The sequence below is a fragment of the Arthrobacter ginsengisoli genome, assembly GCF_031456935.1.
Lineage (GTDB): Bacteria > Actinomycetota > Actinomycetes > Actinomycetales > Micrococcaceae > Arthrobacter > Arthrobacter ginsengisoli.
Genome location: NZ_JAVDVQ010000002.1, coordinates 398,093 through 454,367, shown reverse-complemented (window position 1 = coordinate 454,367; position 56,275 = coordinate 398,093). Strand labels below are relative to the sequence as shown.

General features: G+C 68.2%; 52 protein-coding genes (2 of these 52 cut by a window edge). 16 read left to right on the top strand and 36 right to left on the bottom strand.

All coding sequences use genetic code 11. The features are described from left to right. The 3 genes in view from J2X01_RS04215 to J2X01_RS04205 are tightly spaced (at most 49 nt apart) and all read right to left on the bottom strand, a layout consistent with a single transcriptional unit that may run on beyond the window. On the bottom strand, positions 1-80 hold the start of the coding sequence (locus tag J2X01_RS04215) for an adenine phosphoribosyltransferase (RefSeq protein ID WP_310050957.1). Its footprint begins 463 nt before the window's first position; only the first 80 of its 543 coding nucleotides appear in the window; it begins with the start codon at positions 78-80; its stop codon lies beyond the left edge, outside the window. Then, positions 67-696, bottom strand: coding sequence for a hypothetical protein (locus J2X01_RS04210; protein WP_310050874.1), 630 nt, complete (start codon positions 694-696; stop codon positions 67-69). Before J2X01_RS04210 ends, J2X01_RS04215 begins: the two co-directional genes overlap by 14 nt. 49 nt (positions 697-745) lie before the next feature. Further along, positions 746-1,429: a DNA-3-methyladenine glycosylase gene (locus J2X01_RS04205; RefSeq protein WP_310050872.1), complete on the bottom strand. Its 684-nt coding sequence runs from the start codon at positions 1,427-1,429 to the stop codon at positions 746-748. 110 nt (positions 1,430-1,539) lie between these two features. Between J2X01_RS04205 and J2X01_RS04200 the strand changes: the two genes are divergently transcribed. Both J2X01_RS04200 and J2X01_RS04195 read left to right on the top strand, forming a co-directional pair. Further along, positions 1,540-3,081 carry an AlkA N-terminal domain-containing protein gene (locus J2X01_RS04200; protein WP_310050870.1) on the top strand — a complete coding sequence of 514 codons (1,542 nt, stop codon included), beginning with the start codon at positions 1,540-1,542 and terminating at the stop codon, positions 3,079-3,081. After that, positions 3,078-3,590, top strand: a complete 513-nt coding sequence (locus J2X01_RS04195) for a methylated-DNA--[protein]-cysteine S-methyltransferase (RefSeq protein ID WP_310050868.1) — start codon at positions 3,078-3,080, stop codon at positions 3,588-3,590. The genes J2X01_RS04200 and J2X01_RS04195 overlap by 4 nt, the downstream gene beginning before the upstream one ends. Before the next feature lie 32 nt (positions 3,591-3,622). Here J2X01_RS04195 and J2X01_RS04190 read toward each other — a convergent pair whose 3' ends face one another. From J2X01_RS04190 to argC, 9 genes are all read right to left on the bottom strand, one after another. After that, the gene (locus tag J2X01_RS04190; RefSeq protein ID WP_310050865.1) at positions 3,623-6,799 is read right to left on the bottom strand and encodes a bifunctional cytochrome P450/NADPH--P450 reductase; all 3,177 of its coding nucleotides are present in this window, start codon (positions 6,797-6,799) and stop codon (positions 3,623-3,625) included. A gap of 200 nt (positions 6,800-6,999) precedes the next feature. Next, on the bottom strand, positions 7,000-8,436 hold the full coding sequence (argH, locus tag J2X01_RS04185; protein WP_310050862.1) for an argininosuccinate lyase: 1,437 nt from the start codon (positions 8,434-8,436) through the stop codon (positions 7,000-7,002). A 5-nt stretch (positions 8,437-8,441) separates the two neighbouring features. Beyond that, positions 8,442-9,647: an argininosuccinate synthase gene (locus J2X01_RS04180; protein WP_091557836.1), complete on the bottom strand. Its 1,206-nt coding sequence runs from the start codon at positions 9,645-9,647 to the stop codon at positions 8,442-8,444. Positions 9,648-9,749: 102 nt separating this feature from the next. Further along, entirely contained in the window at positions 9,750-10,283 is a 534-nt protein-coding gene (locus J2X01_RS04175; RefSeq protein ID WP_310050858.1) for an arginine repressor, read from the bottom strand. Further along, positions 10,283-11,260, bottom strand: a complete 978-nt coding sequence (gene argF / locus J2X01_RS04170; protein WP_310050855.1) for an ornithine carbamoyltransferase — start codon at positions 11,258-11,260, stop codon at positions 10,283-10,285. The genes J2X01_RS04175 and argF overlap by 1 nt, the downstream gene beginning before the upstream one ends. 20 nt (positions 11,261-11,280) lie before the next feature. After that, on the bottom strand, positions 11,281-12,591 hold the full coding sequence (locus tag J2X01_RS04165; protein WP_310050853.1) for an acetylornithine transaminase: 1,311 nt from the start codon (positions 12,589-12,591) through the stop codon (positions 11,281-11,283). Continuing rightward, positions 12,588-13,544: an acetylglutamate kinase gene (argB, locus tag J2X01_RS04160; protein WP_310050851.1), complete on the bottom strand. Its 957-nt coding sequence runs from the start codon at positions 13,542-13,544 to the stop codon at positions 12,588-12,590. Before argB ends, J2X01_RS04165 begins: the two co-directional genes overlap by 4 nt. 24 nt (positions 13,545-13,568) lie before the next feature. After that, complete coding sequence (gene argJ / locus J2X01_RS04155) at positions 13,569-14,735, bottom strand: bifunctional glutamate N-acetyltransferase/amino-acid acetyltransferase ArgJ (RefSeq protein ID WP_310050848.1); 1,167 nt, start codon at positions 14,733-14,735, stop codon at positions 13,569-13,571. Next, positions 14,732-15,763: an N-acetyl-gamma-glutamyl-phosphate reductase gene (argC, locus tag J2X01_RS04150; protein WP_310050846.1), complete on the bottom strand. Its 1,032-nt coding sequence runs from the start codon at positions 15,761-15,763 to the stop codon at positions 14,732-14,734. Before argC ends, argJ begins: the two co-directional genes overlap by 4 nt. Before the next feature lie 31 nt (positions 15,764-15,794). On the opposite strand from argC, the gene J2X01_RS04145 reads away from it, so the two are divergent. The 5 genes from J2X01_RS04145 to J2X01_RS04125 all read left to right on the top strand — a co-directional run bounded on the left by J2X01_RS04145 (position 15,795) and on the right by J2X01_RS04125 (position 24,372). Beyond that, a complete protein-coding gene (locus J2X01_RS04145) occupies positions 15,795-16,211 on the top strand; it encodes a hypothetical protein (RefSeq protein ID WP_310050844.1) in 417 nt (138 codons plus the stop codon). A gap of 444 nt (positions 16,212-16,655) precedes the next feature. Continuing rightward, on the top strand, positions 16,656-17,747 hold the full coding sequence (locus tag J2X01_RS04140) for a fatty acid desaturase family protein (protein WP_310050841.1): 1,092 nt from the start codon (positions 16,656-16,658) through the stop codon (positions 17,745-17,747). Between the two features lie 154 nt (positions 17,748-17,901). Continuing rightward, positions 17,902-18,867: a quinone oxidoreductase family protein gene (locus tag J2X01_RS04135; protein ID WP_310050840.1), complete on the top strand. Its 966-nt coding sequence runs from the start codon at positions 17,902-17,904 to the stop codon at positions 18,865-18,867. A 170-nt stretch (positions 18,868-19,037) separates the two neighbouring features. Continuing rightward, positions 19,038-22,946 (top strand): Pls/PosA family non-ribosomal peptide synthetase, encoded by a 3,909-nt coding sequence (locus J2X01_RS04130; RefSeq protein ID WP_310050956.1) that lies wholly within the window; start codon positions 19,038-19,040, stop codon positions 22,944-22,946. A 40-nt stretch (positions 22,947-22,986) separates the two neighbouring features. Further along, complete coding sequence (locus J2X01_RS04125) at positions 22,987-24,372, top strand: M1 family metallopeptidase (protein WP_310050837.1); 1,386 nt, start codon at positions 22,987-22,989, stop codon at positions 24,370-24,372. 31 nt (positions 24,373-24,403) lie between these two features. Here the strand turns inward: J2X01_RS04125 and J2X01_RS04120 are convergent, their stop codons facing one another. After that, positions 24,404-24,841, bottom strand: coding sequence for a DUF7144 family membrane protein (locus J2X01_RS04120; protein WP_310050833.1), 438 nt, complete (start codon positions 24,839-24,841; stop codon positions 24,404-24,406). Between the two features lie 185 nt (positions 24,842-25,026). On the opposite strand from J2X01_RS04120, the gene J2X01_RS04115 reads away from it, so the two are divergent. After that, positions 25,027-25,713: a TM2 domain-containing protein gene (locus tag J2X01_RS04115; RefSeq protein WP_310050831.1), complete on the top strand. Its 687-nt coding sequence runs from the start codon at positions 25,027-25,029 to the stop codon at positions 25,711-25,713. Between the two features lie 46 nt (positions 25,714-25,759). Here J2X01_RS04115 and J2X01_RS04110 read toward each other — a convergent pair whose 3' ends face one another. The 3 genes from J2X01_RS04110 to pheS form a co-directional block, all read right to left on the bottom strand. Next, positions 25,760-26,260, bottom strand: coding sequence for a 4'-phosphopantetheinyl transferase family protein (locus J2X01_RS04110; RefSeq protein WP_310050828.1), 501 nt, complete (start codon positions 26,258-26,260; stop codon positions 25,760-25,762). 194 nt (positions 26,261-26,454) lie between these two features. Next, the gene (pheT, locus tag J2X01_RS04105; protein WP_310050826.1) at positions 26,455-28,998 is read right to left on the bottom strand and encodes a phenylalanine--tRNA ligase subunit beta; all 2,544 of its coding nucleotides are present in this window, start codon (positions 28,996-28,998) and stop codon (positions 26,455-26,457) included. 2 nt (positions 28,999-29,000) lie between these two features. Next, on the bottom strand, positions 29,001-30,062 hold the full coding sequence (pheS, locus tag J2X01_RS04100) for a phenylalanine--tRNA ligase subunit alpha (RefSeq protein WP_310050824.1): 1,062 nt from the start codon (positions 30,060-30,062) through the stop codon (positions 29,001-29,003). A gap of 305 nt (positions 30,063-30,367) precedes the next feature. On the opposite strand from pheS, the gene J2X01_RS04095 reads away from it, so the two are divergent. The 3 genes from J2X01_RS04095 (at position 30,368) to J2X01_RS04085 (ending at position 32,920) form a co-directional block, all read left to right on the top strand. Then, positions 30,368-30,904: a hypothetical protein gene (locus tag J2X01_RS04095; RefSeq protein ID WP_374724926.1), complete on the top strand. Its 537-nt coding sequence runs from the start codon at positions 30,368-30,370 to the stop codon at positions 30,902-30,904. After that, entirely contained in the window at positions 30,904-31,542 is a 639-nt protein-coding gene (locus J2X01_RS04090; protein WP_310050822.1) for an SIMPL domain-containing protein, read from the top strand. The genes J2X01_RS04095 and J2X01_RS04090 overlap by 1 nt, the downstream gene beginning before the upstream one ends. Before the next feature lie 199 nt (positions 31,543-31,741). Further along, positions 31,742-32,920 (top strand): Rv2578c family radical SAM protein, encoded by a 1,179-nt coding sequence (locus J2X01_RS04085; protein ID WP_310050820.1) that lies wholly within the window; start codon positions 31,742-31,744, stop codon positions 32,918-32,920. 32 nt (positions 32,921-32,952) lie between these two features. Here J2X01_RS04085 and J2X01_RS04080 read toward each other — a convergent pair whose 3' ends face one another. From J2X01_RS04080 to J2X01_RS04065, 4 genes are all read right to left on the bottom strand, one after another. Then, positions 32,953-34,326 (bottom strand): NAD(P)(+) transhydrogenase (Re/Si-specific) subunit beta, encoded by a 1,374-nt coding sequence (locus J2X01_RS04080; RefSeq protein WP_310050818.1) that lies wholly within the window; start codon positions 34,324-34,326, stop codon positions 32,953-32,955. Next, positions 34,323-34,640, bottom strand: a complete 318-nt coding sequence (locus tag J2X01_RS04075) for an NAD(P) transhydrogenase subunit alpha part 2 (protein ID WP_310050953.1) — start codon at positions 34,638-34,640, stop codon at positions 34,323-34,325. Before J2X01_RS04075 ends, J2X01_RS04080 begins: the two co-directional genes overlap by 4 nt. After that, a complete protein-coding gene (locus J2X01_RS04070) occupies positions 34,640-35,797 on the bottom strand; it encodes a Re/Si-specific NAD(P)(+) transhydrogenase subunit alpha (protein WP_310050815.1) in 1,158 nt (385 codons plus the stop codon). Before J2X01_RS04070 ends, J2X01_RS04075 begins: the two co-directional genes overlap by 1 nt. Before the next feature lie 87 nt (positions 35,798-35,884). Further along, positions 35,885-36,340, bottom strand: a complete 456-nt coding sequence (locus J2X01_RS04065) for a (deoxy)nucleoside triphosphate pyrophosphohydrolase (protein ID WP_310050813.1) — start codon at positions 36,338-36,340, stop codon at positions 35,885-35,887. 172 nt (positions 36,341-36,512) lie between these two features. On the opposite strand from J2X01_RS04065, the gene J2X01_RS04060 reads away from it, so the two are divergent. Beyond that, positions 36,513-37,721 carry an MFS transporter gene (locus tag J2X01_RS04060; RefSeq protein ID WP_310050810.1) on the top strand — a complete coding sequence of 403 codons (1,209 nt, stop codon included), beginning with the start codon at positions 36,513-36,515 and terminating at the stop codon, positions 37,719-37,721. Positions 37,722-37,781: 60 nt separating this feature from the next. Here the strand turns inward: J2X01_RS04060 and J2X01_RS04055 are convergent, their stop codons facing one another. After that, positions 37,782-38,702: a cation diffusion facilitator family transporter gene (locus J2X01_RS04055; RefSeq protein WP_310050808.1), complete on the bottom strand. Its 921-nt coding sequence runs from the start codon at positions 38,700-38,702 to the stop codon at positions 37,782-37,784. A 270-nt stretch (positions 38,703-38,972) separates the two neighbouring features. On the opposite strand from J2X01_RS04055, the gene J2X01_RS04050 reads away from it, so the two are divergent. Next, positions 38,973-39,239 (top strand): GlsB/YeaQ/YmgE family stress response membrane protein, encoded by a 267-nt coding sequence (locus J2X01_RS04050; protein WP_310050806.1) that lies wholly within the window; start codon positions 38,973-38,975, stop codon positions 39,237-39,239. Between the two features lie 135 nt (positions 39,240-39,374). Here the strand turns inward: J2X01_RS04050 and J2X01_RS04045 are convergent, their stop codons facing one another. The 4 genes from J2X01_RS04045 to infC all read right to left on the bottom strand — a co-directional run bounded on the left by J2X01_RS04045 (position 39,375) and on the right by infC (position 42,337). Continuing rightward, positions 39,375-40,286, bottom strand: coding sequence for a TrmH family RNA methyltransferase (locus J2X01_RS04045; protein ID WP_310050804.1), 912 nt, complete (start codon positions 40,284-40,286; stop codon positions 39,375-39,377). Between the two features lie 65 nt (positions 40,287-40,351). Further along, entirely contained in the window at positions 40,352-40,813 is a 462-nt protein-coding gene (gene rplT, locus J2X01_RS04040) for a 50S ribosomal protein L20 (RefSeq protein WP_310050802.1), read from the bottom strand. Positions 40,814-40,932: 119 nt separating this feature from the next. Next, positions 40,933-41,127, bottom strand: coding sequence for a 50S ribosomal protein L35 (gene rpmI, locus J2X01_RS04035; protein WP_009358635.1), 195 nt, complete (start codon positions 41,125-41,127; stop codon positions 40,933-40,935). A 115-nt stretch (positions 41,128-41,242) separates the two neighbouring features. Then, positions 41,243-42,337, bottom strand: a complete 1,095-nt coding sequence (gene infC, locus J2X01_RS04030; protein ID WP_374724925.1) for a translation initiation factor IF-3 — start codon at positions 42,335-42,337, stop codon at positions 41,243-41,245. A gap of 423 nt (positions 42,338-42,760) precedes the next feature. Between infC and J2X01_RS04025 the strand changes: the two genes are divergently transcribed. Continuing rightward, positions 42,761-43,147: a DUF1844 domain-containing protein gene (locus J2X01_RS04025; RefSeq protein WP_226761144.1), complete on the top strand. Its 387-nt coding sequence runs from the start codon at positions 42,761-42,763 to the stop codon at positions 43,145-43,147. A 66-nt stretch (positions 43,148-43,213) separates the two neighbouring features. Here J2X01_RS04025 and J2X01_RS04020 read toward each other — a convergent pair whose 3' ends face one another. The 8 genes from J2X01_RS04020 to J2X01_RS03985 all read right to left on the bottom strand — a co-directional run bounded on the left by J2X01_RS04020 (position 43,214) and on the right by J2X01_RS03985 (position 49,453). Beyond that, entirely contained in the window at positions 43,214-44,449 is a 1,236-nt protein-coding gene (locus J2X01_RS04020; RefSeq protein WP_310050799.1) for an MFS transporter, read from the bottom strand. Positions 44,450-44,511: 62 nt separating this feature from the next. Next, on the bottom strand, positions 44,512-45,411 hold the full coding sequence (locus J2X01_RS04015) for an SseB family protein (RefSeq protein ID WP_310050796.1): 900 nt from the start codon (positions 45,409-45,411) through the stop codon (positions 44,512-44,514). Positions 45,412-45,423: 12 nt separating this feature from the next. After that, on the bottom strand, positions 45,424-46,170 hold the full coding sequence (gene priA, locus J2X01_RS04010) for a bifunctional 1-(5-phosphoribosyl)-5-((5-phosphoribosylamino)methylideneamino)imidazole-4-carboxamide isomerase/phosphoribosylanthranilate isomerase PriA (RefSeq protein ID WP_310050793.1): 747 nt from the start codon (positions 46,168-46,170) through the stop codon (positions 45,424-45,426). 84 nt (positions 46,171-46,254) lie between these two features. Further along, positions 46,255-46,413: a CG2302 family histidine operon protein gene (locus J2X01_RS04005; protein ID WP_310050791.1), complete on the bottom strand. Its 159-nt coding sequence runs from the start codon at positions 46,411-46,413 to the stop codon at positions 46,255-46,257. Beyond that, a complete protein-coding gene (gene hisH, locus J2X01_RS04000) occupies positions 46,414-47,154 on the bottom strand; it encodes an imidazole glycerol phosphate synthase subunit HisH (protein ID WP_310050789.1) in 741 nt (246 codons plus the stop codon). Then, positions 47,151-47,777, bottom strand: a complete 627-nt coding sequence (gene hisB, locus J2X01_RS03995; protein WP_310050787.1) for an imidazoleglycerol-phosphate dehydratase HisB — start codon at positions 47,775-47,777, stop codon at positions 47,151-47,153. The genes hisH and hisB overlap by 4 nt, the downstream gene beginning before the upstream one ends. A 63-nt stretch (positions 47,778-47,840) precedes the next feature. Then, on the bottom strand, positions 47,841-48,959 hold the full coding sequence (locus J2X01_RS03990; RefSeq protein WP_310050785.1) for a histidinol-phosphate transaminase: 1,119 nt from the start codon (positions 48,957-48,959) through the stop codon (positions 47,841-47,843). Between the two features lie 56 nt (positions 48,960-49,015). Beyond that, positions 49,016-49,453 carry a LysM peptidoglycan-binding domain-containing protein gene (locus J2X01_RS03985; protein ID WP_310050782.1) on the bottom strand — a complete coding sequence of 146 codons (438 nt, stop codon included), beginning with the start codon at positions 49,451-49,453 and terminating at the stop codon, positions 49,016-49,018. Positions 49,454-49,794: 341 nt separating this feature from the next. Between J2X01_RS03985 and lexA the strand changes: the two genes are divergently transcribed. After that, a complete protein-coding gene (gene lexA / locus J2X01_RS03980) occupies positions 49,795-50,544 on the top strand; it encodes a transcriptional repressor LexA (protein ID WP_310050781.1) in 750 nt (249 codons plus the stop codon). A gap of 83 nt (positions 50,545-50,627) precedes the next feature. Here lexA and J2X01_RS03975 read toward each other — a convergent pair whose 3' ends face one another. Then, positions 50,628-52,703 carry an ATP-dependent DNA helicase gene (locus J2X01_RS03975; protein ID WP_310050780.1) on the bottom strand — a complete coding sequence of 692 codons (2,076 nt, stop codon included), beginning with the start codon at positions 52,701-52,703 and terminating at the stop codon, positions 50,628-50,630. Next, positions 52,696-54,264 (bottom strand): GTPase HflX, encoded by a 1,569-nt coding sequence (gene hflX, locus J2X01_RS03970; protein ID WP_310050776.1) that lies wholly within the window; start codon positions 54,262-54,264, stop codon positions 52,696-52,698. Before hflX ends, J2X01_RS03975 begins: the two co-directional genes overlap by 8 nt. Positions 54,265-54,769: 505 nt before the next feature. Here hflX and J2X01_RS03965 point away from each other — a divergent pair. Continuing rightward, entirely contained in the window at positions 54,770-55,384 is a 615-nt protein-coding gene (locus tag J2X01_RS03965) for a class I SAM-dependent methyltransferase (protein WP_310050774.1), read from the top strand. Here the strand turns inward: J2X01_RS03965 and dapF are convergent. Then, positions 55,365-56,275: the 3' portion of a diaminopimelate epimerase gene (dapF, locus tag J2X01_RS03960; protein ID WP_310050771.1), read on the bottom strand. Its footprint extends 46 nt past the window's final position; the window shows 911 of its 957 coding nt (coding positions 47-957); its start codon lies beyond the right edge, outside the window; its stop codon occupies positions 55,365-55,367. The two genes, J2X01_RS03965 and dapF, sit on opposite strands and share 20 nt — an antisense overlap.

Here is a 56,275-nt window from a genome sequence, read left to right as displayed (position 1 = left end):
GGCTTCGGGTAGTCGGGGATGGTGGCGCAGAGGCCGCTGATTAGCTCGTCCACCGGTGCGGCGGTCTCATTCCGGGTCATCGTCTGGTGCTGCTCTCGTTGATTCACCCGTCAACCCTACTGGTATCGGTGCGGCCGGAGACCGCAGCAGGTCGTTCGCGAACCCGAACCGGACGACGTCGAGCGCCTTGCGGAGCGCGTGCTCCGCCTCGAACCTGGTGGCCGCCACTGCACTCACACGGTCGTGGTCCTTCGCCCATTCGGAACGGTGGAACCGGTCGGCGTCGCCGTGCAGGAGCCGTCCGTAGAGCACGTCCTCGAAGATTTCCCGCCCGTCAGCCGCGGCTGGTCCCGGGTCCCCGTGCTGCCGGCCCTGAACCATTTCGGCGGTAAACAGACCCGCAATTTCATCCGCCCCTTCGGCGAGCCGGCGGTCAGCCGCATGATTGCAGGCGCGGAGGGCCCGCACCACGAGCTTGAGCGACACGTGTTCATCCCGGACGATGAACTTGCGCAGCAGGGCGGCCCGGAAGAGCTCCAACCAATGCCGGCGTTCACCGTCCACGGAGCCTGCCGGCACGGGTCCGCCGTCAGCGGTGAACAGCTCGACCATTCGGAAATAGTCGGCGGCCAGCCGCTCAAAGATCTCGAGCCGTTCCAGCTCGCTGCGTGGCTTTCCGCGTTTCCCCTCACCCATGAGGTTCCCTCCCATCCCCGCTGCACCGCGGAACGACGACGTCCGGCCGCTAGGCCGGGCGCGCCTTCGCCGCCTTGTAGCGGGACACGGTCGGGTCACCGCTCAGCCAGAAGCGCCAAGGGTAGTCGTGCGTGCCGCCGGCGCCGGAGACACCGACGCGGGGCCCCGAGCTGATGTCCAGGGCCGGTTCGGCGGGGAGCTCCAGCCGGAACGGGCTCCCGAGGGCGTCCCGGCCGCTGTCCGCTGTCGTGATGCCGAGCGCGGTGGCGAGCCGGGCCGGGCCGCTCGCCAGGTCCTTGGGCGATTTCGACGTCGGCCGGCGGCGGCGTGCCAGCTCCTCCCCGGCCACAATCTCGCCGGCCCGCAGCAGCACCGCCGAGGCGGTGCCGTCCGGGCCGCACACGATGTTGGCGCAATGGTGCATGCCGTAGGTGAAGTAGACGTACAGATGGCCGGCCGGGCCGAACATCGGCGCGTTGCGAGCGGTGGCGCCGCGGAACGTGTGCGAGCCGGGATCCGGGTGCAGCGAGTCATGCGGGCCCAGGTACGCCTCCAGCTCGGTGATCCGCACGGACACGAGGCCGTCGCGCCCCTCATGCGTCAGCACCGCCCCGAGCAGCTGCGGCGCCACCTGCCGGGCATCGGCGGACAACAGCTCCCGGAGTCCAGGGCCAGGCACCCCACCGGCCGGAAGCCGGGCGGCAGGCACAGCGACCGGAGGTATTAAGCCCATGCTCCGACTTTAACAAAGAAGTCTTCCAAAGGACCGCCCCCGCCCCCGCCCGCTACGGCCGTGTCCGATTTCCGCTAGCAGCGGCCCGGGGAAGCTGGCAGGATGAACTCATGGACTTCTGGCAGCGCTACCGGGCAATCGACGCCCGGGACACCCGGTTCGACGGGCAGTTCTACACCGCTGTCCGCACCACCGGCATCTACTGCCGGCCTTCCTGCCCGGCCCGGACCCCGAAAGCGGGGAATGTCACCTTCTATGAGACGTCCGCCGCCGCGCACGAGGCGGGTTACCGGGCCTGCAAACGCTGCCTGCCGGAGGCCGTCCCCGGTACTCCGGCCTGGAACCTGCGCTCCGACATCGCCGGCCGGGCGATGCGGCTTATCAACGACGGTGTGATCAACCGCGACGGTGTGGAGGGGCTCGCTGCCCGGCTGGGCTATTCCTCGCGCCAGCTCAACCGGATCCTGAGCCATGAACTCGGCGCCGGTCCGCTGTCGCTGGCGCGGGCCGGCCGCGCCCAGACGGCCCGCACCCTGCTCGTCTCCACGTCGATGAAGGTGGCCGACATTGCCTTCGCCGCAGGTTTCAGCAGCGTGCGCCAGTTCAACGAGACCATCGGCGAGGTCTTCGCGATGACCCCCTCGGCGCTGCGGGCCACCGCCCGGCACCATCGGTCGCCGGCTTCGACCGCGGTGTCGTCGACGGCGCTGACCCTCGGCCTGCCGTACCGGGAGCCGTTCGATCCGGGGGTGTTTGGTTTCCTCGCGGTCCGTGCCGTCCCGGGCATCGAGGAGGGATCGGCCACGTCCTATGCCAGGACGCTGCGGCTCGCCCACGGCGATGCACGGTTCCGTGTGAACTACGACGCCGAAGCTTCGGGCCGGCCGCTGGTGCTGAGCATCGGTGCCGTCGACCTGCGGGATCTGCCCTCGCTGCTGAGCAGGGTCCGCCGGCTGCTGGATCTCGACGCTGATCCGGTCGCCATTGACGGTGCGCTGGGGTCCGATCCTCGGCTGTCCGCCAGCGTCGCTGCCACGCCGGGCATCAGGATGCCGGGGGCGGTGGATCCGCACGAGCTGCTGATCCGGGCGATGATTGGCCAGCAGATCACGGTCGCCGCGGCCCGGACGGCCCTGAGCCAATTGTCCGCGGCCGGGAGCGGGAGCCTGGTGCCGGCGGACGGGCTGGACCGGCTGTTCCCCACGGCGGCGCAGATCGCGGAGACCGGTTTCGGACTGCTCCGCGGCCCGCAGCGACGCATCGACGCGGTCCGCGGTGCTGCCGCCGCGATGGCGTCCGGCGCCCTCGATTTCGGCTATGGCGACGACCTGCCGGGGCTGGAGTCGAAACTGTTGCCGCTCGCCGGCGTCGGGCCGTGGACGGTGGGATACGTCGCGATGCGCGTGATCGGTGCCCCGGATGTCTTCCTGGCCAACGACGCGGCCGTGCGGAACGGCATCCGCTCACTCGCTGCGGCCCCCGCCGGCGCCGCAGCGCACCCTGGAACCGACCTGAGTCCTGACTTCCGTGAGCTCAGCCCCTGGCGCTCCTACGCCACCATGCACCTTTGGCGCGCGGCAGCGGCTGCCCAGTCCGCGGCCCGCAAACCATCATTAGCCCCAACGCGGGCTCCGAAGAAAGCGAAGACATGAAAGCCCAGCTGTTGACCATGTCCACCCCGGACGGCCCGTTCACCATCATTGCCCGGGACGGCGCGGTGCTGGCCTCCGGCTGGACCGCCCTCCCCGGCGAGCTGACCGGGCAGATCCATGCGGAGCTGCTGCCCGCAGAATACGAGCCCGTCCGGGATCTCGGATCCATCTCGGCAGCCGTAGCGGAGTTCTACGCCGGAAATCCGGCCCCGGCCACGGAGGTGCCGGTGCTGCAGAAATCCGGCCCCTTCCGCAGCCATGCCTGGGACATGCTGCGGACGGTGGCGCCGGGGAGCCCGGTGACGTACACGGAGTACGCGGCGCTGTCCGGGAACCCGAAGGCGGTCCGTGCTGCGGCCAGTGCCTGCGCCTTCAACGCCGCCGCCCTGTTTGTCCCGTGCCACCGCGTGATCCGCACTGACGGCACCCTGGGCGGCTTCCGCTGGGGGCTCGCCATCAAGGAAAGCCTGCTGGAACGGGAACACGAACTGGCGCCGGCCCTGAAGTAGGGCGGAACGGCGCCTGCTGTCAGCTGGCCTGTTCACGTGAAGATGTCGGCCACGTACCGGCCGTGGGTGCGTTCCACTTCATCCATCCACGCGTTGGCGTCCGTCGCCGAGGCGCCGGTCGCCTCCCGGTAGATGCGTGCGCAGGTGTCGCGGACCTGCGGCGCCATGTGCTTGCCGTCGCCGCAGACGTAGAACGTGGCGCCCTGTTTGACCAGCGCGACGACGTCGGCCCGGTCTGCCCAGAGGCGATCCTGGACGTACTTCAGGCCGTCTTCGGGGGCGGCGGAAAAGACCGGCCGGAGGTCCAGGTTGGCTTGGTCCGCCCACGACGCAAGTTCCGCGCGGTAGAGGAAGTCGGTGTCCGGGGCCCGGCAGCCGAAGAACAACAGGGCAGGCGCCGGCGTCGTATCCTCGGCCTCGGCCCGCAGTGCCCGGTCCTGGACGAACCCGCGGAAGGGTGCCAGCCCGGTCCCTGCACAGACCATGATGAGCGGGACCGCCAGGGACGGTGGCGGGTGGAAGGCCGCATTCGAGGGACGAACAGTGACTGCGACCCTTGACCCGGGCCTTGCCTCGGCGAGGTACGTCGACGAGGCGCCTTCGAAGACGCCGCGGCCGGACCACGCCGGAGCCTGAATGACAGCGAAGGTCAGGGTAGCGTGGTCGGGGCTCCAGAGCGGGGACGAAGAGATGGAATACCGCCGCGGGGTCAGCTGCGTCAGCAGTTGCAGGAACGACGTGAATGACAACTGGCAGGACGGATACATCTCCAGTAGATCCAGGATGGAGATCCGCCTGTCGAGAATCTCGGCCGAATGGCGCCCGCGGTCCTGCGCCAGGGCATCAAGTTCCGTGCGGTGCGCAGGGTCCGCCGCGACATCGGCCAGCTCCTCGAGCTGGGTGCGGGTGGCGGGGACCGCGAGTTCGACGTAGCTGCTCAGCAGTTCTCCCACGGCCACCGGCGCACCGGTGGGCAGGAAAGTGTCGCCCCGCTCCATGCTCAACTGGACGTGCGAGTCGTAATCGAGGTTGAAACGCGCCAGGGCCCGCTGCACGAGCGTGCTGGGGTTCAGCGGCAGTACGGCCAGATAATCGCCTGTCCGGTAGCTCATTCCTTCGGGCAGGGCGATCTCGACATGCCGTTTGGACCGGGCGCCGGGCTTGGCCAGATCGACCAGTTCCCGGTTCGCGACGACGGTGCCGAGGGCCAGCCCGTTCTGGCGCAACAGCGGGTCCCGGACGTTGCCCACGAACTGCAGTTCCAGCTGGGGCTGCGCGGCCGGCGAGCTCGTGTCCTGTCCAAGGGCGGCGTCTACCCCGGGCCAGAAGCCCGAGTACCACTCGTCGAAGTCGCCAAAGAAGTCCCCGCGGGCGTTGGCTTCGCCCCGGGGATAGATCCGTGCGGCGCCGGCCGCCTCCAGCCGGGCGTCGACGGCCTTCGGCACCTCCTGGTAAGTTCGCGCCCAGTCCTTGTTGCCGTTGCCGAAGACCGTGTACCGCACTCCGGCGAGGGCACCCGGCTGCAGGCCTTCGGTCCATGCCACGAACTGCCGGGCGTTGTCCGGCGGCTGTCCCTCGTAGGAGGAGGTCACGATGGTCACGAGCCCCTCCGTTGGCAGTCCGCCGACCGCCCCGTCGAGCGGGCCGATCGTGGGCGTGTAGCCGCGCCGTCCGGCGTCGTTGGCAATGCGCTGGGCGAAGTCCTTGGACGTGCCCGCGTTGGAGCCGTAGAGCACCCGGATCGGGACGCCGTTGGCCGCGGCGACCGCCGTCGCTTCCGCCTGCCGGGCCTGTTCGACGGCGGCCCGCGGGCCGGCATCGATGGCAACGTCCCGCCGTCGCACATGAATAACTAGCCCTTCGGGCTTCATCGTCAGGGTGTGCTTGATGTGCAGTTCATAGCCGGGGTCCGCCGCCGTGATATCGAAGCGCTGCAGGAGCTTGGCCAGGAACAGCATGGCCTCCTGTAGGGCAAATCCCCGGCCGATGCAGGAACGCTGCCCGTTGCCGAAGGGCTTCCAGGCATTGGCGGGGATTTCGGCGGCCCGCTCCGGGGAGAACCGGTCCGGATCGAAGAGCTCGGCATCCTCGCCCCACGCCGCCTTGTCCCGATGCAGCCGCGGGAGCAGGACCATGATGGGCTGGCCCGAGGCGACTTCGTAGCGGCCGCCGAGGGTCGTGTCCTGGAACGGAGCGACGTTGAACGCGGGGGCAGTGGGCCAGAGCCGAAGGGTTTCTTTGAGGATCTGGTCGAGGTACCCCAGCCGTGGCAGGTGCTCGAACCGGGCGCTCTCGGTGCCGAGCACCTCGTCCACTTGGGCCCGCGCCTTGGCCAGGACACCTGGATGGCGCAGCAGTTCATACAGGGTGAAGGACAGCAGGCCGCTGGTGGTCTCATGCCCGGCGATGAGGAAGGTGACCATCTGATAGCGGATGTTTTCGTCGGATAGCCGCCCGCCGGTCACCGGGTCTGCCGCGTTGAGCATGGTGTCCAGAATGTCCTCGCTGCCCGCCGGGCTGGGATTGCGCCGCCGGTCGCTGATTATCTGCTCGGCGACCTCGAACATCAGGGCATTGTCTTCCTCGAGCTGGTGCCGCCGGCGCAGCATGATCTTGTTCTGCACCGGCAGCCTGCGGGCCCGGTCCCCGGATTCGACCAGGGCGCGGACCATGGCCCCGACGAACGGATGCATCTCCTCCCGGTAGAGACTGTTGAACCGGTATTTGAATGAGCACAGGGCAATCGTGTCCAGCGTCAGGCGCGTGGTGTTGTCCGGAACGTTGATCCGGGCCGTGGGGCCGAGCCTTTCCCACTTGAGCAGCAGCTGCTCGACGATGTCGTCCATGCCCGCGAACATCCGCTTCAGTGCCGCCGGACCAAACGCCGGCATCAGGATCCGGTGCGCCTTTTGCCAGTTGGGCTCCTGCGTTTCTGCGGTGAACAGACCGTCGCCGGCGAATTGCCGTACCTCCCGGAGGGCGACGCCGATCACCTTGCCAAAGCGGGATTCGTCGCACACCTCATTGACGAGCTCCTGGGAGGAGACGGCGACGATGCTGCGGTTGAAGAACTGGATGCGGACAATGGGGCCGTACTGCTCGGCCACCTCCGCCAGCCCCAGGACTCCCTTGCTGGAGTCGATATCGGGCAGGTTGCCGACAACCGGCCGCGGCGGCGGCTGGGGTATCGGGACGCTGGGTGAAGGCACGGGCCCTCCTAAGCGGTCGCCGGTTGACGCTCGTGAGCACTGATTGCTGCCGGACCGGACGAGACCGCCCTGCCCGGATCCACGATACTCCGGCCGGATCCCGGGCACTATAGGTCCGATCGCGTCCCGGATGTTCCGGCGGACGTGAACCTCGGCCAGGGAACCCTGCGGGCGGGGCCCCTGGCCGGGCCGGCGTCTGGCTAGCCGCCGTACTCGCGCACGCCGGCAAGCTCGGCGTCGAGGGCCAGCAGCTGGCGTTCGACGGCGGCGGGTGCCGTGCCGCCTTGGGAGTTCCGGCTGTTCAGCGATCCCTCGGTGGACAGGACCGTGCGGACCTCCGGCGTCAGGTGCTCGGAGATGGCGGCGTATTCCTCGTCCGTCAGGTCCCAGAGTTCGACGCCGCGGCTTTCGGCCTGCTTGACGGCGGCGCCGGAGAGTTCATGCGCCTCGCGGAACGGAACCCCCTGCCGGACCAGCCATTCGGCGATATCCGTCGCCAGCGCGAAGCCCTGCGGAGCCAGCGCTGCCATCCGCTCGGTGTTAAACGTCAACGTCGCGATCATGCCGGAGACCGCCGGAAGCAGGACCTCCAGCGTGTCGGCGGCGTCGAAGACGGGCTCCTTATCCTCCTGCAGGTCGCGGTTGTACGCGAGCGGCAGGCCCTTCAGGGTGGCCAGCAGCCCGGTCAGGTTGCCGATCAGCCGACCGGCCTTGCCGCGTGCAAGTTCCGCCACGTCCGGGTTCTTCTTCTGCGGCATGATCGAGGAGCCGGTGGAGTAGGAATCGTGCAGGGTCACGAAGGAGAACTCCTTGGTGGCCCAAAGGATGACTTCCTCGGAAACCCGGGACAGGTCCACGCCAATCATGGCCGTGATCCACGCAAACTCGGCGAAGACGTCCCGGGAAGCGGTGCCGTCGATCGAGTTGTGCGTGGCGGAGAAGAAACCCAGGTCCGCGGCCACGGCCTCCGGGTCCAGTCCCAGCGAGGAGCCGGCGAGGGCACCCGAGCCGTACGGCGACACTCCCGCGCGCTTGTCCCAGTCCTGGAACCGCTGCACATCGCGCAGCAGCGCCCAGGCGTGGGCCAGCAGGTGGTGGCTGAGCAGGACCGGCTGGGCGTGCTGCAGGTGGGTGCGGCCGGGCATGGCCACCCCCTGGTGGGCCCTGGCCTGCTCCACGAGCGCGTCGATTGTGGCGAGCACGCCGCGGGCGATGATCCGGGCGTGGTCGCGCAGGAACATCCGGCCCAGCGTGGCGACCTGGTCGTTGCGGGACCGGCCGGCGCGGAGCTTGCCGCCGAGCTGGGTGCCGGCGCGCTCAATCAGGCCGCGCTCCAGCGAACCGTGCACGTCCTCATCGGACTCCGCCGGCAGGTAGGCGCCGGAGGCAACGTCCTCATCCAGCCGGGCCAGGGCGGCCAGCATGCCCTCGAGTTCGGCGTCGTCCAGCAGCCCGGCCTTGTGCAGCACGCGGGCGTGCGCCTTGGACCCGGCAATGTCGTAGCGGGCCAGCCGCCAGTCAAAGTGCGTGGACTTGCTCAGCGCGGCAAGGGCGTCCGCGGGGCCGCCGGCGAACCGGCCGCCCCACAGCGCACCCGTATTTGTCGCCTCGGACTTGGTGGTTTCCGACTCAGCCACAGAGGCTACTTTCCGGCAACGCGGATGTCGCGGCCGGAGGCAACCTTGGCGGACATACCCCAAAGCTCGATGAAGCCGCGCGCCATCGACTGGTCGAACGTGTCACCGGTGTCGTAGGTGGCGAGGTCGAAGTCGTAGAGCGAGGTCTCCGAGCGGCGTCCGTTGACGATCGCCTGGCCGCCGTGCAGCACCATGCGGATGTCGCCGGTGACGTAGCGCTGGGTGTCCTCGATAAAGGCGTCGAGGGAGCGCTTGAGCGGGGAGAACCACTGGCCGTCGTAGACCAGCTCGGCCCAGCGCTGGCCGACGGTGGCCTTGAAGCGGGCCTGCTCGCGTTCGATTGTGATGTCCTCGAGGTGCTTGTGCGCGGTAATGAGCGCCATCGCGCCCGGTGCCTCGTAGATTTCGCGGGACTTGATGCCAACGAGGCGGTCCTCGACGACGTCGATCCGGCCGACGCCCTGGGCGCCGGCGCGGCGGTTGAGTTCCTTGATGGCCTGCAGCGGGGTGACCTTGACGCCGTCGATCGCGACCGGAACGCCGGCCTCGAAGGAAATGGTGACCTCATCCGGTGCCGGCGGGAATTCCGGCGTGGCGGTGTAGTCGTAAATGTCCTTGGTGGGGGCGTTCCAGATGTCCTCGAGGTAGCCGGTTTCGACGGCGCGGCCCCAGACGTTCTGGTCGATCGAGTACGGGTTCTTCTTGGTCGTCTCGATCGGCAGTCCCTTTTCCTCGGCGAAGGCGATGGCCTTGTCGCGGGTCAGGGCGAGGTCGCGGACCGGGGCGATGCACTTCAGGTCCGGCCCGAGGGTCTGGATGCCGACTTCGAAGCGGACCTGGTCGTTGCCCTTGCCGGTGCAGCCGTGGGCGACGGTGGTGGCGCCGAATTCGCGGGCGGCCTTGACGAGGTGCTTGACGATCACCGGGCGGGAGATCGCGGAGACCAGCGGGTAGTGGCCCTGGTAGAGGGCGTTCGCCTTCAGCGTGGGCACGCAGTACTCGTTGGCGAACTCGTCGCTCGCGTCGGCCACGTAGGCCTCGACGGCGCCGCAGCCCAGGGCGCGCTGCCGGATCGTCTCGAGCGACTCGCCGCCCTGTCCGACGTCGACCGCCACGGCGATGACCTCGGCGCCGGTTGCTTCACCGATCCAGCCGATGGCTACGGAAGTATCCAGGCCACCGGAGTAGGCCAGCACAATACGCTCAGTCACTTCAAATGCTCCTTAGTTGTTGGGGAAAATATCGGGGTCAAGCTTGTCTACTGAAAGCCTGTCACATCCTTGTGGCAGGCCCAATCTTAAAAAGTCCGGCTGTCAGCCGGCGCCGGCTTCCTCGGCGAGCTGCAGGAAGCGGGCGGCCACGTCTGCGCCGCCCAGCGGATCCCGGGTGACCAGCAGCACGGTGTCGTCCCCGGCGATGGTGCCCAGGATCGAGGGCATCACCGAGTGGTCGATGGCCAGGGCCAGGAAGTTGGCCGCGCCCGGCGGCGTCCGGAGCACCACGATGTTCGCGGACGCTTCGGCGGTGACCAGCAGGTCCCCGCAGAGCCGGGCCAGCCGCGCATCGAGGATCTCCTGCGTGACGCCGCTTCTGGCCGCGCGTTCCCCGCCCTCCCCCGGCACGGCGTAGACGAGGACGCCTTCCTTGCCGCGGACCCGGACGGCGCCGAGCTCCACGAGATCCCGGGACAGCGTGGCCTGGGTGACCTGGACGCCGTCGTCCGCGAGAAGCGCCGCAAGTTCCGCCTGCGAGCGGACGGATTCACCGGTCAGGATCGCGGTGATCCGCGCCTGCCGGGCCGTCTTGGTCGCCGGGCTGGCCCCCGGGGACGCGGGCTGGACGGACACTATCCGAGTCCTTGAACCACGGCAAGGCCCGAGCGGTGCATCAGCCAGGCCATCAGGGCCTTTTGGGCGTGCAGCCGGTTTTCCGCCTCGTCCCAGACGACGGACTGCGGCCCGTCGATCACGGCCGCGGCGATCTCGTAGCCTCGGTAGGCGGGCAGGCAGTGGAGCACGACGGCGTCCGGCGCCGCGAGCTTCATCGCGGCTTCAGTGACGGAGTAGTCCCGGAACAGCTGGAGCCGGGCTTCCTTCTCGTCCTCCTGCCCCATGGACACCCAGGTGTCGGTGGCGACGACGTCGGCTCCCAGCAGCGCCTCGGCCGGGTCCACCGTGACGAGCACCGAGCCGCCGGTCTCCGCCGCGCGGTCTTCGGCTGCCGCGATGATCTCCGGAGCCGGCAGGTAGCCCTCGGGGCCGGCGATGCGGACGTGCATGCCGGCGGTGACGCCGGCCAGCAGGTAGGAGTTGGCCATGTTGTTGGCGGAGTCGCCGAGGTAGCTCAGGGTGAGGCCCTTGAGGTCGCCCTTGTGTTCCTTGATGGTGAGCAGGTCGGCGAGAAGCTGGCAGGGGTGGTAGTCGTCGCACAGGGCGTTGATGACCGGCACGCGCGAGTTGTTGGCCATGGCGACGAGCCCGGAGTGGGCCCCGGTGCGCCAAACGATGGTGGACACCATCCGCTCCAGGACTTTGGCGGTGTCCTCGACGGATTCCTTGTGGCCGATCTGGGCCTCGCCGGGGTTGATGATGAGCGCGTTGCCGCCCATGTCCGCGACGCCGGTGGCGAAGGAAACCCGCGTCCGCGTGGAGGTCTTGTCGAAGATCACCGCGACGGTCTTGCGTCCGCTGCCGTCCGCGGCGAAGGGCTGCACGCTGTAGGGAGCGGCCTTCATCCGGACGGCGAGGTCCAGGACCTCGGCCTGCTCGGCCGGGGTGAGGTCGGTGTCCTTGAGGAAGTGGCGGGCCTGGCTGGTCGAAGTCACGGTAGAAATTTCAGTCGCGGTCACTGGGCATCCTTTGCGGTCTGGAGGAGTGCGGGCAGCGCCGCGAGGAAGCGGTCCGCCTGTTCGGTGCTGAGGATCAGCGGCGGCGCAAGGCGGATCGTGTGCGGGCCGGGGCTGTTGACGATGAAGCCCGCCTCGAGACCGGCGGTCACGACGGCCGGTGCTATGTCGGCGTCGAGATCGAAGCCAATCAGGAGCCCTTCGCCGCGGACCGCGGTGATGCCGTTGATCGTTGCGAGACCGCTCCGCAGGTGCTCCCCCACCGTCCGGACGTGGTCCAGGATCCGCTGGTTTTCGAGGACGTGCAGGGTGGCCAGCGCGGCGGCTGTGGCCACCGGGTTTCCGCCGAACGTAGTCCCGTGCTGGCCGGCCGTCAGCAGGGCGGAAGTGTCCGGGCCGAACGTGACCAGCGCGCCGATCGGGAAACCGCCGCCGAGGCCCTTGGCGAGTGTCACGGCGTCCGGCACGATCCCGGCGTCCTCGCTCGCCAGCCATTTGCCGGTGCGGCCAATCCCGGTCTGTACCTCGTCCAGGATCAGCAGGGCGCCGGCGGCGCTGGTGGCCTCCCGCGCGGCCTTCAGGTAGCCGTCGGGCAGCGGGAGGACGCCGGCCTCGCCCTGGATCGGTTCGAGGAAGACGGCGGCGACCGTCTCGTCCACAGCGGAGCGCAGTGCGTCAATGTCGCCAAAGGGGACATGTTCGACGCCGCCGGGCAGCGGGGCGAAGGGAGCCCGGTAGGCCTCCTTGGCAGTGAGGGCAAGGGCGCCCATGGTGCGGCCGTGGAAGGCACCTTCGAGTGCGATGATCCTGGTCCGGGGCTTCGCTGTGTTTTCCCTACCGGTACTACCCGCGGCACCGTCCGGGCTTGTCCCGTTATTCCGCCGCGCCAGCTTGAACGCGGCCTCGACCGCTTCGGTGCCGGAGTTGGCGAAGAACACCTTTGAACCGGCCGGCGCCCTGGTGATTTCCAGCAGTTTCTCGGCCAGCGCGATCTGCGTGGGGCTCGTGAAGAAGTTGGAGACGTGCCCCAGGGTGGCGAGCTGGCTGGAGATCACCGAGGTCACGAAGGGGTGGGCGTGGCCGAGGGCGTTGACGGCGATACCGCCGAGCAGGTCCAGGTACTCCTTGCCGTCGGCGTCCCACACGAGGCAGCCGGCGCCGCGGACGAGGACCCGCTGCGGGGTGCCGAAGACGCCCAGCAGGGAGGAGGAGTAGCGGGACAGCCACTGCGCGCCGGAGGCGTGGCCGTGCACGAGCTCCCCCACTGCGGAGTGCTCTAGATCCGTGGACGGTGTTTCGATCGGGTTCATTTGTTTTCCTCGTCCGGGACGACCTGCGTGCCGATGCCCGCCGTCGTGAAGGTTTCCAGCAGCATCGAGTGCGGCAGCCTGCCGTCCACGATGTGCGCGCGTTCGACGCCGCCCTCGACTGCCTTCAGGCAGGCTTCCATTTTCGGGATCATGCCGGACTCCAGGCGCGGCAGCAGCTCGCGCAGTTCCGATGCGGTCAGCGAGGAAATCAGCGAGGAGCGGTCCGGCCAGTTGGCGAAGAGCCCCTCGACGTCGGTGAGGATGACCAGTTTCGAGGCGCCCAAGGCTTCGGCCAAGGCCGCGGCGGCGGTGTCAGCGTTGACGTTCAGCACCTGGCCGGTCGTCTGTGCCTGCCGTGATCCCGGGTCACCGCTGCCGTCCTCGAAGATCTCCGGCGCCACGGTGGAGATCACCGGGATCCGCCCGGCCGCGACGATATCCAGGATTCCCTCCGGGTTCACGCCGATCACTTCGCCGACCAGGCCGAGGTCCACCTCCTCGCCGTCCACGACGGTGCCGGTGCGGACCGCGCGGAGCAGGCCGCCGTCCTCGCCGGACATCCCGACGGCGTACGGGCCGTGCGAGTTGATCAGGCCGACGAGCTCGCGGCCGACCTGGCCGGTCAGGACCATCCGGACCACGTCCATGGCCTCGGGTGTGGTTACCCGCAGTCCGCCCTTGAACTCGGATTCGATGCCGAGCCGGCTGAGCATCGCATTGATCTGCGGGCCGCCGCCGTGCACCACGACGGGGTGGATGCCCACGTGGTGCAGGAAGACAACGTCCTCGGCGAAGGCACGGCGGAGCTCGTCATTGACCATGGCGTTGCCGCCGTACTTGATCACCATGGTGGTGCCGGCGAAGCGCTGGATCCAGGGCAGTGCCTCGATCAGGGTGCCCGCCTTGCTCTGGGCATCGGCCATGGAGGTGGTCTCGCGGGTCTGGGTGTTCATGTTGATCGTCCCTCCGGGAACTGCCTAGCTGGAGTAGGCGCTGTTTTCGTGGACGTAGTCGTGGGTGAGGTCGTTGGTCAGGATCGTGGCCTCGGCCTCGCCGGCCTGCAGGTCGATCTCAACCAGGACCTCGCGGGGTTCCAGATCCACGAGGTTGCGGTCGTCGCCGATGCTGCCGTTGCGGCAGATTTGGATACCGTTCATGGACACGTTGAGCTGGTCGGGCTCGAAGACCGCGTCGGTGGTGCCGACGGCGGAGAGCACGCGGCCCCAGTTGGGGTCCTTGCCGAAGATCGCGGTCTTGAAGAGGTTGGAGCGGGCGACGGCGCGGCTGACGACTTCGGCGTCCCGCTCGCTCGCGGCGTTGAACGTGCGGATGGCGATGTCGTGGCTGGCGCCTTCGGCGTCGCCGATCAGCTTGCGGGCCAGTTCGGCACAGACCTGGGTCAGACCGCGGCCGAACTCGACGGCAGAGGGGACCGCGCCGGATGCCGCGGAGGCCAGCAGCACCACGGTGTCGTTGGTGGACATGCAGCCGTCCGAGTCCGCCCGGTCAAAAGTGACCCGGGTGGCGTCGCGGAGCACGACGTCGAGCATTTCCGGCTGGACGTCCGCGTCCGTGGTGAGGACTACCAGCATGGTGGCGAGCCCGGGGGCGAGCATGCCGGCGCCCTTGGCCATCCCGCCGATGGTGAATTCCTTGCCGGCGGCATCGGCACCCGTGAAGACCGCCTGCTTGGACACCGAATCCGTGGTCATGATCGCGGTGGCGGCATCGGATCCGCCGTCGGCACTGAGCGCTGCTGTGGCGGCTCCGATCCCGGCGAGGATCTTGTCCATCGGAAGCTGCTCGCCGATCAGGCCGGTGGAGCAGACAACGACGTCGGTGGCGGAGACGCCCAGCGCCGCGGCGGTCTTCTCGGCGGTGCTATGCGTGTTCTGGAAGCCCTGCGGGCCGGTGCAGGCGTTGGCTCCGCCGGAATTGAGGATCACGGCGTCGGCGCGGCCGTCCTTGACCACCTCGCGCGACCAGTGCACGGGCGCTGCGGCCACCCGGTTGGAGGTGAACACGGCCGCGGCGGCCTTGGCGGGTCCGTCGTTGACGACGAGGGCAAGGTCCGGGTTGCCGGAGGTCTTCAGGCCGGCCGTGACGCCGGCGGCGCGGAATCCCCGGGGGGCGGTGATGCTCATGGTGCGACTCCCTGCAGTTCGAGGCCGGCGGTTTCCGCCAGGCCGAGGGCAATGTTCATGGACTGCACGGCCCCGCCGGCGGTCCCCTTGGTCAGGTTGTCGATGGCACAGGTGACGATCACGCGGCCGGTGTGCGCGTCCAGTGCCAGCTGCATGACGGCGTGGTTTGACCCCTGCACGGACTTGGTGGCGGGCCAGCGGCCTTCCGGCAGCAGGTGCACGAAGGGCTCGTCGTCGTAGGCCTCGGTCCAGGCGTGGCGGAGCTCCTCCTCGGTGACGCCTGGCCGCACCTTCGCCGTGGCGGTGGTTAGGATGCCCCTGCTCATGGGCGCCAGCGTGGGCGTGAAGGACACGGTGACCGGAGCGTTCAGGGCCTTGGAGAGTCCCTGTTCGATCTCCGGGGTGTGCCGGTGTCCGCCGCCCACACCGTACGGGCTCATCGATCCCATGACCTCGGCGCCGATCAGGTTGACCTTGGCGGCCTTGCCGGCCCCGGAAGTGCCGGAAGCGGAGACGATGACGACGTCGTCCGCCTGCAGCAGGTGGTTGCTGAAGCCGGGAGTAAGGGCCAGCAGGGCCGACGTCGGGTAGCAGCCCGGGACGGCAATCCGTTTGGCGCCGCGGAGCGCCTCGCGCTGGCCGGGAAGCTCGGGCAGTCCATAAGGCCAGGTGCCGGCGTGCGGGGACCCGTAGAACTTCTCCCAGGCGGCCGCATCCTCCAGGCGGTGGTCGGCACCGGCGTCGATCACGACGGTGCCGGCCGGCAGCTGCGCCGCGATCGCCGCGGAGGCGCCATGCGGCAGGGCCAGGAACACCACATCGTGGCCGGACAGGTTCTCCACGGTGGTGTCTTCGAGAATGCGGCTGGCCAGACCGTGGAGATGCGGCTGCAGTTCCCCTAGTCTGGAACCGGCGTTGCTGTGCGCCGTGATGGCGCCGATGGTGACGTCGGGGTGGCCGGCGAGGATCCGCAGCACCTCGCCGCCGGCATAACCGCTTGCACCTGAGACGGCAACAGAAATAGTCATAGCTAGGACTATACAGCAAGAGTATGCATAGATGTCGATATTTATGCATCCATTGCCGCGTGCCCGCTCACTGCGGCAATGGCCGGGGGAGGTACGGCCGGGGGACGTGGTGATGAAGGAATTTTTCGACAGGTTGCCACCCTGGGCGCTGAACACGTCGCGGGTCCTGGCGGTGCTGACTCTGCCCATGGCAGTGATTGCGGCGGTTTTCGTCGCCGCCTTCGTGGGCACCTGGGGACTGGACCATGACATCTTTTACATGCGCACCGAGGCCACGCTGATAGGTATCGTCCCGCTAATTGTCGCGGTAATCATTTCACTTTTTATCCGCTGGTTCGGATCTCGAAAAGTGGCATTCCGTCTGCTGTGCTTTTCTTTGGCAGCGCTTGTCCTTTTTGTGGGTACTGCCGCAGCCTTAGAGACAATCAACTGGCTGCCCGTATATTAGGCGCACTTGGGACGCGCCGGAGGACAAAGAGTTCACTGCTGCTGATTTGCAGGACGTGTTGGATGCCAGCGGATGGTCAACGGTAATAATACAAACCGGCGAATGCGATCTGCGCGACAGTGAAAATGGACCATCCCCGTCTTGTGTAGCAGAGGGCCCGGTTGGCAGCTACAAGGCAACTGTCCGAATTGTTAAAATACACAATCGGGAATTGAGAATGTACCTGCGCCCCGCGAGCCACGTCAGATAATTCCACTCCAGCAGGAACGGCTACTGCATTCCGGTAAGAAACTCTGATTTTCTCCCTTTCTGTAAGGAGCCTGGGCGGCCGGCGGGAAACAGGGCGTAATGCCGCGGGGCGTATGCTTGGTAAGGGTGATCCAGACCGTGCAGTCCGAGTGTCGGACACAGCGCCGCCCGCAACAGTCTCGAGGCGCCCGCTCCATGACCCTGACCACTGCCACGCCGGCGCGACCGAAATCGCGCATCCGCCAGCCCAACGCCGTCGTCCTGAGCTACTCGGAACTCCTTAAGACCGTCAAGGCCGCGGGCCTGCTTGAACGGCGCGTGGGCTTCTACGTCACGGTGTTTTCCGTTCTGGTACTGCTGATGACCGCCACCTGGTTCGGATTCGCGCTGATCGGTGACAGCTGGTTCCAGCTCCTCATCGCCGCGGCCGTCGGCATCCTCTGCACCCAGCTGAGCTTCCTGGCCCACGAGGCCGGACACCGGCAGATCTTCGCCTCCCGCCGCGCCAACGACTGGGCCGCACGGCTGCTCGCCACCTCGGTCGCCGGGATCAGCTACTCCTGGTGGGAGCAGAAGCACGGTGCGCACCACAACCACCCGAACGTCATTTCCAGGGACCCCGACATCGCCACCGGCGCCATCGCCTTCTACCCCGAAGCGGCGGCCACGCGGCAGGGACGCTTTTCCTACCTGACCCGCAAACAGGGCTGGCTGTTCTTCCCGCTGCTGTTCCTTGTGGGCCTGGGCCTGCAGATCGATTCGATCAAGTTCATCTTCCAGCGCGCCAAGGTCACGCACCGCTGGGTTGAAATCCCGATCGTCATCGCCCGCCTCAGCGTGCTCCCCGTGCTCGCCTTCACCTTCCTGCCCTGGGGCATCGCGCTGGCGTTCATCGCCGTCCAGCTCGCCGTGTTCGGCTTCTACATGGGAGCCTCCTTCGCCCCGAACCACAAGGGCATGCCGGTCCTGCCGGCGGACAGCCGCGTGGACTTCTTCAGCCGCCAGGTCCTGACGTCCCGGAACATCTCCGGCGGCCGCTTCATGGACATCCTGCTCGGTGGCCTCAACCGCCAGGCCGAGCACCACCTGTTTCCTGACATGGCACGTCCGCAGCTCGACAAGGCCGCCGTGATCGTCCGTGAGTTCTGCGCGAAGCACCAGGTTCCCTACACGGAAACCACGCTGCTGCAGTCCTACGCCATCATCGTCCGGTACCTCAACGACGTCGGCCTCTCCGCCGGACGCCACTTCGAATGCCCGATGGCCACGGTGACCCGCCGGTACTGAGCGGCAGCCGCTCTCCGGCCTTCCCTGGTCCTCCCGCGCAGGCCCTGATTTCCTGTTTGACCCGAAGTGACGGCCGGATACCGGCCGTCACTTCGTTGTTGGCGCCGGGTGTCCCTAGGATGGGTGCAGGAATTCAGACCACGCAAGGAGCCACATGATGCATACAATCGTCGCCCGCGAGGCCGGTGGCCCGGAGGTCCTCACGCTGGTCGGGCGGGAGCGCCCGGTTCCGGGTCCGGGCCAGCTCCTGGTCAAGGTCGCCGCCGTCGGCGTGAATTTCATCGACACCTACAAGCGCAGCGGCACCTACAAAGTCCATTACCCCTTCACCCCCGGTTCGGAGGCCTCGGGCACCGTGGAGGAACTCGGCGACGGCGTCACCGGGTTCTCCCCGGGCGACCGGGTGGCCACGGCCGAAGGCATCAACTGCTACGCCGGCTACGCCCTGATCGATGAGGACAAGGCCCTGCCGGTCCCCCACGGCGTGGACGACTACACGGCCGCAGCCCTGCCGCTGCAGGGCATTACGGCGCACTACCTGATCAATTCCTCCTTCAAGGTGGAGCCCGGCCACACCGTCCTGCTGCACGCCGGAGCCGGCGGGGTTGGCCTGCTGCTGATCCAGCTGCTCAAGGCGAGGGGCGCGCGCGTTATCACCACCGTCTCCACCGATGACAAGGAGCAGCTGGCCCGCGAGGCCGGCGCCGACCATGTGCTGCGCTACGCGGGCTTCGCCGCCAAGGTGCGGGAGCTGACCGACGGGACCGGCGCGGATGTCGTGTACGACGGCGTCGGGAAGGACACCTTCGACGGGTCCCTGGATGCCCTGCGCATCCGCGGCACCCTGGTGCTCTTCGGTGCCGCGTCGGGACCGGTGCCGCCCGTCGACCCGCAACGGCTCAACGCCGGCGGCTCGCTGTACCTGACCCGGCCGACGATTGCCCACTTCCTGCGCAATGCCCAGGAACGCCGCTGGCGCTCTGACGAACTCTTCGCCGCTGTGGCCGATGGCAGCCTCAAGGTCCGGATCGGCGCCCGCTATGACCTGGCCGAAGCTGCCCGGGCCCATGATGACCTGGAGCAGCGGCGCACCACCGGCAAGGTCATCCTGGTCCCGTAGCTCCGGCACCTCCGGTAACAGTGTGCGAAAGTCCGGGCGGCGGAGGAATATTAACAGAAGGCAACCCCGGACACCTTCCGTTCATCTATGCCGGAGAAGATGCCCCCGTGACTGATCTACCGCAGCAACCGCAGTACGCCGACCTTCCGCAAGCCGCCGCCACCGCCAGCCTGGTTTTCGGGGCCCAGCTTCCGGGCTCGCTGGCCGCGCCGCCGGAGCGCACCCTGGTCGAGGTGCTGCAGGAAACAGCCAAGCGCTTCCCGGACGCCTCTGCCCTCGACGACGGCCACGAGTCACTCAGCTATGCCCAGCTCACCGCTGCCGTCCGGGCGCAGGCACGGGAGCTGCACCGGGCCGGCGTCGGTGCCGGGGACAAGATCGGGGTCCGGATTCCGTCCGGCACCAACCTGCTCTATATCTCGATCCTGGCCATTCTGATGGTCGGGGCGGCCTACGTCCCGGTGGACGCGGACGACCCCGAAGAGCGGGCCAGGCTCGTGTTCGGCGAAGCCCGGGTTGCCGGGATATTAAGCGGAGCCGGGGAGATTGTGACAGCGGGCGAGCGGCCCCGCCCGTTCCCCGATCCAAGGCTGCCCGGTCCCGACGACGACGCCTGGGTCATCTTCACTTCCGGCTCCACGGGGACGCCCAAAGGTGTCGCGGTGCAACACCGATCCGCGGCAGCCTTCGTGGACGCCGAGGCGCGCCTTTTCCTGCAGGACGACCCGATCGGTCCGCAGGACCGCGTCCTGGCCGGTCTCTCGGTGGCTTTCGACGCCTCCTGCGAGGAGATGTGGCTGGCCTGGCGGCACGGCGCCTGCCTCGTCCCGGCACCCCGGGCCCTGGTCCGGACCGGCATGGACCTCGGCCCGTGGCTGATCAGCCACGGCATCACTGTCGTTTCCACGGTCCCCACCCTCGCCGCGCTCTGGCCGGTGGAGTCGCTGGAGAGCGTCCGCCTGCTGATCTTCGGCGGCGAAGCGTGCCCGCCGGACCTCGCCGAGCGGCTCGCCGTCGAAGGCCGCGAGGTCTGGAACACCTACGGCCCCACCGAGGCCACCGTCGTCGCCTGCGCGGCGCCGCTGGGCGGTCCCGGCCCGATCAGGATCGGACTGCCGCTGGACGGCTGGGACCTCGCCGTCGTGGACGACAACTCCCAGCCTGTCGGGGAAGGGGAGGTCGGCGAACTGATCATCGGCGGAGTCGGCCTGGCGCGGTACCTGGACCCGGCCAAGGACGCCGAGAAATATGCCCCGATGCCGTCCCTGGGCTGGCCGCGGGCGTACCGCTCCGGCGACCTGGTCCGCTACGAAGCCGAGGGGCTGATTTTCCAGGGCCGCGCCGACGAACAGGTCAAGCTCGGCGGCCGGCGGATCGAGCTGGGTGAGATCGACGCCGCCCTGCAGGGGCTGCCCGACGTCGCCGGCGCGGCCGCGACGGTGCAGACGACGGCGGCCGGCAACCAGATCCTGGTCGGCTATCTCGCCCCGGTGGGAGGCAGGGAGATCGATCTGGCCGCCGCACGGGAGCTGCTGGGCGGGAGCCTGCCGGCCCCGCTGATCCCGCTGCTGACCCTGGTCGATTCACTTCCCACCAAAACGAGCGGCAAGGTGGACCGGCATGCGCTGCCGTGGCCGCTGGCAGGGGCCGGCGCCACTGACACCGAAGCTGCCCCGCTGAACCTCCCGGACGACGCAGCCTGGGTCGTCGCGCAGTGGAGTGCCGTGCTCGGCAGCGCGGTGTCCAGCCTCGACGCCGATTTCTTCGCCTATGGGGGCGGCTCGCTTGCCGCCGCCCAGCTCGTCTCCGCGCTGCGCGTTCGCTACCCCACGATCACGGTGGCTGATATTTACGCCACTCCCCGGGTCGGGGCGCTCATCGACACCGCCCGCCAGTCGCTGCCCGAAGGCGGCGCGGGGCCGGCCCCGGAGCGCACAGTCCGGCGCACCGCGCGCAAATCGCAGGTCTTCCAGTCGCTGATGGGTGTCCCGCTGCACATCCTGGTCGGCATGCGCTGGCTGACGTACCTGATGGCGGCGAACAATCTGCTCTCGTCGTTCGCCGGTTTCAGCGCAGCGCCCACCGTGTCCTGGTGGTGGGTCGGTGCGTCCTGGCTCGTTTTCGTCAGTCCTGCGGGCCGGATGCTGATCTCCATCGCCGCGGCCAGGGTCCTGCTCCGCAAGGTAGTGCCGGGCACGTACCCGCGCTCCGGCCGGGTGCACCTGCGCCTGTGGCTGGCCGAGCAGATCCAGGACCTCGCCGGCGCCGTCAGCCTGGCCAGCGCTCCCTGGGTGCCGTACTACGCCCGGGCTCTCGGGGCCAGGATCGGCAACAATGTCCAGCTGCACTCGCTGCCGCCCGTGACCGGCCTGCTCTCGCTGGGCAGCGGCTGCAATGTCGAGCCCGAGGTTGATTTGTCCGGCTGGTGGATCGACGGCGACGTCGTCCATATCGGTGCTATCCATATCGGGCCGGGCGCAACGGTCGGTGCCCGGAGTACCCTCATGCCCGGCGCCACGATCGGTGCCGGAGCGCAGGTGGAACCGGGTTCGGCCGTGCTGGGCAAGGTGAAGTCAGGGCAGCTCGTCGCCGGGTCTCCGGCCGAGCGGCGGGGCAAGGCCAAACACTCGTGGCCGGACACTCCCGTGGAGCATCCGCTGATCGGCAGGCTCTGGTTTGCCGGCTTCGCCACCGCGTCGGCCGTCCTGGCCCTGATCCCCTATTTCTCCGCCGCCGCGGCGGCCTTCGTGGTCTTTGGCTTCATCCGGGGCAGCGAATCGCTCGGCGCCGCGCTGCCGCAGCTCCTGCTGTCCCTGCCGGCGGCCGCCCTGGTCTGGTTCCTCTCCAACCTCGTGCTGATCCTGCTGACCACCCGGCTCCTTGGTGTGGGTCTGGCCGAAGGGTACTACCGGGTGCGCAGCAGGATCGGCTGGCAGGTCTGGGCCACCGAACGGGTCCTGGACCTGGCCCGCGACCTGCTCTTCCCGGTTTACGCCAGCCTCTTCACACCGGTCTGGCTGCGCCTGCTCGGGGCCAGGATCGGCAAGAACGTGGAGGCCTCCACGGTTCTGCTCATCCCCAAGATGACCACGGTGGGCGAGGGCGCGTTCCTCGCCGACGACACGATGGTGGCGTCCTATGAGCTCGACGGCGGCTGGCTGCGGATCGCCCCGGCCAAGATCGGTAAACGCTCGTTCCTGGGAAACTCCGGCATGACCGCGGCCGGCCGAAACGTGCCGAAGAACTCCCTCGTGGCGGTGCTTTCGGCGACTCCCGCGAAGGCGAAGTCCGGGACGTCCTGGCTGGGCAGCCCGCCGGTCCGGCTCCGGCGCACGGCCATCGCCTCCGACGACACGAGGACGTACGAGCCGCCGTTGAAGCTCAAGATCGCCCGGGCCCTGTGGGAGCTGTGCCGCTTTGTCCCTGTCGTGGCAACGGTCGCAATCGCCGCCGCGGTTTTGCTCGCACTCGACTGGCTCGCCAGTGTCTTCAATTACGGCATCGCCGCCGTCCTGGGCGGATTCGTGATCCTGCTGGCCGGCTCGGTGGCAGCGGGCAGCGCCGTTGTGGCGAAATGGCTGCTCGTGGGGCGCATCCGTCCCGGCGAGCATCCGCTGTGGAGCTCCTTCATCTGGCGCAACGAGGTCGTGGATACCTTCATCGAAATGGTCAGCGCACCCTGGTTCGCCCGCGCGGCCACCGGGACCCCGGCGCTGGTCTGGTGGCTCCGGGCCCTCGGCGCCAAAATCGGGGCCGGCACCTGGTGTGAAAGCTACTGGCTGCCCGAAGCCGACCTTGTGACCCTGGGCCGGAACTCCACGGTCAACCGCGGCTGCGTCGTGCAGACCCATCTTTTCCACGACCGCGTCATGAGCATCGACACTGTTACGCTCGGTGACGGGGCAACGATGGGACCGCACGGAGTCATCCTCCCGCAGGCCCGGATCGGCAACGGCGGCACGGTGGGCCCGGCATCCCTGGTGATGCGCGGTGAAACGGTGCCGGCCGCGACCTACTGGATGGGCAATCCGGTGAGCCCCTGGAGCGGGCCGGCTGTGCCTGCCCCCAAGCTGAAGTAGCCACCGCCCGCCACGCACCTGCAATCCCGAAGGCCCGTTAATGAGTTCCAGCCCGTTTAGCTCCACCGCCGCAACCGGCACTGGAAGCGGCGTGACCGCCGACGATCCGGCCAGCTCCCCCGATCCGTACCTGCCGGGTCACGGCACGGATGCCTACCGTGTCACCCGCTATGAACTCGAGCTGGACTACAAGCTCAGCAGCAACCGCCTGAACGGGCGGGCCGTGGTGCACGCCGTCACCCAACGGCCGACGTCGGCCCTCGTGCTGGACCTGACCGGGCTCCGTGCCACCAAGATCCAGCTCAGCGGGCGGAGGGTGCGGAGGTTCAGCCAGCGTGCCGACCAGCTCGTCATCGTCCCTGACGCGGCCCTGCTGCCGGGCGAGGAATTCACCCTGGACATCCGCTACGAGGGCAACCCAACTCCCCGCCGCGGGCTGTGGGGGGAAGTGGGCTGGGAGGAACTCACCGACGGTGTGCTCGTGGCGGGCCAGCCGAACGGCGCACCGTCCTGGTTCCCCTGTAACGACCACCCTCAGGACAAGGCCAGCTACCGGATCTCAGTGACCACGGACGCGAACTACCGTGCCGTGTGCAACGGGATCCTGGTCGGGCGCACCAGCCGGTCCAGCCGCGAGACCTGGGTCTACGAGCAGTCGGAGCCGATGGCCACATACCTCGCCACGGTCCAGATCGGCCGCTATGAGCTGCTCTCCCTCAATCCGGTCCGCCCGGCAGTTCAGGTCCCCCAGTATGCGGCCGTCCCGCCGGCCCTGGCGGACAAGGCCCGCGAGGGTCTGGCCAGGCATCCCGAGATGATGCGCACGTTCATCGATTGCTTCGGCCCATATCCGTTCGCCGAGTACACCGTCGTGGTGGCAGGGGACGAGTTGGAGATCCCGCTGGAGGCGCAGGGCCTGTCCATCTTCGGCCCCAACCATCTGGGGCAGGACTGGGAGTCCCAGCGGCTCATCGCCCACGAGTTGTCCCACCAGTGGTTCGGGAACTCGCTCACGGCGGCCTCGTGGAAAGACATCTGGCTGCATGAGGGTTTTGCCTGCTACGCCGAATGGATCTGGTCCGAAGAGGCCGGCGTCATGCCGGTGGCCCGCCGGGCCGCCACGGCCTGGCGCAAGCTCAGCGCCGGCAAGCAGGACCTGCTCATCGGTGACCCCGGGCCGGAGCGGATGTTCGATGACCGGGTCTACAAGCGGGGCGCGCTGGCACTGCATGCCCTGCGCCGGCGCTGCGGCGACCTGGCGTTCTTCTCGCTGCTCCACGAATGGGCCGGGCAGAACCGACATGGCTCCGTCTCAACGCCGCAGTTCATCCTCACCGCGGACCACGCGACCGGCCTCGACACCGAGGCCCTGCTGCACCCGTGGCTGTACCAGGAGGCCCTGCCGCCGCTGCCGTCCGGCAGCTAACAGCACCGTCTCCATGAGCAACGGCCCATTCCTAAACGGAGTCGACGTTCGGCCGCGTTTCTCCGGTCCGTAACTCGCTGCCGTGGGCGATGACCGCGTAGATGATCAGCACGTCGATGGCGATGACGATAACGGACCACCACGGCTGCGCCGGAATGAGCATCAGTTGAACGACCGCGCTGACGCCCGCAACGACGACAGCAACGACTCGAGCCCACGTTGCACCGGAGAAGAGCGCGACGGCGGTGAGGATCAAGAGCACCCCCAGAGCCACATTCCACCAGCCCCACCCCTTCGCATCGAAGATGAACAGCGTGCCCGGGGTCGCCAAATAGTAGGTTTCGGGTCCGGTTAGGGCGACGAGGCCTTGAAGGCCGCTGAAGACGCCGTTGATGATCAGAATGACTCCGGCGAACGTGATCCAGCCGGTCCAGCCAGTCGAAGCGACAGGGTGATGGACAGTGCTCATAGTGCCGACCGCTTTCCGTTGAATTCTCTGCCGTCGGCCTCATGGTCGGCGCAGTCGTGTCGTGAAGCTGTACCGATTCCGATTATGTTCCTGGCAGTCCGGGCCGGTCAATCGTGGGCCGGGACACGTCGGAAGCGCACACCGGACCTGTGGACATCCGGACGTGGCCGTTCCAGAATCGGAATGTGCCCCTGACCGATCACTACGGGCTTTTCTTCGACGGCGACCTCCCGCCGATGCGCTCCCTGCGCACCGCGTGGCTGCTGGCATTGTTCCTGGGATTCACCGGCGCGGACCGGTTCTACCTGCACAAGCCCGTCACCGGCACCCTGAAGCTCCTGACGCTCGGCGGGGCCGGCATCTGGTGGCTCATTGACCTGTTCCGGATCACCGAACAATACGCCGCCGACGGTGCATCCATGCCGTTGGCCGGGACCAACGCCCTGCGGCGCGGCCTGCGTGTGGCCTCGATCGTCCTGGTCGCTGCCCTCGTGGGTGCGGCGATCGGCGTCAGCGCGGCCCCCGTCACCGGGACTGTCACCGCCACCGCTACCGCCGTAGACGCGCTGCTGCACCCGGCCCCGCCGCCACCGACGAAAGAGTGGATCACCGTTGCGGAGGCCTCCGGCACGAAACCCCCGGCGCCGCTCGTGACCATCACCGGCAGGCTCCACATCGAGTACACCTTCACCGGGCCAGCCGTTGCCTATCTCCAACCCGTGAATGGACCGGCCCTCACCGTGCTGTCCCTGGTCAAGGCCGGCGCCGGAGCGATCGGCGTCCCCCTGGCCCCGGGGACGTACACACTGATAGTCAGTACCACCGGCGCCATCTGGCACCTCACGGCCCAGGAATACCGGCTACCCGGGTAGCGGCACGGTACATGCCGCCGGGGCTTCCACAACCTGGCTGCGGCCGTTAAGCCGGTCCCACGACGGCCAGCGCGGCGGCGAAGCCTGCGGGCAGGCCCAGGGCAGCCGTGTCCAGCTCAACGAGGACGGCGCCGTCGGTGGGCTCCCCAAAGGCTTCGACCGAGCACGGGTCCAGACGCAGTCCGGTGCCGCGGGCTTTGAGCAGGGCTTCCTTGCGCGCCCAAACGGCTGTCCGCCAGGGGTCCGCCTGGTTCGGGGGCAATACTGCAAGCAGCTGCCGTTCCGCAGGGGTGAGGGCGACGTCGTCGAACCCGGGAAACCCGACCCTGGAGCTGTGCTCCAGGTCGATGCCGACCGTTGCCGCCGGTGTCAGGGCGCCGGCAGCCAGCAGGGCCCAGCCGCGGCTGCGGGAAAGGCTCAGGCTGAGGGCGGGACTGAAACCGGCCGAGGCACCGTGCAACTGGTAGCGGGGCCGGCCGTGGTCCAGCTCCGGCCCCGTGCCGCAGTCCGGGCAGCTGTAGGTGGCCGTCAGGTCCCCGGGGCGCACGCCGAGCAGTTCCGCGGCGAAACGGCGCAGCGCGATCCGGCCGGCGACAAAATCCTGCCGGGTTGCCGGGTCCTTGATGCCCGCGGCACGCGCCCGCTCGGCAGGATCGAGGAAGGCCCCTGCGTCCGGACCGATGTCGGCAAGACGAACGGACCGGACGGTTATTCCGGCAACGGCGACGGTTCCGCCGAGCTCTAGCGTTGGACTGCTCCGAAGCGCTCGTGGGCTACGGCCACGGCACTCTCGCGGGCCGCGGATGCCTCGTCTGCGGTGAGCGTGCGGTCCGCGGCACGGAAGCGCAGGCTGAAGGCCAGCGACTTCCTGCCCTCCTCGATGCCCTTGCCCGCGTAGACGTCGAAGAGTGCCACGTCCTCGAGCAGTTCGCCGGCGCCCTCGCGCAGGGCAGCAAGCACGTCTTCTGCCGGGACCTCCTGCGGCACCACGAGGGCAACGTCCTGGCTGGCCACCGGGTAGGTGGAGAGGTGCCGGGCGACAATGACGTCCGCCGCGGCGCCGATGAGGGCGTCCGCGTCGAACTCGAGGGCCACGGACCGGGCCGGCATGTCGTGGGCGGCCAGGAGCTTCGGGTGCAGCTCGCCGGCGTAGCCCAGGACTTCGCCGGTACGGAGCGCCAGCTGCGCGGTCCGCCCGGGGTGGAAGGCCTGGTGATGTCCCTGGCTGATGACGATGTCGACGCCGAGCACGTCACCGGCGGTCCGGGCGATGTCCAGGGCGTCGGCCCAGTCCCACGTCCGGGGTGTGTGGCCGGCGGCCGCCGGAGAGTCGTGTCCGGTGAGCACTGCGGCGAGGTACAGCGGCTGGTCCGGGACGCCGTCGTACAGGCCGTCCAGCACCTCATCACCGGGCTTGACACCGAGCGGCGGGATCGACGCGGTGCCGAGCGTGTCGCCTGGCAGGAACACCAGCCCTGCCTCGAAAAGGGCCAGGTCGCGGAAGCCGCGCGAGTGGTTGCGCTTGGCGACTTCGATCAGGCCCGGCAGGATCGAGGTGCGCAGATAGCCGTGTTCCTCGCTGATCGGGTTGGCGAGCTTGATGGCCTTGCGCGGCGACCCCTCGGCAGGAACGCCGAAGGTGTCATTGGCGGCCTTGGAGACGAACGGGTATGCCAGAACCTCGGTGAGGCCGGACGCGGCCAGCGCCTGGACCAGGCGCCGGCGCTGCTGCTGGACGCGGGTCAGCCCACGGCCCGGCGGCGCCACCGGCAGGGTCGCCGGGATCTGGTCATAGCCGACCAGCCGCGCGATCTCCTCGGTGAGGTCTTCCTTGGTTTCCAGGTCGTTCCGCCAGCTCGGGGCGGTCACCGTGTACCCGCCGTCGTTCTTCACAACGACGGCGCCCAGGTCCTTGAGCGAGGTGAGGATCTGTTCCTCGGTGAAATCGATGCCGATCCGTTCCGCGGCGAACGCTGCGGGCAGCTCGACGGTAACGGCGTCCGGTGCGGTTCCGACGTCGGTCCCTGCCTCTTCGGCAGTGCCCCCGGCAAGTTCGAGCAGGAGGTCAACGACGCGCTGCGCGGCGATGCCGGCAACCTGCCAGTCAACGCCGCGTTCGAACCGCTTGGAGGCTTCGGAGGGCAGTTTGTGCCGCCGCCGCGAGCGTCCGATGGACACTTCGTCGAAGTGCGCGGCCTCGACCAGGACGTTCGACGTCGAATCGCTGACCTCGGTGGCGGCGCCGCCCATCACGCCGGCGATGCCGATCGCACCGGAACCGTCGGTGATCAGCAGGTCCTCGACGTCGAGCGTGCGCTCCTTGGCGTCCAGGGTAGTGATCTTCTCCCCCGCCACCGCGCGCCGGACCACGATGTCACCGGACAGTTTGTCCAGGTCGTAGCAGTGCGTGGGCTGGCCAAGTTCGAGCATGACGTAATTCGAGATGTCCACCGGCAGGGAGATGGAGCGGATGCCGGCGAGCCGCAGCCGTGAAACCATCCACGGGGGCGTCGGCTTCGTGGCGTCGACGCCGCGGACCGTGCGGGCCACGAAGCGGTCGCAGCCGGGCTTGCCGTAGATCGGGGCGTCGTCGTTGAGCTTCACGCCGTGGCCGCCGGCCAGTTCCGCGGGCGCCTGCACCCTGGTTGCCGGGTCGGTGAAGGTGGTCCCGGTGGCGTGGGCGTATTCCCGCGCCACCCCGCGGATCGAGAAAGCGTATCCGCGGTCCGGGGTGACGTTGATTTCGGCGGCCTCGTCGTAAAGACCCAGCAGTTCCATGGCGTCGGTGCCGATTTCCGGGTCGAGCCCGATCCGGGACAGCACCAGGATGCCGTCGTGGTCCTCGCCGATGCCGAGCTCACGCACCGAGGCGATCATCCCGGCGGACAGGTGCCCGTAGGTCTTCCGTGCGGAAATGTGGAAGTCGCCGGGAAGCACAGCGCCCGGAAGGGTGACCACTACCTTGTCGCCTTCGCCGAAGTTGTGGGCGCCGCAGATGATGCCCTGCACGCCGGAGGGGTCGATGCCCTCGCCGGTGAGACTCTGCTGCCGGCCTTCGGGGACCACCCTGACCTGGCACCAGTTGATGGTCTTGCCGTTGGTCTGGGGCTCCTTGACGATGCTGAGGACCTGGCCGACCACAATGGGTCCCCGGAGGGTGTCCGTCGGCCGGTGGACTGCTTCTTCTTCAAAACCGACCTTGACCAGGTCGGCCATCACGTCTTCGGCCGTTGCTCCGGCCGGTACCTGCGCAAATTCACGCAGCCAGGAAAGTGGGATACGCACTGTTAGATCTCCATCCCGAAGTGCTCGCTGAAACGTACATCGCCTTCGATCATGTCGCGCATGTCGCCGACCTCGTTGCGGAACATGAGCGTGCGCTCAATGCCCATGCCGAAGGCAAAACCTGAATAGATGTCCGGGTCGATGCCGGCGGCGCGGAGCACGTTTGGGTTGACCATGCCGCAGCCACCCCATTCGATCCAGCCGGGACCGCCCTTGGCGCCCGGGTGCCAGATGTCCAGCTCGGCGGACGGCTCGGTGAACGGGAAGTAGTTGGGGCGCAGCCGGATCTGGGCTTCGTCGCCGAACATCTGGCGCGCGAAGTGCTCCAGGGTGCCACGGAGGTCCGCCATGCTGAGCTTCCGGTCGATGGCCAGGCCCTCGAACTGGTGGAACACGGGGGTGTGGGTGGCATCGAGCTCATCGGTGCGGAACACCTTGCCGGGGCAGAGCACGTAGATGGGCAGTTCGCGTTCCAGCATGGAGCGGACCTGCACCGGGGAGGTGTGGGTGCGCATCAGCAGGTGGGCTTCCGGCGGCTCCACGAAGAAGGTGTCCTGCATTTCGCGGGCCGGGTGGTCCGGCTTGAAGTTCAGCGCGTCGAAGTTAAACCACTCGGACTCGACCTCGGGCCCTTCGGCGATCTCCCAGCCCATGCCGACAAAGATGTCCGCGACGCGTTCCTGCAGCGTGGACAGCGGGTGGCGTGCACCGGTACGACGGCGGCGCGGAGCCGCTGTGACGTCCACGGTCTCCTCGACCAGGATGCGCGCGTCGTTCTCGGCTTCAAGCTCGGCCGTGCGGTCCGCGAGCGCCTTGTTGACGCGTCCCCGGGAGGAGCCCATGAGCTTTCCGGCGGCGGACTTCTGGTCCTTCGGCAGCCTTCCGATTTCACGGTTGGCGAGGCTCAGTGCGGACTTCTCGCCGGTGTGCGCGAGGCGCGCGGCTTTGAGTTCATCGAGCGTGGAGGCGGCGGCAATGGCGGCAACGGCCTGGTCTACGGCGGCGGTGATGGCGGCTTCATCCAGGGGATTCGGGACGCCGGCGCCCGGCAAAGTTTCAGTCATCTACTGTTCTTAGCTACGAGTCGGTTCATGCCACCGCGCACAGGACCTTCAACAGGAGCAGGGACCGGCGCGTTGACAAAGGGCAGGGCTCGCCAAATAACGCTCGGGCGGGCACTCCCCTTCAGTCTAGTTGAACGCACTCCGGTGCCCGAACGTGACGGCGCTCCCGCGGGCGTCCGGCGCTCCCGCCTGTCCCCGTCATTTTGTCTTCCGCGCCGCTGGATCCGGCGCCCCCGCGTGTCATTGCCGCTGCGCATCCCTGCGGCCGCGTATCCCGCAGGCGGGTCCCCGGCTAGCATGGCGTTATGACGCCGGGACAACGGCTGCGGCAGCTGGCCAACGTACTGAATACAACCACTCCGTTGGGCTTGTTGCTGGCCGGCTGCGCCCGCGCTCCAGTCCGCCGCGGACCCCGGGGGCTGCTGATCGCCACCGGGTACCGCTGGCGGCTGCCCTTCGCGGCCGCCTTCACGGTCGGCAATGTGGTGCTCTTCCGCTCCGGCCCGGAGGAAGCCCTGGCCAACCCGTTGCTGCTCGGGCACGAGGAGCGCCACAGCACCCAGTACGCCTGGTGCCTGGGACTGCCCTTCCTGCCGCTGTATTTCCTCGCCGCCGGCTGGTCCCTGGCCCGGTCCGGCAATCCCGGCTCGCGCAACTTCTTCGAACGGCACGCCGGGCTGCGGGCTGGCGGATATCCGGAGCGGGCGAGGCGAACTGACCCCCGGATCTCAACAGCGGATTTCCCTGCCGGATCCGGAACGCCCGGCTCCGGAAAAACCGGCTCCAACCCCCGGCTCCAGCACCGGACGGGCCCAGCGGCCCCAGAACGGAACGAGGCATAATGACCGACAGCCAAAGATCAATTTCAGTCAGCGGGTCCGGCAGTGCGGAAGCCGCACCGGACCTGCTGACCCTCTCGATCGGCGTCGAGTGCCGCCAGGAGGACGTCGGCGCGGCCTACGGCGAGGCGGGCCGTGTCTCGGCAGCCATCACGGCGGCACTGCGCGAATACGGCGTGGCGAATCCGGACATCACGACGTCGGGACTCAATGTCCGCGCCGAGGTGAACTGGCAGGAGGGCCGCGGCCAGGTCGTCTCGGGCTACCTGGCATCGAGCGTGCTGAGCGTCCGGCTCAGGGAGCTGGGCAGATCCTCGGAGGTCATCGCCGCCGCGGTCAACGCCGGCGGCAACGCAGTCCGGCTCAACGGGCTGGAGCTCGGCTTCGCCGATCCCGCCGCCGTCACGGCGCGGGCCCGCGAAGCCGCCTGGCAGGACGCACTCACCACGGCCGGGCACTTCGCGTCGCTCGCCGGCGCCTCCCTGGGCAAGGTGGTCTCGCTCGTGCAGCAGTCCGGCCAGCCGGCGCCCATCCCGGTGGCGAAGATGCAGCGTGCGGCCGCAGTGGAGTCGCTCACCGTGGAGGCCGGCGAGTCCAGCATCAGCGCCACCGTCAACGTCGTGTGGGAACTGCTCGACTGAGCTGCGCCCTGGTGCCGGCACAGTCCGGGGCCGGCCGGTGCGGGGCCAGCCGGTGCGGTGCCACCAGGATCGTGGCCCCGGCCAGGGTGCCGAGGACGACGACGGCGGGGACCCCGCCGCGGGCGGGCCGCGAGCGCCGCCTTCACCGGAAGCGTGCGGGGGCCTTGACTTAAACTCGAACATATATTCGAATGGACCAATGAGATGGGACGCACAAGCACTCAAACCGGCGCCCGAAGACACGGCTTCCGGAACCGGGTCGCCGGGTGACGGGGCACCCGGCGTAACGAGCGGGCGCAGCCAGTCCCCCGCCACCGATGCGCTGCTGCCGTTGATCGGGCTGGTACGGTCCGTGTCCACCCCCGAGTTTGCCGGGGTCACTTTCCATGAGGTCACCGCCAAATCGGTGCTCAACAAAGTGGTCGCCGGTTCGCGGATGCCGTTTGAGTGGACCGTCAACCCCTACCGCGGCTGCAGCCACGCCTGCGTCTACTGCTTCGCCCGGAAGAGCCACACCTACCTCGACTTCGACGCCGGGCTGGACTTCGACAGCCAGGTGGTGGTGAAGATCAACGCCGCGGAGGTCCTGCGCCGGGAACTGGCCAGGCCCGCCTGGGCACGGCAGCACGTGGCGCTCGGCACCAACACCGATCCCTACCAGCGGGCGGAGGGCCGGTACCGGCTCATGCCGGGCATCATCGGGGCTCTGGCCGATTCCGGCACACCCCTGTCGATCCTGACCAAGGGCACGCTGCTGGCCCGGGACATCCCGCTCCTGAAACACGCCGCGGCACAGGTGCCTGTCGGCGTGGGCATCTCGCTGGCGATGACTGACGAGAGCCTCTCCGAAGCGGTGGAGCCGGGCACGCCCGGTCCACGCGCACGCCTCAAGCTGATCACGCGTCTCCGCGAGGCAGGGCTGCCCTGCGGCGTGATGGCCATGCCCATCCTGCCCTGGCTTTCGGATAGTGACGAGGCCCTCGATTCCCTGTTCGGGTCGCTGGCTGCGGCGGGCGCCACCGGCGTTACCGCCGGTGCCCTCTACCTCAAGCCCGGAACCCGAGAATGGTTCATGCAGTGGATCGCCAGGGAACATCCGCAACTCGCGGGCAAGTACCGGCGCCTGTACGGAACCGGCTCCTACGCCTCCAAGGAATACCGTGCCTGGCTGTCGGGCCGCATCCGGTACTTCAAGGCCCGCCACGGTTTCTCCGGCTCGCAGGGCTTCAGCCACCGCGACCTCAACGACGATCCCGGCAGCACCGACCCGCGGGATGAGGAAGCTCAGTACCCCGCCGGCAGCATCCCCGGCGAGGCAACGCTGCCTGGCGGCCCGCGACGGCCAGCAACCGAGGCGGCGCAGCCCACCCTGTTCTAGCAGTCGGCCCTCTTCCGGCAGCCCACCCAGCGCTAGAGGGCCTTCACGGCGCCCAGGACGCGGGTGAGCGATTCCTTGGCGTCACCAAAAAGGAGCGTGGTCTTCGGATCAAACAGCAGCTCGTTCTCGATCCCGGCGAAGCCCGGCCGCATAGAGCGTTTGAGGAACACCACCTGCCCAGCCTGGGCCACCTCCAGGATCGGCATCCCGTAGATCGGCGCCCCGGGCGTGGACTTGGCGGCAGGATTAACCACGTCATTGGCGCCCACGATGAGCGCCACGTCGGTGTTCGGGAACTCCGGGTTGGCTTCCTCCAGCTCCTTCAGGCACTCATACGGAACGTTCGCTTCCGCGAGCAGCACGTTCATGTGGCCCGGCATCCGGCCGGCCACGGGGTGGATGGCAAAGACCACCTCGACGCCGCGGGCGGCCAGCGCGGTGGCGAGTTCGGCGATCGTATGCTGGCCCTGGGCCACGGCCAGTCCGTAACCGGGAACGATCACCACCCGCTGCGCGTAGCCGAGCTGGACTGCGACGTCCTCAGGCGAAGAGGAGCGCACCGGCCGGTCGCTCTGCACCGTTGACCCCGCCGTCGAGCCTCCCCGGAAGGCTCCGAACATGATGCCCGTGACGCCGCGGCCCATGGCGGACGCCATCACTTTGGTCAGGATGGTACCGCTGGCCCCCACGAGCGTGCCGGCAACGACCAGGAGCACATTGCCCAGCACGATGCCGGAGGCAGCGACCGCGAGGCCGGTGAAAGCGTTGAGCAGGGAAATCACGATTGGAACGTCGGCCCCGCCGACCGGAAGGACCAGCAGCAGTCCTGCCATCAGGCCCAGCACCAACAGCGCCATGGCCCAGCCGACCGAACCTGTCACGACGACGACGCCCCCGGCCGCGACGGCCCCCAGCACCACAACTCCCATCACCACCGGCATGCCGGGGAACAGCAGGGGGCGCGCGCTGATCAATTCCTGCAGCTTCCCCACCGTCACGGCCGACCCGGCAAAGGACACCGCGCCCACCAGCATCGTGAACACCACGGCCAGCCGCACCCAGGGATCCCCGCTGTGGCCCAGCTCCAGCACCGCCACCAGGGCGGCGGCTCCGCCGCCTACTCCGTTGAACAGGGCAACCAGCTGCGGCATCTGGGTCATCTGCACGCGCCGGGCCACGGGGACGGCCACGGCGGAACCAACGGCGATCGCGGCGATAATGAGCGGGATGTTCTCCAGTTTCGCGGAGAGGAAAACGGTGACCACAGCCACGAGCGCGCCGGCCGCCCCGATGGCGTTGCCGCGCCGGGCGGTCCGGGGCGAGCTCAGTCCCTTCAGCGCGAGGATAAAACAGACAGCGGCCACGAGGTAGAACAGGGACGTCCAGCCGGGGCCGAGGATACTCACGCGCCGTCCTCCCGGGTGCGGGCACCGCGCCTGGCAGGCTTCCGGCCGCTGAACATTTCCAGCATCCGGTCCGTCACCACGAACCCGCCGACGAGATTAACGGTCGCCAGCACCACGGCGGTGAGGGCGACCGTCAGCAACCACGGGTCAGTGGCCTGACCCGCCACGATAATCGCGCCCACCAGGATGATGCCGTGGATGGCGTTGGCCCCGGACATCAGCGGCGTATGCAGCTTGCTCGTCACCTTCGAGACGACTTCGAATCCTACAAAAACGGCGAGCACCACCACGGTTAACAGCGTGATCGGATCCATCATTTGAAGGCCTCCAGTGCTTCCGCGGTGGCGGCATGCCGGACGGAGCCGCCGTGGGTCAGGCAGGAGGCCGCGACGACTTCGTCGTCGAAATCCGGGACGACTTTGCCGTCGGCGGTCATCAGGGCCAAAAGGTTTGCGACATTCTTGGCGAACAGCCGGGAGGCATCGGAGGGCATCGCCGAGGCGGCGTCCTGCAGTCCCACCAGGGTCACGGATCCGCCGTCCACCGGGATCTGGAGGTCACGGCCAGCGATGACTCCTTCGACGTTTCCGCCGGACTCCGCCGCAAGGTCAACCACAACCGAACCGGCGCGCATTCCGGCCACCATTTCCGTGGTCACCAGCAACGGTGCCGCGCGGCCGGGAATGGCCGCCGTGGTGATCAGCACATCCGCCGCGGCAACGTGCGGGGCCAGCAGGGCACGCTGGCGTTTGGCCCGGTCCTCGCCGAGCTCACGGGCGTAGCCGCCGCTGCCCTCAGCGGACGGGTCCGCAGTTCGAGTGTCAAGATCCAGGTGGATGAACGTGCCTCCCATCGAGGCGACCTCGTCTGCGGAGGCCGCGCGGATATCGTTCGCGGAGACCCTCGCCCCGAGTCGCTTCGCGGTGCCGATCGCCTGCAGTCCGGCGACGCCGGCCCCCAGGACGAGCACGCGTGCGGGCGGGATCGTACCGGCCGCCGTCATGTAAAGCGGGAAGAACCTGGGATAGCGCAGGGCCGCCTCCAGAACGGCGCGGTAGCCCGAAACCAGAGACTGGGAACTGAGCGCATCCATGGACTGGGCCCGGGAGATGCGCGGCACCAGCTCCAGCGCGAAGGAGGTCACGCCCGCGGCAGCCAGGGCGCGCACACCGGGAAGTTCCGACGCCGGCGAGGCAAACCCGATCGAGACGGTGCCCGGGCGCAGTCCCGCGGCGGTCTCCGGTTCGAGCGGCCGGACATGCAGCAGCACATCCAGCGACTCAGCTATCAGCTCCGGGACGATCGACGCTCCGGCCGCGGCGAAGGCTGCGTCCGCGTACCCGGCCCCGGCGCCCGCATTGCTCTCCACCGCCACGTCCAGGCCGAGGGCCCTGAGCTGCAACACCGTCTCCGGCGTGGCGGCAACCCGCCGCTCCCCTGCACGCTGCTCCCGCCTGACACCGACCTGCACGGGCTGCTCCTCTCGGTTCGCTTCAGCGTAGTCACATGCTTCACGCTTTGGCGAGAGGTGGGGCCGCTGCGTGCCTCCAGCCGGGCCTCAGCGCGCGGTCACGGCCGGTGAGTCCGATACCTGAAGCATGTCCAGCAACGCCTCGACAATCGGAAAGTCAGCCGGAATCCATGGCAGGCCCAGGACCTCCTCACGGTTCCGCAGATTGATCCAGCGCAGCTCATCGTGGTCCTGCAGGGGCCGGGGAACACCGTCGAGAAGCTCGGCACACCACACGCGCATCGCGGCGCGCTCGTTGAGCGGCCAGCCGTCGGCGGCGCCGCTGTCCAGTTCGGCGCCAAGCCGGATGCTCACGCCCAGCTCTTCGAGCAGCTCGCGGTGCAGGGCCCCCTCGGCCGTCTCACCGGACTCGACCTTGCCGCCGGGGAACTCCCACATGCCGGCGAACTGCGGGGGCGCCGTCCGCCGCGCCACGAGCAGCCGGCCGGGTTCGGCAAGGGAATCCAGTACTGCGCCTCCCACGACGCTGATGAGTCCAGTCACGCTCCCAAGTCTAGGGGCGGCGGCAGCTTAGGAGACAATGGGTAGGGGCCGCCTTCCTGAAGACCCGGAATACCGCGTACGCCCGCCCGGTTACACCCACCAGCACAAAAATCAGATTTATCTTGCCGCAATCTCCCGGTTCCAGCCGGGGGCGTCACCGAAAAGCAGACGAATGACAACCACCACACAGGCCCCGGCGACCGCCGGGACCGGCACGCGCCATCTCGCCCTTGCCATCGTTTCCCTTGCCATGGGCGGCTTCGGCATCGGCACCACCGAGTTCACCATGATGGGCTTGCTCAAGGAGGTGGAGCAAGGGCTTAACATCAGCACTCCGGAGGCCGGCCACCTGATCTCGGCCTACGCGCTCGGTGTGGTGATCGGCGCCCCGCTGCTGGCCGCCGTCGGCGCCAGGATGCCGCGGAAGTACCTTGCCCTGGGGCTCATGATGTTTTTCAGCATCGCAAACCTGACGTCCTTTATCGCGCCGGACTACGGGACCATGCTCGTGTCGCGCTTCGCTGCCGGGCTGCCGCACGGAGCCTTCTTCGGCATTGCGGCCGTGATCGCGGCGTCACTGGTCGCGCCGACCAGGCGCGGCTGGGCAATTTCGATGGTCATGGCCGGCCTGACAGTCTCCAACGTCGTTGGCGTCCCCTTTGGCACCTGGCTGGGACAGACGTACGGCTGGCGGCTGCTGTTCCTGCTGGTAGGCGTGATTGGCATCCTCACCCTGGTGATGCTCTGGAAGTTCCTGCCGTTCCAGAAGCCGCACGCCGATGCGAGCTTCCGCCGCGAACTGGGGGCCCTCAAGCGGCTCCAGGTCTGGCTGGCGATCCTGATCGGCATCGTCGGCTTCGGCGGCTTCTTCGCCACATATACCTACATCGCGCACACCATGACCTCCGTGGCGGGAATTCCGGCCGCCTGGCTCCCGCTGGTCGTCGCGCTGTACGGGCTGGGCATGGTGGCAGGCAACATCGTCGGCGGCCGGATCGCGGACAAGTCCGTGATGGGAACGATCTACTGGGTGCTGCCCGGCATCGCCGTGGCACTCGTGGTCTACGCCGCCGCCGTGCACTGGCCCTGGTCTGCTTACGTGATGGTTTTCGTCGTCGGCGGCGCCGGTTCGTTGCTCGTCCCGGCGCTGCAGACCCGGCTGCTGGACGCTTCCCCGGATGCCCCCTCACTGGCATCTTCGCTCAACCATGCGGCCCTCAACGTCGCCAACGCTTTGGGGGCCTTCCTCGGCGGCCTCGTAATTGCCTGGGGTTGGGGCTACGTGGCGCCCGCCCTGGTCGGGGCCGGGCTGGCCATCCTGGGCCTCGGCGTCGCGCTGATCAGCGGACTGGTCGAACGCAAGAGGCCGCTGGTCCGGTAGGCCGCAATGCGGCTCCCGGCCAACGGCCTCAGTTCCCGGTCCGTTGCGGCCGGGCGCCGGCTATGGCGTGCTGACGCGCTGGACGTCCGGTTCGAGGTAGATGACCCGGGCGATCGGCACGGCCGCGCGGATCCGCGCCTCGGCGTCATCGATCGCCTTGGCAATTTCCTGGCCGGTGTCGGACTGGCCGATGCTGATCTTGGCCGCGACGAGCAGTTCCTCCGGGCCCAGGTGAAGCGTCTTGAGGTGGATGATCGAGGTCCCATCGGACTCGATGGCCGCTCGGATCCTGACGACGTCGTCCTTTGTGGCTGATTCACCGAGCAGCAGCGACTTCGTCTCGACGGCTAGCACGGCGGCGATGGCCACGAGCAGGAAGCCGATCATCGCGGTACCCAGGGCATCCCAGATGCCGTTGCCGGTAAGGAGCGTCAGGCTCACGCCGAAGAGCGCGAAGACCAGGCCCACCAGGGCACCGAGGTCTTCGAGGAGGATGACGGGCAGCTCCGGCTGCTTGGCACTGCGGACGAACTTGACCCAGCTCTGCTTGCCGCGGAGGTGGTTGGACTCGATGATCGCGGTCCGGAACGAGAAGGACTCGGCGATGATGGCACCGATCAGGACAGCGAGCGGAACCCACCAGAACGCCCCCTCAATGGCGTGCGGGTGCTGGAGCTTCCCCCACGCTTCGTAGAGCGCAAAGAGGCCGCCCACACTGAACAGCACGATCGAGACGATGAAGGCGTAAATATAACGCTCGCGCCCGTAGCCGAACGGATGCTCCGGGCTCGCGGCGCGCTTGGCTTTCTTGCCGCCGACGAGGAGCAGGATCTGGTTGCCCGAGTCCGCGAGCGAGTGGATCGCTTCTGCCAGCATCGATGAGGAAAACGTCAGGAAATACGCGACGAATTTCAGGACGGCGATTGTCAGGTTCGCAGCCAGCGCTGCAACAATCGCCTTGGTACCGCCATTTGCAGCCAAGAGAGCTTCTCCTTAGGGATTCGTCCGGGGGGTGGGCTCCAACCGTTGCCTGCGCCCACAAGGAATACCGTACCTGTTATCGCCGCAGCCAAGGACCCGCGCAGGCACCGCTGCGTCACGGGCCGGGGCCCTGGCTGACCCGAAACGCCGCAGCTCACCCGGCAGGTAACGATTGGGTGTGATCCTGCTGACAAGGAAACGGGCCTATGTTAGCTTGAAGCCATACTCGGGATTCACCATTTGGATGCCGACGAATATGTAGGAGGAGTAATGGGCTTTCTAGGCTGGATCATTCTCGGACTCATAGTAGGTGCAATCGTCAAGGCAATCATGCCTGGCAGGGTCGGCGGCGGCTGGATCACCAGCCTCGTGCTCGGCGTTGTCGGCGCCGTTGTCGGCGGGTGGATCGGCGACCTGCTCTTCGGCGGCGGGAAGATGGAATTCTGGAATCTCGGTTCCTGGCTCCTGGCCATTGTTGGCGGCCTGGCGGTTGCCGGCATCTACGGCGCCATCACAGGACGCAACAAGACCACGTAACTGCACTGGCCACCGGCCCGGCACCCACGGTGCGGGGACGCTTGCAACAACGACGGCGGGAGCCCACCATGCGGTGGACCCCCGCCGTATTTTTTCGCCGTTGTCCGGGCCATACTGCGTCCGGTGGAGGGACTACTAGTTGCCCGGCTTTGCGCCGTCCTGCTGCGACCGGGCACTCGCGTAGAGGCAGACGGTGGCCGCTGTGCCGAGATTGAGGCTCTCTGCGGCCCCGTACACCGGGACCGCCACGCGGTGGTCGGCCAGGGCAAGTTCTTCCTCGGATAGGCCCTGGGCTTCGTTGCCAAAGAGCCACGCCGTGGGACTCTCCAGCGCGTACTCGGAGTCCGGCGATGGTGCACCGAGCCGGCGGGCCGCGTTCTGGTCCTGCAGCCGGTCCAGGTCGAGCTGGCCGCGGCCGTCCGCCGCGAGGACTCCGATGCCGCGTTCCCTGCAGCGCGCCACCAGTTCCCCGACGTCGGCGCCGAGCACGACAGGCAGGTGGAAGAGGGATCCCGCCGTCGAGCGCACGGCCTTGGGGTTGTAGATGTCGACGCTGGACCCGGTCAGGATCACGGCGTCCGCGCCGGCGGCATCGGCGGCCCGGAGCACGGTGCCGGCGTTGCCGGGGTCACGGACCTGGCACAGCACGGCAAGCAGCCGCGGGCCTGCGTCGAGCACTTGCTCAAGGCTCACGTCCAGGAAACCGCAAACCGCGAGAATGCCCTGCGGGGTGACCGTATCCGCCATCGCGGCAAGCACTTCGTCGGTGGCGAGATAGGCGGAGGTGCCCTCCGCGAGTGTCTCCAGGTCCGGGTGCCGGTCGAGGCAGGCCTCGCTCGCGTAGACCTCGTAGACGACGCCAGGCTCCCCCGCCGCAATCCTTTTCCGGTGCAGGACCAGGGCCTCCCGGACAGCCTGCGGGCCCTCCGCCAGGAACTCGCTGCGCTTTAAACGGGCCGGGCGCCCGGCAAGCTGTGCCACCTTCCTCACCCGATCAGCTCGGGGATTGGAAAGTGGAACATCTTGCGGGCGCCCGGTTTCGTTCATACAAGAACCTTAGTAGCTTTCGCAGCAGGTTCTCGAACGACGCAGTTCTTCAACTGCGGCAGGAACTACTTTGCGGCCTCGGCGTCAGCCTTCTTGGCAGCCTGCTTCTTGGCGGCCGGCTTCTTGGCGGCCGGTGCAGCCTCAGCCTGAACGGCCGGAGCGGACGTGTCGGCGGGCAGCGCATCCTTGGCGACCTGGACCAGCGCGGCGAAGGCGTTGGCGTCGGAAACGGCCAGCTCGGCCAGCATCCGGCGGTCAACCTCGACCTCAGCGGCCTTGAGGCCCTGGATCAGACGGTTGTAAGTCAGGCCGTTGGCGCGGGATGCAGCGTTGATGCGCTGGATCCACAGGCGGCGGAAGTCGCCCTTCTTCTTCTTGCGGTCGCCGTAGCTGTAGACAAACGAGTGCAGCAGCTGCTCTTTGGCCTTGCGGTACAGGCGTGAACGCTGTCCACGGTAGCCCTTTGCGCGTTCAAGAATAACCCGGCGCTTCTTGTGGGCGTTGACCGCCCTCTTCACACGTGCCACGTGCGTACTCCTTAGAAATTACTGATCCCAAGCATCTACTGCCGGAACAACCGGCTGGCCTGAGAAGCCTTTTTGGTAGTTGACTGCTGCCAGGTGGCAACAATCAGAGAACTTGGAACTTAGATGCCGAGCATCTTCCGGATGACCTTGGCGTCGCCCTTGAAGACGATCTTGTCGCCGGCGAGGCGGCGGGTCAGCCTGGAGGACTTGTGCTCAAGGTAGTGGCGGCGGTTGGCCTGCTGGCGGCGCAGCTTGCCGCTGCCGGTCAGCTTGAAGCGCTTCTTAGCACCACTGTGGGTCTTCATCTTCGGCATGGGAACCGATCTCCTTACGTATCCGCAGACAGGGTCTGCAGTCTTTCGTGCAGCCGCCCCTGCGGGCGGCGTGCTGGTTGCTTGCTGCCGGACATTGCTGTCCGGCAGCCCTGAACTAGTTGGTCTTCTTGGTGCCCGGCTTGGCGGCGGCCTTCGGGGCAGCCGGCCGTGCAGCGGGCTTCGGCGCCGACGGACGCGGGATCGGCTTCGGTGCTGCAACCGGCTTCGGCGCAGCCGCCGGAGCGGACTTTTCAGCCTCGGGCACCTTGGCGGCTTCCGGAGCCTTGGCGGCAGCCTTGGGAGCTTCGGGCGCCTTGGCGACAGCCGGCCTGACTGCCGCCTTCGGCGCTTCAGCCTTCGGAGCCTCACGCTTCGGAGCGGCCTTGGGTGCCTCCTGCTTCGGTGCCTCCGCGACGGGAGCCGGGGCTTCCTCAGCCTTGGCCTCGACGGCCGGGGCAGCCTCCGCGGCGGGCGCTTCCGTTGCCGGAGCCTCCGTGGCGGACTCCGCCGTTCCGGATACCTCAGCCTCGGTCACCTCAGCCTCGGTCACCTCAGCCTCCGGCGCCTCAGCCTCCGTCCGGACCTGGTAGCCCTCCGGAAGAAGATCAGCGAGCGACTGCGTCAGCGGCGCATCGACGCCGGACGTGTCAACGCGGCCGCCGCCGCCCGAAGCCTTGGCTTCGTTCTCGGCCTTGGCTTCCGCGCGCTGTGATGCACGGCGGGCTTCTGCCTTGGCTTCTGCCTTGTTCTTCAGAGGACCGACCACCATGACCATGTTGCGGCCATCGATCCGGGGGCTGGACTCCACGACACCGACTTCGGCGACGTCATCCGCGAAGCGCTGGAGCAGGCGGATGCCCATCTCGGGGCGCTGCTGCTCACGGCCGCGGAACTGGATCATGGCCTTGACCTTGTCACCGGCGCCCAGGAAGCGGAGCGCGTGGCCGCGCTTCGTCTCGTAGTCGTGGGTGTCGATTTTCAGGCGGAAGCGGATTTCCTTCAGGACCGTGTTGGTCTGGTTCTTCCGGGCCTCGCGCGCCTTGACGGCGGCTTCGTACTTGTACTTGCCGAAGTCCATCAGCTTGCACACCGGAGGCTTGGCCTGCGGTGCAACTTCAACGAGATCAAGATCGGACTCGGCAGCCAAACGCAGGGCATCCTCAATACGGACAACGCCTACTTGCTCGCCTGCAGGGCCGACCAGCCGCACCTCGGGGACGCGGATACGCTCATTGATTCTTGGCTCGCTAATGTTAAAGCTCCTGTGTTCGTGAGGGGTATTCCACCGGCAAAAAGAGAAGGCCCCCAATTGCCGGAGCAATCGAAGGCCTCGAAGATCGGTACTGCCAGCCTCGTGTGAGACGGCATGCATCCCGCCAGGCTGACGCCCGGGAAGAATGCCCGACCAGGTACCCGGCAACCTTGCTTCTTGCGAAGCTTCCCGAAGGAGAGCGGCTGACGCGGGTGGGAGAGAACTCCGCTTGCTAACTGAAAGTCGATTCTACAGAAGAAATCCCGTCCTGCGCACCTGCATGCCGGGCATGTTGGTTGCGGACGGGTTCCGGCCGTCATACCGCTGCAGTGCAACACAGGGAATAACGACATTCAGTCGGTCTGTGACAAGCTTACCAGCATGAGCACTTCAGACAGTAATTCACATGTTTACGAGCCCGCCAGCGCCCAGGGCGACGTTTCACAGCAGATCCGCGACATCTCCGAGGTGCCCGCGATCGAGGTCATCACCACCGCCGCCGTGCACCTTATGAGCGCCGCCGCCGTGAAGCTTGGCCTCGCCGCCGAGGAAAACGCCGAAGAGCTCAAGGACCTCGACGAGGCCCGCAAGCTGATCACGGCCCTCGCCGGCCTGGTCACCGCCGCGGCACCCGAGATCGGTTCCCAGCACGCCGGGCCGTTGCGCGACGGACTGCGGTCCCTGCAGCTGGCCTTCCGCGAGGAATCCATCATTCCGGACGCACCGGGCAAGGGCCCGGGCGAGAAGTACACCGGCCCGGTCAACTGAGCACAACCAGCAATCCGGCCACAACGCGGCGGCGGGCGGACCACTCGGGTCCGCCCGCCGCCGTCGTTAACGCCGCTGTGCGGGTTCTACCGCGGCGAGGCGCCGCCGGCGGCGGTGCTGCAGCCCCAGTCCCAGCAGACACAGCAGCACACCGCCGGCTCCGACGGCCACGAACCCGGCCGCAGCGCCGATGCCATCGATGAAGACCCCGGCGAGCGGTGCGCCGAGGGCGACGCCGCCGGTGAGCGCCGAGCCATACCAGCCCATCGCCTCACCGCGGCGGCGCTCGTCGACAACGTCGGCGACCTTCTCCGAGGCTGCGGACAGCACCGGTGCGCATAGCAGGCCCGGCAGCAGCGCGAGCAGGCTGAGGGTCCAGGTGTCCTGCGCGAAGGCCATGGGAATGGTCAGGGCGGACATGCCGAGCAGCAGCAGGATCGGCGGGACCGGCCGGTGCATAGCGCCGTAGATCAGTCCGCCGACCACCGAGGCCCCGCACCAGAACACGAACACCAGTCCGATCTCGGCCTGGTGGCCGCCGGTTTCGAGCGAAGCAACGATCCCGACGTCGGTGCCGCTGAGGATCATGCCGACCCCGGCTGCGACGGCGAAAATGGCTGCCACGGCCGGGGTGAACCAGGCAAAATTATGGATGACCTTGTGCCGCCGGCTTGACTCAAACGCCGCATCGGACACTGGATCGGACTTGGCGTCGCCTTCGGAGGTTCGGGTCGGCGGGTTGAACCACATCAGGAAGAGCCCGGACACCGAGGTGGCGATGCCGACGGCGGTCAGCCCCAGGACCGAGAATCCGGCGGTCGCGACCAAAGCGCCGGCGGCGGGGCCCATCATAAAGACCAGTTCGGTGGAGATGGCGTCGAGGGCGAAGGCAGTCCGGCGCTGCTCCCCCGTGGCGAGGACGCCGAGGGACTGGCGCACCACGCTGAAGATCGGCAGCGTCAACAGTCCGCCGACGAACACGAGGGGCAGCAGCAGTTCGTAGGTCACATGCGGCACGATCGACCAAATGACGGTCTCTGCAATGACGGACGGGATGAGGGCACGCCGCAGGCCCACGGTATCAACGCGCCGGCCGCGCCAGGGTGCACCGACGGCAATGCCAATCGTCATCACGGCGGCAGCGGCCCCCGCGGCGGCATAGCCATGGCCAAGGGTCAGGACGATGTGCAGCGTCAGCAGGACTCCGGCCGCGGAGTGCGGGATTCGGGCGACCATGCCCACCAGCAGGAGCCGCCTGATCGGCCGGACGGCCAGCAGCTCCCGGTACAGCGCGAAGTTCACGAAAACTATTTCCTTCTGGTACGGCCGTCGGCAGCACCAGGATCTCTCCCGCTGTCCGTCAGCTACATTGCTGCGCGCCGCAATTTGACCTCGATCGAGTCAACCCGCTCAGCGAACACTTCATTCCGCGCCCAGGCTTGATTGAGGCCGGCCACGATGGACTGGACGCCGGCGGCGTCGAGCCCGTCTTCGAGGAAGAGCAGCACCCGGAGTTCCGGGCCGGCGCCTCCGCCCGGCAGCTGGGTTCCATCGGCTGTCAGTGAGGCAACTCCACTGCCTGGATGAATTTCTACACGGCGGACTGCGGAAAAGCCAGCGGCGGCCTCGCCGAGGCTCCGGGCGAGCCCGGGGTCAGCGTACGACGGCGCCCAGTCCCGCTGCTGCGCCAGGGCCCACAGGGCGGGCCGGCGCACCACGAAGGTCACCGGGGAGCCCGGGTCGAGCACGAGCAACTCCGCGCCCTCAGCGACCGCGGAGAGGGCCGCACGGGCGGCGTAGACCGCCACCGGGCGGGCCTCGGGGTGCCAGGCCGCGAGCGAGGCGGCTGAGGTGAACACGGGCATCGCCGTCCGGCCGTCCGGCGCCTTGAGGGTCACGAGGGCCATGTCGGCCTGCTTGTCGGCGTGCAGCCCACCGGCCCCTTCGGCTTCTTCTGCCAGGGTGGCGAGGATCGGCACAAAGACCCGCGCCGTGGCCAGTGCGGCCACCACCGCCGCCTCGTCGCCGTCGCCGGCCGCGAGGGCGGCCAGCGCGGCAAGATACCCGGCGTCGGCCGCACCGTCGTCGTCCTCGAAATTGTGGATCGTGGCGTCGTCGCCGGTGAGGCTGCGCCCGGCCCAGGGCTGCCCGGCCGAGTCGGCCGGGCCCCCCGCGCCGGCGAGGGCAGCTGCGATATGGCCGGGCAGCTGGCGTGGCCCGGCTGGTCTGTCGGCGGCGCTGTCGGCGGCCGGCTGGTGCTCCATGCTGCTGACCGGCTAGCGGCGGCCGGCGACGTCGAGGGCCTCGGGCAGGGTGAAGTTGCCGTTGTAGAGGGCCTTGCCGACGATGGCGCCCTCGACGCCGAGCGGCACGAGGGAGCGGAGGACTTTGAGGTCATCCAGGCTGGAGATTCCGCCGGAGGCGACGACGGGCTTGCCGGTCTTCTCCACCATCTGGCGCAGCAGTTCGACGTTGGGTCCCTGGAGCGTGCCGTCCTTGGTGACGTCCGTAACGACGTAACGGGAGCAGCCTGCCTCTTCGAGGCGTCCGAGGACGTCCCAGAGGTCACCGCCCTCCTTGGTCCAGCCGCGGCCGGCGAGTGTTGTGCCGCGGACGTCCAGTCCGACGGCGATCTTGTCGCCGAAACGCTCGATCACCCGGGCCGTCCATTCCGGGTTCTCCAGTGCCGCCGTGCCCAGGTTCACGCGGGCGACGCCCAGGTCCAGGGCCTTCTCGAGCGACTCGTCATCGCGCAGGCCGCCGGAGAGCTCCACCTTGATGTCGAGCCGGCCGACCACTTCGCGAAGCAGTTCAGCGTTGGAGCCCCGCCCGAAAGCGGCGTCGAGGTCAACGAGGTGGACCCATTCCGCCCCCTGCTGCTGCCAGTTCAGCGCAGCTTCCAACGGAGTGCCGTAGCTCGTTTCGCTGCCGGCCTCGCCCTGGACGAGGCGGACGGCCTGGCCGTTGACGACGTCGACGGCGGGCAGCAGCTCCAGCAGGGGCAGCGGGGTTTCGGTGGTCATCGTGGATCCTCAGCTCTTAGGTACGGCTCTTCGGGAAAACGGCAGGGGGTTGCGGCGGCGGGGCGCGTCAGGCGGCAGGCAGCGTCAGGCGGCAGGCAGCGTCAGGAGGTAGGCGGCGAGCAGCGCCATCCCGGCCAGGACGTAGAACACAACCTGGACCCAGCGCGGGCTCTTCTGCAGGCGGAACGACAGCCCTCCGCCGACCAGCAGCCCGGCGAGCCCCATCAGCACTATGGACCACATCTAGGCGGTCCCGGTTTGCGGGGTCCGGGACCCGCCGTGCAGGCCTTCCACCCAGTTGCGCAGCAGGCGCGCTCCGGCATCGCCGGACTTCTCCGGGTGGAACTGCGTGGCGCACAGCGGGCCGTTTTCCACAGCTGCGATGAACGGGGCGCCGTGCTCAGACCAGGTGACGAGGGGCGCCGTCATCCGCGGCTGGATGACGTCGAAATCCCACTTCTGGACACCGTACGAGTGGACGAAGTAGAAGCGCTCGTCCTCGACACCGGCGAAGAGCCTGGAGCCCTCCGGAACCGTCACCGTGTTCCAGCCCATGTGCGGTACGACGTCGGCCGGGAGGAGCTCCACCTTGCCGGGCCATTCCGCCATCCCTTCGGCTTCGGTGCCGTGCTCGACACCGGCCTCGAACAAGACCTGGAGGCCGACGCAGATGGCCAGGACGGGACGGCCGCCGGCGACGCGGCGGCCGATCATGCGGATCGCGTCGACGGCTTTGAGTTCGCGCATCACCGTTTCAAACGCACCGACCCCGGGGACCAGAAGGCCGTCGGCGTTGAGCACGTCCTCCGGCTTGGAGCTGAGGATCACCTCGGCGCCGGCGCGTTCGAGGGCGCGGACGGCGGAACGGACGTTGCCCGAGCCGTAGTCGAGGACCGTGACCGTGGGCTTGCCCTCGGGCGACGCCGGCTTCCGGCCGGCGTCGGGGTTGATGATTGCCCCGTCCTTCAGTACCCGGCCGGTCACAGCGCCCCCTTGGTGGAGGGGATGCCCTTGACGCGGGGGTCCGGTTCGACGGCGGCGCGCAGGGCACGCGCGAACGCCTTGAACTGGGCCTCGACGATGTGGTGCGGATCCCGGCCGGCGGTAACGTTCATGTGCAGGCAGATTCCGGCGTGCAGGGTGATCGCCTCGAAGACGTGGCGGGTCAGCGAACCGGTGAAGTGTCCGCCGATCAGGTGGTACTCCTGGCCGGCCGGCTCGCCGCCGTGCACGAGGTACGGGCGGCCGGAGACGTCGACGACGGCATGCGCGAGGGCCTCGTCGAGCGGAACCGTGGCTTCGCCGAACCGGCGGATCCCGGCCTTGTTCCCGAGCGCGGTGCGCAGGACCTCGCCGAAGGTGATGGCAACGTCCTCGACGGTGTGGTGGACGTCGATGTGCGTATCGCCGGTGGCCTTGACCGTCATATCGATCAGGGAGTGCTTGCTCAGCGCCGTCAGCATGTGGTCGTAGAAGGGGACCGAGGTGCTGATGTCGGACACGCCGGTGCCGTCCAGGTTGATCTCGACCAGCACGGATGATTCGCTGGTGGTCCGTTCCATGCGTGCGGTCCGGGCCTCGGCAGCGGTTGATCCGGTGTTGCTCATGTGGGTGTCCTTTGATGACGACGGTGCCCGCCGTTCAGGCAGGGTGGATGTCCTGGGTTAAGTCTAGGCGGGCTGTACCGCGTGCCCGGCCAGGATCAGTTCGAGGGCTTCGAGGAAGGCTGTGGTTTCCGTCTCAGTCCCGGCCGTGACGCGCAGGTGTCCCGGGATGCCAACGTCCCGGATGAGCACGCCGGCGTCGAGCAGGCCCTGCCAGACTTCGTGGGGGTTGTCGAGACCGCCGAAGAAGACGTAGTTGGAGTCGGAGGCGGCCGGTTTGAGGCCCATCCGCTGGAGTTCGGACACGATCCTGTCCCGCTGGCGCTTGATGTCCTCGACGTCGGCCATCAGCGCCACCCGGTGGTGCAGGGCGGCCAGGGCTGTCGCCTGGGTGATGGCGGAGAGGTGGTACGGGAGTCGGACCAGGCGCAGGGCGTCCGTTACTTCCGGCGCGGCCGCCATGTAGCCCACCCGGGCTCCGGCGAGGGCGAAGGCCTTGCTCATGGTGCGCGAGACGATCAGGCGTTCCCGGCCGGGCAGCAGGGTGAGGGCGCTGGGCGTGCCGTCGTGGGCGAACTCGTGGTACGCCTCGTCGACGATCACGATGGTCTGGCTGGCCTCGCCGGCCTCGTAGACGGCTTCCACCACGTCCAGGCCCAGCCCGGTGCCGGTGGGGTTGTTCGGGGAGCAGAGGAAGACGATGTTCGGCTGGAGTTCGCGGACCTGGCGGGCCGCCGACTCGGCGCTCAGCCCGTAGCCGTCGGCGCGGACGCCCGCGAGGTACCCGGTGTCCGTGCCGGCAGCCAGCAGCGGGTACATCGAGTAGGTGGGAGGGAAGCCCAGGGCGGTGCGGCCCGGGCCGCCGAACGCCTGAAGGATCTGCTGGAGAACCTCGTTGGAGCCGTTCGCGGCCCAGATGTTGTCGGCACCCAGTCCGTGCCCGAGGTATTCGGCCAGGGCTGCACGCAGTTCCGTGAATTCGCGGTCCGGGTAGCGGTTCAGGCCGACCGCGGCAATCGTAACGGCCTCGGTGATGGCGGCCCGAACGTCCGCCGGGACGCCGTGGGTGTTCTCGTTGACGTTGAGCAGGATGGGCACGTCCAGCTGCGGCGCGCCGTAGGGCGTCAGGCCGCGCAGGTTTGTCCGGAGGGGAAGTCGGTTCAGGCGCTCTAGCTGGTCAGTCACTGCACCAGTTTAAGTGAGATCGCGGCGGGGGCTGAAACTGTGACGGATCAACGGAGCTACTTGGACGGAATGAAGAGCGCCTGGCCCGGCACGACCCGGGCAGCCTCCAGGTTGTTCAGCTGGACGATGTCGGCGACGACATCGCGGGGATCCCGCTCCGGGGCGACGGCCTCGGCGATGGCCCAGAGGGACTCACCGGGCTGCACCGTCACGGTCACCGTGGGGGTCAGGGAGAGATCAGCGGCGGACTCCGCGGCTTTGGCCGGGGCGTTGAGGAAGCCGCTGAGGGACAGAACGAGCGCGGCCAGCAGGATCAGCGGCACCCCGATGAAGACAATGCGTCCCCGCCGGGTTAGCCTCAGCGGCGCCTGCCTGGCCCGTGGTCCGCGGCCGGCCACGGTGCGCCGGTCTCCCGGCGCACCGCCCCCGGGGCGGCCGTAGTTGCCGAATGCGTCGCGGCCGAAAGTATCGTGAAACACGCTTGATGCTGACATGAACTTAGCCCTCCTGGACCATACTGTGCCGCCCGGCATACTCCACATATGCGCCGCCAACCGGCCTGACCTTCGAACAAAGAACCGAACGTTGTGCTGCGTCCATGCCGTGTTTCACTAGAACACATATTCGAACGCTGCCTGATCTGTTTTAGCACTTATTGACGAACATTGTCGAGACTCGCTAGAACAAATGTTTGAAAAAGCCGTGCGGCTGGCCTACGTTTGAGTCAAAGAACAACCACTTCTGCAGTTGATCAGCAGGGTCTGACATTTCAGGCCGGAAGTTCCCGGCAGCCGCAGCCACGGCGGCCGGGCGGAACGGAAAGGCGTTGGCGAACATGGCAGCACAAGCCACCGGCGGCAGGGCCACCCAGCGGAACACGCAGGCAGCCCGGCCGCCCAAGAGCCTCACGGTCCGGCAGAAGAAGATTCTGGAAACCATCCAGCGCTCCGTGACGGACAACGGCTACCCGCCGTCCATGCGCGAGATCGGTGACACGGTCGGCCTCGCCAGCCTCTCCAGCGTCACCCACCAGCTCTCACAGCTGGAGAAGCTGGGCTATCTGCGCCGCGACCCCAAGCGCCCCCGCGCCATGGAAGTGCTGATGCCCCTGACCCTCGATGAGGGAACCACAAAGAATTCCGGAGTCGGGAAGTCCAGCGGCCTGCGCACGGTCGGCGGTTTGTCGGTGTCGGAGCTGGCCAGTGCCACCGATACGGCCATGGTGCCGCTGGTGGGCCGCATCGCCGCCGGCGGGCCGATCCTGGCGGACCAGGTCGTCGAGGACGTTATGCCGCTGCCGCGCCAGCTCGTGGGCCACGGCGAGCTCTTTATGCTCAAAGTCGCGGGCGATTCGATGATCGACGCCGCCATCTGCGACGGCGACTGGGTGGTGGTCCGCCGGCAGGGTGACGCCGTCAACGGTGACATTGTCGCCGCCCTGCTGGACGACGAGGCAACGGTCAAGACGTTCCGCCAGCGCGACGGCCACACCTGGCTGCTGCCGCAGAACACCCAATACGAGCCCATTCTCGGTGATCACGCCGTCATCATGGGCAAGGTCGTCTCGGTCCTGCGCTCCCTCTAGGAGCCCGGCGGACCCGCACGCCCGGTCGTTGCGGAGGGCCCCGCCTCACATGGCGGGGCTCTTCGCGTTTTCTGCGGCTGCGGCTAGGCGGCCGGCTGCCCGGATTCCTTCGCAAGCCGCTCCAGGGCCGCGACGGCAATCGCGGGGTCGGTGGTGGGCCAGAACGGCGGCAGGGCGGCACGAAGGAATCCCCCGTAGCGTTCGGTGGAAAGCCGCGAGTCGAGCACGGCCACGACTCCCCGGTCCGTCGTCGTGCGGATCAGCCGGCCGGCCCCCTGGGCCAGGCGGATGGCGGCATGGGTCGCGGAAACGCTCATGAAGCCGTTGCCGCCGGCCTGGGCCACCGCGCGGGACCTGGCCGTCATGAGGGGATCGTCGGGCCGCGGGAACGGAATCCGGTCGATCACCACAAGCCGGCAGGAGGTCCCGGGCACATCGACGCCCTGCCACAGCGACATGGTGCCGAACAGGCAGGTGTCCGGTTCGTCGGCGAACTGCTTCACGAGCGCGGTCATGGTCGAATCGCCCTGGCAGAGGATGCCCATGTCCAGCCGCGGGCGCATGGCCTCGGCGGCGTCCTCGGCCGCGCGGCGGGAGGAGAACAGGCACAGGGCGCCGCCGCCGGAGGCACGGATCAGCTTCTCGAGTTCGTCGAGGGCTTCCGGGGACGCGCCGCGGCCGGGCTTGGGCAGGTGTTTGGCGACATAGAGGATGCCCTGTTTTGGGTATTCGAACGGCGAGCCGACGTCGACGCCGGTCCAGCTGGGGGCCCCCGGCCCGACCAGTCCAAGGCCGCCAGCGGCCGGTTCGAAGGCTGACCCGATCGCCAGCGTTGCCGAGGTCAGGATGACGGTGTGGTCCGCGAAGAGCCCCTCGCGCAGCCTCCCGGCCACGCTGAGCGGTGCGATGTTGATCAGCGCCGGGGCGGACTCGTCCGGCTGGGCGTACCCCTGCTGCGGGTCAAAGGTGCTGTTGCGGGAAAACCAGACCACCTCGCGGTTCTCGCGGGCGGCAAGCAGCCGTTCGCAGAGCTCCAGGATCACCATCAGCCGGGAGCGGGCGAGCTGGCGGCCGCCGTCGGCTGTGTTGGCGCTGTCCCCCTTGGAATCCGAGAGAGCGGCACGACAGGCGTCCCGCAGCTGGTCCACACAGTCCAGTTGTTCGGTGTTGAGGCCGTTGGGCATAAGGCCGCTGGGGACGCCCTCAATGGCAAGTTCGAGGTGGGACGCGGCGTTGTTCAGTGCGTCCACGGTGATGCCGGTGTGCTTGCGCGCCCCGGATGCGGCGGCGTGCACCATCGCGGCGGAGAGCTGGCCGGACACGGCGCCGGTCACGCGGTCCTGCAGCTCGTGGGCTTCGTCCACCACCACGACGTCGTATTCCGGCAGCACGGCAAGGCCCTCGAAGGCGCTGACTGCCAGCATGGCGTGGTTGGTGACGACGACGTCGGCGTCAGCGGCGTTCTGCCGGGCCAGTTCGCTGAAGCATTCGGCCGCCATCGGGCATTTCTGCGCGCCCAGGCACTCCATCGACGTGACCGAGACCTGCCGCCAGGCACGGTCGGTGACGCCGGGCAGGAGTTCGTCCCGGTCCCCCGTCGTGGTGTCCTCGGCCCAGTCGCGCAGCCGGACGACTTCCTTGCCGAGCTGCGACGACGGGCCGCCCATCGCCGCCGCGAAATGCGGCACGGAGGTGTCCTCGCCGAGCGAGAAGAGCTGGCCTTCGGACGGTTCTTCCGAGGGAAAGCCGCCGTCGAGCTTGTGGCGGCACACGTAGTTGGAGCGGCCCTTGACGAGGGCGACCTTGACGGGCCGTTCCAGCGCCGGGGTGATGGTCTTCAGCAGCCGGGGCAGGTCGCGGCCGACGATCTGGGTCTGCAGGGCCAGGGTGGCGGTGGAGACCAGGGTGGGCTTGTCGCTGACGAGCGAATGGGCGATCAGCGGGATGAGGTACGCGAGCGACTTGCCGGTTCCGGTGCCGGCCTGGACCAGCAGGTGGTCGCCGCTGTCAATCGCGTGCGCCACCTGCCTGGCCATCTCGTGCTGGCCGTCGCGGCTCTGGCCGCCCATGCCGGACACGGCGCGGTCGAGCAGTTCGATGACAAACTCCTCACCGGTCCGGCCGCCTGCGTCCGCCCCGGTCACCGCTGCGTCAGTCATTGCTGATGAACGAATCCAGTTCGGCGGCGAATCCTTCACGCACCATCACGACGGCACGGGTGCCCGCTTCCTCGTGGTCGAGGCTGAGGATCTCGGCGTCGGTCTCGTGCAGCTTGCTGAGCAGGTCACCGCGGTTGTACGGGATCATCAGTTCCAGTTTCACGCTCGGCCTCGGGATGCCCTCGCTGATGGCCTTGAGCAGTTCCGGGATGCCTTCCCCGGTCCGGGCAGAAACCACCACGTGGCGCGGTTCGCGCTGCTTGAGCCGTTCGATTACGAAGGGGTCCGCGGCGTCGGCCTTGTTCAGGACGATGATTTCAGGCACCTTGCGTGCGTCGACCTCGCTGAACACCTTGCGGACGGCAGCGATCTGGCCTTCCGGATCCGGGTGGGAGACGTCCACAACGTGCAGGATCAGGTCCGCGTCGGCAACTTCCTCCAGAGTGGAGCGGAACGCCTCCACCAGCTGGGTGGGCAGTGAACGGACAAAGCCCACGGTGTCGGCGAGGGTATAGCCCAGCCCGTCCGAGGTCTCGGCCTTGCGGACCGTCGGGTCCAGGGTGGCGAACAGCGCGTTCTCCACCAGGACACCGGCGTCGGTCAGCCGGTTCAGCAGCGAGGACTTGCCGGCGTTGGTGTACCCGGCGATCGCCACGGAGGGCACGGCATTACGACGGCGGTTGGCGCGTTTGGTTTCCCGGGCCGGCTTCATCGCGGCGATTTCGCGGCGCAGCTTGGCCATCCTGGTGCGGATCCGGCGGCGGTCCAGCTCAATCTTGGTTTCACCGGGACCACGCGATCCCATGCCGGCACCGGCACCACCGACCTGGCCACCGGCCTGGCGGGACATCGAGTCACCCCAGCCGCGCAGGCGCGGGAGCAGGTACTCGAGCTGGGCCAGTTCCACCTGGGCCTTGCCCTCGCGGCTCTTGGCGTGCTGGGCAAAGATGTCCAGGATCAAGGCCGTGCGGTCGATCACTTTGACCTTGACGATGTCTTCCAGGCTGCGGCGCTGTGACGGTGCCAGTTCGGCGTCGACGACGACGGTGTCAGCCCCGGTGGACATCACGATGTCCTTGAGCTCCTGGGCCTTGCCGGAGCCGAGGAAGGTCCCGGGATCGGGCTTCGCGCGGCGCTGGACTATGCCGTCGAGGACCTCCGAGCCGGCGGTCTCGGCCAGGGCGGCGAGTTCGCGGAGCGAGTTCTCGGCGTCGGCGAGGGTGCCCTCGGTCCATAGACCGGCCAGCACCACACGCTCGAGGCGCAGCTGCCGGTATTCGACTTCGGTGACGTCTTCGAGTTCGGTCGACAGCCCGGCGGTACGCCGCAGGGCGTGCCGCTCCTCGAGATCCTGCTGGTCGCCGTCGAAGTTGCTGTGTTCCTCGTCCAGCCGGGAAATCGCCTGCGCCTTGCCGAGCACGGACGTGGCCTCACCGGCAGCCGGGGCTGCCTTCCGGGCAGGGGTGTCCTTGGACAGGATCCGGTCGATGACAGCCTGGATTTCCGCAGGGCTCATGTCCTGGGCTGCTGAATCGGGTCCGGGGTTGGGCTGACTGGTCATGGTCTCCTTTAGAGGTTCGGCAGTTTCAGAATAGTGCCGATTGGTGCCGGGCGGGGCGGTATTCGCGCTGGGCTGACGACTATTGGTCATTCGGGTCTCCTGGGATGCCTGCGGCGGCGGTGCCGGGACAGGGCGGGCTCCGCAAGAAGCGGCGGGAAGGCGGTGGGCATGGGGCGGGAACAGGCGCGGTGCGGCCTTGAGGAGGAGCGCCTGTCCGCTCGGCCGGGCCCCAGCGGGCACTGCCGAACTCCAAGAGGATCGGGCGCCAGCGTGTGGTCCCTGCCGGGATCATCGTGGGGTGGCGCTCTGAGCGGAAGGTAACTACCTGCGTCGCTGCGGGGACAGGGGTTAACCCGTGCCGGCTACTTGAAGTTCAAGAACATGGTTTCAAGGTTAGCAGACGGTGCGGCTGCTTCCGGGCCGCCGTCAGGGGGCCGGGCCGCGCCGTCCGCGCCCCTGCCGCCGGTTTCCCATAGACACCAAGGGGCAACTAATCTGGCCAGTTATGGAGTCCGCACACTATTTCAGCGCCCAGCCTGCCGGGCCGTTCACGCGTAAGCCCCTGACCGTGGAGCTTGCCGGTGAGACCCGGCACCTGCAGACGTCCTCGGGCATCTTCAGCCCGGACGGCATCGACAAGGGCACAGCCGTGCTGCTGGCCGAGGCTCCCGCCCCGGCCCCGCAGGGGACGCTGCTGGATATCGGCTGCGGCTGGGGTCCGGTCGCGCTGACCATGGCGCTGCGGGCACCGCACTCTCAGGTCTACGCCGTGGACGTCAACGAACGCTGCGTCACCCTGACCAACGAAAACGCCGCGCTGCTGGGCCTGGGCAATGTCACGGCCAGCACGCCCGACGCCGTCGACCCTGAGCTTCGCTTTGACACCATCTGGTCCAACCCGCCCATCCGGGTCGGCAAGGACGAGCTCCATGCCCTGCTGCTGCTGTGGCTGCCGCGGCTGGCGCCGGGCGGCTCGGCGTGGCTGGTGGTGCAGAAGAACCTGGGCTCGGATTCCCTGCAGCGCTGGCTCGCGGCGGAGCTCGACAGCACTTTCACGGTAACGCGCGAGAGCACTTCGAAGTCATTCCGCATCCTGCGGGTCAGGAAAGCGTCCCGCTAGCCACAATTGCCGCGGGCCCACTGAGCTCGACGTGCTCGTGGCCCTCCGCGCCGAGGAAAAACTTCACCCCGACAACCCCGCCCGGGACGTGGACATTCCAGGCGTCCGGCGCACCCTGGCCGGCCCAGTGGCGGATCGCGACAGCCGCGGCACAGGCGCCGGTGCCGCAGGACTGTGTTTCCCCGACGCCCCGCTCATGAACGCGCATCGTGATGGTACCGACCCCGTTATGGACCAACGGCTCGGACGGCACAACGAATTCCACGTTCGTGCCGTGGGGCGGGGTCGGATCCACGTGGGGTGCCGTAAACAGCTGCGTGGCATCCAGCTCGGCCAGTTCGGCCAGCGCCACCACGGTATGCGGATTGCCCATGCTCACGGACAGGGCGGGCCTGGCGACTTCCAGCCCCGCCGCGCTGACCAGCGAATCCATGGCCCGCGCAGTGGCCTCGCCCGGAAAGATGAACTCCCACGGGCCCATGTCGACGGCATAGCCGGCGGCGGTTCGGACGATCGTTTTCGCACCGGCCCGGGTGCCGATGGTCAGTGATTCGCCGGCGGGCAGCTCCACGAGGCCTTCGGCAATCAGGAAGTGCACAAAGACGCGGACGCCGTTGCCGCACATCTCGGACACCGAGCCGTCGCCGTTGCGGTAGTCCATAAACCATTCGGCGTCCGGGCTTCGCGTGAGCAGCTCCTGGCCCTCGGCGAGCAGCCGCGACGGGACGGCGCGGATCAGTCCGTCGCCGCCGATTCCGCGGTGCCGGTCACAGAGTGCTGCGACCTGCTCCGGAGTCACCGCCAAGGTGCCGTTGGGGTCGGCCAGGAGCACAAAGTCGTTTCCCGTGCCGTGGCCTTTGGAAAAGTTGAGTCCGCTCAGGGCTGCCGTGT

What these genes read in the sequence shown, in the direction of transcription:
- J2X01_RS04140 (WP_310050841.1), top strand. Translation starts at nt 16,656, where the DNA reads ATGACCCTGACCACTGCCACGCCGGCGCGACCGAAATCGCGCATCCGC.
- J2X01_RS04015 (WP_310050796.1), bottom strand. Translation starts at nt 45,411, where the DNA reads ATGGAGCACCAGCCGGCCGCCGACAGCGCCGCCGACAGACCAGCCGGG.
- hisB (WP_310050787.1), bottom strand. Translation starts at nt 47,777, where the DNA reads ATGAGCAACACCGGATCAACCGCTGCCGAGGCCCGGACCGCACGCATG.
- J2X01_RS04165 (WP_310050853.1), bottom strand. Translation starts at nt 12,591, where the DNA reads ATGAACCCGATCGAAACACCGTCCACGGATCTAGAGCACTCCGCAGTG.
- hflX (WP_310050776.1), bottom strand. Translation starts at nt 54,264, where the DNA reads ATGACCAGTCAGCCCAACCCCGGACCCGATTCAGCAGCCCAGGACATG.
- J2X01_RS04205 (WP_310050872.1), bottom strand. Translation starts at nt 1,429, where the DNA reads ATGGGCTTAATACCTCCGGTCGCTGTGCCTGCCGCCCGGCTTCCGGCC.
- J2X01_RS04095 (WP_374724926.1), top strand. Translation starts at nt 30,368, where the DNA reads ATGACGCCGGGACAACGGCTGCGGCAGCTGGCCAACGTACTGAATACA.
- J2X01_RS04060 (WP_310050810.1), top strand. Translation starts at nt 36,513, where the DNA reads ATGACAACCACCACACAGGCCCCGGCGACCGCCGGGACCGGCACGCGC.
- argJ (WP_310050848.1), bottom strand. Translation starts at nt 14,735, where the DNA reads ATGAGCATCACCGCCCCCCGGGGATTCCGCGCCGCCGGCGTCACGGCC.
- J2X01_RS03975 (WP_310050780.1), bottom strand. Translation starts at nt 52,703, where the DNA reads ATGACTGACGCAGCGGTGACCGGGGCGGACGCAGGCGGCCGGACCGGT.
- J2X01_RS04145 (WP_310050844.1), top strand. Translation starts at nt 15,795, where the DNA reads ATGTCGATATTTATGCATCCATTGCCGCGTGCCCGCTCACTGCGGCAA.
- rpmI (WP_009358635.1), bottom strand. Translation starts at nt 41,127, where the DNA reads ATGCCGAAGATGAAGACCCACAGTGGTGCTAAGAAGCGCTTCAAGCTG.
- J2X01_RS04085 (WP_310050820.1), top strand. Translation starts at nt 31,742, where the DNA reads ATGAGATGGGACGCACAAGCACTCAAACCGGCGCCCGAAGACACGGCT.
- J2X01_RS04120 (WP_310050833.1), bottom strand. Translation starts at nt 24,841, where the DNA reads ATGAGCACTGTCCATCACCCTGTCGCTTCGACTGGCTGGACCGGCTGG.
- J2X01_RS03965 (WP_310050774.1), top strand. Translation starts at nt 54,770, where the DNA reads ATGGAGTCCGCACACTATTTCAGCGCCCAGCCTGCCGGGCCGTTCACG.
- J2X01_RS04090 (WP_310050822.1), top strand. Translation starts at nt 30,904, where the DNA reads ATGACCGACAGCCAAAGATCAATTTCAGTCAGCGGGTCCGGCAGTGCG.
- J2X01_RS04200 (WP_310050870.1), top strand. Translation starts at nt 1,540, where the DNA reads ATGGACTTCTGGCAGCGCTACCGGGCAATCGACGCCCGGGACACCCGG.
- J2X01_RS04135 (WP_310050840.1), top strand. Translation starts at nt 17,902, where the DNA reads ATGATGCATACAATCGTCGCCCGCGAGGCCGGTGGCCCGGAGGTCCTC.
- argB (WP_310050851.1), bottom strand. Translation starts at nt 13,544, where the DNA reads ATGAACACCCAGACCCGCGAGACCACCTCCATGGCCGATGCCCAGAGC.
- argC (WP_310050846.1), bottom strand. Translation starts at nt 15,763, where the DNA reads ATGACTATTTCTGTTGCCGTCTCAGGTGCAAGCGGTTATGCCGGCGGC.
- J2X01_RS04195 (WP_310050868.1), top strand. Translation starts at nt 3,078, where the DNA reads ATGAAAGCCCAGCTGTTGACCATGTCCACCCCGGACGGCCCGTTCACC.
- J2X01_RS04075 (WP_310050953.1), bottom strand. Translation starts at nt 34,640, where the DNA reads ATGGATCCGATCACGCTGTTAACCGTGGTGGTGCTCGCCGTTTTTGTA.
- priA (WP_310050793.1), bottom strand. Translation starts at nt 46,170, where the DNA reads ATGACCACCGAAACCCCGCTGCCCCTGCTGGAGCTGCTGCCCGCCGTC.
- J2X01_RS04050 (WP_310050806.1), top strand. Translation starts at nt 38,973, where the DNA reads ATGGGCTTTCTAGGCTGGATCATTCTCGGACTCATAGTAGGTGCAATC.
- J2X01_RS04045 (WP_310050804.1), bottom strand. Translation starts at nt 40,286, where the DNA reads ATGAACGAAACCGGGCGCCCGCAAGATGTTCCACTTTCCAATCCCCGA.
- lexA (WP_310050781.1), top strand. Translation starts at nt 49,795, where the DNA reads ATGGCAGCACAAGCCACCGGCGGCAGGGCCACCCAGCGGAACACGCAG.
- J2X01_RS03985 (WP_310050782.1), bottom strand. Translation starts at nt 49,453, where the DNA reads ATGTCAGCATCAAGCGTGTTTCACGATACTTTCGGCCGCGACGCATTC.
- J2X01_RS04125 (WP_310050837.1), top strand. Translation starts at nt 22,987, where the DNA reads ATGAGTTCCAGCCCGTTTAGCTCCACCGCCGCAACCGGCACTGGAAGC.
- J2X01_RS04025 (WP_226761144.1), top strand. Translation starts at nt 42,761, where the DNA reads ATGAGCACTTCAGACAGTAATTCACATGTTTACGAGCCCGCCAGCGCC.
- pheS (WP_310050824.1), bottom strand. Translation starts at nt 30,062, where the DNA reads ATGACTGAAACTTTGCCGGGCGCCGGCGTCCCGAATCCCCTGGATGAA.
- J2X01_RS04005 (WP_310050791.1), bottom strand. Translation starts at nt 46,413, where the DNA reads ATGTGGTCCATAGTGCTGATGGGGCTCGCCGGGCTGCTGGTCGGCGGA.
- J2X01_RS04210 (WP_310050874.1), bottom strand. Translation starts at nt 696, where the DNA reads ATGGGTGAGGGGAAACGCGGAAAGCCACGCAGCGAGCTGGAACGGCTC.